The following is a 56,947-nucleotide window of genomic DNA, read 5'->3' as shown; positions in this document are numbered from 1 at the left end:
GTGCTGAAATTAACGTCTTAGCGGCTCTCTCGCCTGATTTCTCTTACGCGACATCACGCGCTGACGCAGCGTATCGTACAGCCAGTTATAGCCGATGGTATAAGGCAAGAAAAACAGGAAGAAACCCAGTTCCAGAACGAAGGCGTCTATCAGGCTGATTTGCAGCCACCAGGCCGCGATCGGCAGGCCTATAAGAATAAAGCCCCCCTCAAAACCCAGCGCGTGCCCTACGCGGAGCGGAAAAGTACGCTTCACGCTGCCCATAGGCCAGAAATAGTCGAAAACGCTGTTATACACCACGTTCCAGACCATCGCGGTGGTAGAGAGTAAAATCGACAATACGCCCATCTCGAGGACAGGTTTATTCATTATCCATGCCGCGACAGGGGCACAGATAAGCAGCGCCATCACCTCGAAGCCGACGGCGTGAATGAGCCGCTCAGTGAGACTTTTTTGCGCCTTCATTGATGCGTTTAACGATGACATAGTGTTTACCTTTAATAATCCTGATGGTGTCCGTGACCCTTCCTTGTCCTAAGGAGTAGGATTATCATCGCTAATAAAGATAGAATAAAGTTAGCTAGTATCGATAAAACCGATACATCACCGTTACCTCAGATTGGGAATGCATCAATGCGCTATTCACCCGAAGCGTTACTGGCTTTTGTCGAGACCGCCGCCAGCGGATCCTTTTCTGCCGCCGCGCGTAAACTGCATAAAAGTCAGTCAACGGTCAGCACCGCCGTGGCAAATCTTGAGGTTGATTTGGGCATTACGCTATTCAACCGCGAGGGCCGTCAACCGCAGCTGACGCCACAGGGTCAGAAGGTGCTGGCCCACGTACATGCCATTTTGTCGGCCAGCGAAAAACTCGATGAACTGGCGGTGCGGTTGTCGGCGCAAATCGAGCCGCGCCTGACCTTTGTGCTTTCGGATACCTATCAACCGACCCATTACGAGACGCTGCTGAGCCACTTCGAACAGCGCTATCCCGACATCGAGTTTGAATGCCTGATTGCCGAAGACCGCGACGTGATTGACCTGTTGCAGCTCGGGCGCGCGCATATCGGCATGCTTGAAGTACAGGAGAGTTATCCGCCGGATATTGGCTATGCGCGTCTGCCCGACCAGACCGAGATGGCGCTGTTTGTCGCCAAAAAACACCCGCTGGCCTCAATTGATGCGCTGCGCCATGAAGATTTGCCCGCCTATCGGCAGCTTTGCCTGCAAACCTACGGCAGGCAGACGCAGCAGAAAGCCCTTGGACAGACCTGGTCTGCGCCGAGCTATCTGATGCTGCTGGAGATGGCGGAACAGGGATTTGGCTGGTCGATACTGCCACGCTGGCTGGTGGCGCAGTTCGGCCACAACAAACTGGTAGAGCTCAGTCTCTCGGGATGGCCAAAGATGATTTCTATCGATGCGGTCTGGTCGCGCAACAATCAGCCGGGACCGGCAGGCCGCTGGTTTATCGACAGCCTGCTCGACCCGTTGCGTATCGAGGGGCAGTAACCGCCCCTCATGAGCGATGGGCGACGGCTATTCGCGTGAAGAATTATGCGCTTCGAGCGCACGGGTAACGGCGCTCAGTAGCGGCGGAACGTCCATTTTCGGCAGCACTACCTCAACCCAACACAGCTGAGGGCGGGCGTCTATCTTCGCCATCACCTGTCGCAGTTCACTCACGTCGGTTACACGTTCCACCAGCGTCGGTTCTGTCGCGCCAAACGCCTGCGGCAGTAGAGTCCACTGCCATTGGGCAATATCGTTGTAGCGTTGTTCAGCGCCATGAATTGCCCGCTCAACCGTGTAGCCATCGTTGTTAATAATGAAGATGACGGAATTGAGCCGATAACGGATAGCCGCACCTAGCGCCTGCACGGTAAGTTGCGCTGAGCCATCACCGATTATCAATACGACGCGCCTGTCGGGATTGGCTATCTGCGCGCCCAACGCCGCAGGCAGCGTAAAGCCTATCGAGCCCCACAGCGGCTGGGCAATAAAGTCACAGCCTTCAGGCAAGTTCAGCTGCGCCGCACCGAAACAGGCGGTTCCCTGCTCGACCACCAGAATATCACCGGGTTGCAGGAAGGTCTGAATCTCTTGCCAGAAGGCCTGCTGACACAAGCCCGTTTCGGTTGGCGCAGGCAGGGTTTTGTCAGGAATAGCCGCGGGCTTCCAGAATCCGGCCAGTTCGGCGGTCAGGCGATGCAGAATATCGACGCTTACCGACAGCGGGACGTGGCTAAATACCTGCTCCCCTACCTGGGCGCTGAACGGCTGGAGATCGATACGTTTATGCTGCGCAATATTTTGCGTAAAGCCGCTGGTCACCGTGTCAGAGAAGCACACGCCGAGAGTAATGACGGCATCGGCATCCTCAATGACGCTGCGCAGCGGCTCGCCGCTGGCCTTCCCTGCGTAGGTGCCACAAAAGGTCGCACGGCGCTCGTTCAATAATCCTTTCCCGAGCAGCAGCGTGGCGTGCGGCAGCGGAACGTCGTCCACCCATTGCTGTACCGCGTCACGCACCTCAAAACGATCGGCCAGAAAGTCGGCTAACAGACTCACGCTGTCGGCCGAGCGCAACAACGCAGTCGCCGCGCGGGTGAAAGCCTCGACAGAATTTTTGTCCACGGCAGGCAGGCGAGATTCAAGAGGCCGAGTGGGGGCGGAAACCTGATGAGAAGCTACGTCGGTTGGCAGTTGAATGTACACCGGACGCCGCGCATACAGCGCCTCGCCTAACACTCTGTCTATCTCCCGCGTGGCATTTTCGGGGGTAAGCAGTGCCTGCGCCACGGTTATCTGGGCGGACATACGGGGAAAATGGCTGAAATCGCCGTCGCCGAGCGAGTGGTGCAGCAGTTCATGGCGCTTCTGCGCGTTGAGGGCGGGTGCACCCACAATATGAATAACGGGAACATATTCCGCATAGCTGCCGGCAATACCATTCAACGCGCTGAGTTCGCCGACGCCAAAGGTGGTGAGCAGTGCGGCGGCAGGTTTGCTGCGCCCGTAACCGTCGGCCCCGTAGGCGGCATTAAGCTCGTTGGAGCAGCCGACCCATTTCAGCCTGGGATGAGCGATAACGCTGTCAAGGAACTGCAAATTATAGTCACCCGGCACACCAAATAATTCATCAATGCCCAACTCAGAAAGTCGCTCAACGAGATAGTCACCTACGCTGAAAATATGACTCATGATGATCTCCTATTAAATATTGAACTGCTAGTTAATAGTTCTAGCACAGTGTCCCCGAGTACAAATGAGTCAAAGAATTATTATTCAAATGGTGAATGGAAAGCGGCAAAGACAGTCGGCGTAAAAATGCCGTTTTTTAGTGCAATGCCTTCAATCTCCTAAGAGTTTTCCTTTGTTCTAAAAAAAGAGTAGCCGATGTGATCGCGACATCTGAATATAGAAGTGAAAACGCATACACTAAAACGCTATTTTACTAACGGTAACTTTTAAACAAGGATCCCTATGCCTTATCAAGCCAACCCCGCCCGATATGAAACGATGCTTTATCGTCGCTGTGGTCACAGCGGCCTAAAACTTCCCGCTGTCTCGCTAGGCCTGTGGCACAACTTTGGTGATACATCGCGCTTCGAAACTGGCCGCGAACTGGTTCGTCACGCCTTTGACCAAGGGATAACGCATTTCGATTTAGCAAATAACTATGGGCCTCCGCCGGGATCGGCCGAAGAGAATTTCGGGCGTATTCTGCGTGAAGATTTATTGCCATGGCGCGATGAGCTGATCATATCCTCCAAGGCAGGCTACACCATGTGGGACGGCCCTTACGGCGACTGGGGGTCGAAAAAATATCTGGTTGCCAGCCTCAATCAGAGCCTTAAACGCCTGGGCGTCGAGTACGTTGACATTTTTTATCATCACCGTCCCGATCCGCATACGCCGCTGGAAGAGACGATGTCCGCGCTGGATTTGATCGTGCGTCAGGGCAAGGCGTTGTACGTTGGGCTGTCGAACTACCCGGCGGATCTGGCGCAAAAGGCTTTTGATATTCTTAATAAACTGGGCACCCCCTGCCTCATTCATCAGCCAAAATATTCCATGTTTGAGCGCTGGGTAGAAGGCGGACTGCTGGATACCCTGCAACAAAACGGCGTAGGCTCGATTGCCTTCTCACCGCTGGCAGGCGGCGTGCTGACTGACCGTTATCTGGCGGGAATTCCCGAAGATTCGCGCGCCGCCAGCGGCAGCAAATTCTTGAATCCGGAGCAGATAACGCCTGAAAAACTGGAGAAGGTGCGCAAGCTGAATGAGATAGCTCAGGCTCGCGGACAGAAGCTTTCGCAGATGGCGCTCGCCTGGGTGCTGCGCGGCGACAGGGTGACCTCAGTGTTGATCGGGGCCAGTAAAACCAGCCAGATTGATGACGCAGTGAACAGTTTGAGCAATCTTGAATTGAGCGTACAGGAAATAGCGGCGATTGAAGACGTTCTAGTGTAACCGCTTACCTCAAACGGGAAAACTTTGTTAACAATGCTCTCAGGGACTTACTGTAAGTATATCGTTAAACTGGGTAAAAGAATCAAAACAGGATTGCAGACAATAGAAAGCCTGCCGTCCAGGCCTTATAACTGTCATTATTGAAAACGTTATCTAACGAATTAATGCAAACCCAATTATTTTATGTCGCGGCTTTATCGTTACAGCATGAAACAAGTGGGAATAAGGTTGAATGGAGAAACATGATGAAAAAATTACCCGTTGTAAAGATTGCTCTGGGTGCCCTGCTGTTCGGCCTGTTGCCAGCCACTATGCCTGCACACGCTGACGGTATCAGCATCAATGTTCCTGGCTTGTCTATCAGCATCGGCCAGCGTGATAACCGCGGTTATTACTGGGACGGTTATGATTGGCGTTCTCCGTACTGGTGGCAACACCGTAACGAATACTATGGTCACCGCAACGATCGCGGTTACTACTGGGACGGCGCTCGCTGGCGTGATGGCGGCTGGTGGAACCAGCACGGTCGCGGCCACGGCGGCCCGGGCCCTCGTCCTGAATTCCACGGCGGTCCTGACCACGGTCGCGGCGGTCCAGATCACGGCCATGACGGCGGCGGTCGCGGCGACCACGGTGGTGGCGATCACGGCCATGGTGGTGATCACGGCGGCGGCCAGCCTCGTCCTCCTATGGGCGGCCCAGGCGGCGACCACCATTAATCTCCCTGAACAAGGGGCACTGAAAAGTGCCCCTTTTTTTATCCGATCATTTTGGCTAAAAATGCTACTTTTTACCCAAAGGTTAAACCTTATTAATGCTTTAATAATTTTGTAAAAAATCAGAATTAGAGTCCCTCACTTTTATAAGCCCATAAAAATGAGGTAGAACATGAAGTTAAAGCTTGCCGTCGCTATTTCCCTACTCTGCACACCTGCCCTGAACGCCTATGCTTCCGATGTCACCATTACGACGCCGATACTCAGCTCGATGGATAACTTTCGTGATATTGCGGGCACCACCACGGCCTACAGCACCACTTACGGCGGCACCATGCGCAGCGGCGTCTTTTATCGTTCGAACGTCTTCACGCCGTCGGATGCCGATCTGGCTACTCTCGAAACGCTGGGCATCACCCATATTTACGACCTGCGCACCAGCAGCGAAATCGCCGCCACGCCGGATACTGTTCCGTCCAATATAACCTACACCAACATCAATATCCTTGGCGATAGCAGCTCGGCCGCGACGGCAAGCTCTTCCTCGACCTCTGCCGCCAGCCTGTTGACTAGCCTCGGCTCGGCCAGCGGAGCCGAACAATATATGGATGAAACTTATAAAGAGTTTGTTGATGACAAAAACGTCAGCAGCGAGTTTGGCGTGCTGCTCAATGACCTCGCCAGCACCAAAGGCGCGGCGCTGTTCCACTGCACGGCAGGCAAAGACCGCACCGGCTGGGCGACTGCCATATTGCAAAGCATTGCCGGCGTAAGCACCCGCGACATTTATCAAGATTATCTGGCGACCAACACCTATACCGCCGCCCGTATCAATGCGGAACTGGCCGCGATGCCCGCCGCCGAAGCCGCCATCTACGCGCCGCTTCTCACCGTAGAAGCCAGCTATCTCACCACGGCATTTGATGAAGTGATTGCAGAATACGGCTCAATGCAAAACTATTTGACCGAGGGCCTGGGTCTTTCGCAGGCCACGATTTATGTGCTGCGCGCCAAGATGGTGCTCTACTCAACGCTGCCGGGACAGGCGGGAATGCGTGGCAACGACGCCGAAGGTGCGGAGCTGCTTAACGAACTGCAAAACAGCAGTCTTTCTGGTGCTTACACTAACTATAACTACTATTTGCAGTCGGCAATCGATGCCGGAACGCTGGGCGGCGTGCAGTCGACCGTCGGCGGTCAGGTCTATGCCGATACTTCAGGCTACCTTCTTCGTCAAAACTCGCTGCTCGACGATGCGCTTGCGCCTTATACCGACAGTTCGCGCATGAAAGACGGCGAAAGCAACCTGTGGGCAACCGCGCTTTCCGGCTATCTCGGCACAGGAGGATCCGCACAGGCCTCCAGCAGCAACGAACACAGTACAGGCGTGATGATGGGGCTGGGTCAACGCTTCAACAGTCGCGTCAGCGGCTACGGTACCTTTGGCTATGACCGGGGATCGGTCGGCGCGGCGGGCGGTGAGGTGAAAACCAATCTAACCTTTGTGGGCGCGGGCGGACGACTGGCGTTCAACAACCTTGATGCCGGAGCCTTCTTAGCCGCGGACGTCAACGCCGGATGGGTCAATGACAACGGTAAACGCCAGCTGGGCGGCGGTCTGGGCACCGCATGGGGCGACACCGAAGGTCAGTTGGTCGGCGGCACGCTGCGTCTGGGCTATGCTAGTGACCTTGGGTGGGTCCGCGTGGAACCTTCCGTAGGAGGACGTGTGTCGTATCTCAAACTCGACGCCTTCCAGGAGCGCGGCAGCGAACTTGCGCTGGACATGAACCGCACAAGCGAAACCAGCACCCGCGGCGTCGCTAACCTCAAGTTCGCCTTCCGTCCTTCAGAGGCAGGCAACTGGGCTATCACCCCTGCGGTTAACCTCGGCTATGAGCACGACTTCAGTAATCCGACGGTCAGCAGCAGCGGTGAACTTTACGGCTACAGCGTGACACAGGATTCGTCTTATCACAGCCACAACTTCTACACTGCCGGATTGAACGTTATCGCCAGCCACGGCCCGGTCAGTCTTGGCGCACAGGTTGCCGCGCTGGGATCGGGCGACACCAAAGGGGTCAGCGGCAGTCTGAATCTCAGCTACATATTTTGATTATGGTTAAACAGCATGCAAAAAGGGGCACTTTTCAGTGCCCCTTTTTTAGTGTTTACCTGAATAATCGCCGCGCTACTTCAGCATGCCGATCAGCAAATAGAAGTTCAGACTCACTACCACCAGCACAATCACCCGCCCAGACCACTGCATCAGCCTTGAGTTGGTCATGTCTCCCATCAGCTCGCGATTGCCGGTAAAAGCCAGCAGCGGTAACAGCGCCAGCGCGATACCAAAACTCAGCAATACCTGACTCAAGACCAGAATCCTGGTCGCATCCATGCCAAGCAGAATCACGATAAACGATGGCGCCATGGTGACCGCGCGGCGCACCCACAGCGGAATGTAAAACTTCACGAAGCCCTGCATCACCACCTGCCCTGCCAGCGTACCGACGACCGTGGAGGACAACCCTGCAGCGACCAGACTCAGGCCAAACGTCGTTGCCGCCGCATGACCCAGCAGCGGCGTCAGCGTCAGGTAGGCTTCCTCCAGTTCGCTAATGCCCTTGTGACCACTAAAGTGGAAAGCCGCCGCTGCCGTCGCCATCATCGCCAGATTAACGAAACCGGCAATAGTCATGGCGATCGCCACGTCCAACTTAGTCGAAGAATAACGCTGCTCTTTCGAGTCTTTGGACGAACGCTGAGTCAGCGATGAGTGCAGATAAATTACGTGCGGCATAATGGTCGCGCCCAGTACCCCGGCAGCGAGGTAAACGGAATTACTGTCCGGCAGGCTCGGTGTCAGCATGCCCTTGCCGAGCGCCAGCATTTTAGGCTGCGAGAAGAACAGCTCGACGATATACGCCAGCGCCACAAACAGCAGCAGGCCGCCAATCATCAGCTCAAGCGGTTTTTGCCCGCGTTTTTGCAGGCCAAGAATAATAAAGGTCGCTATACCGGTGAGCACCGCCCCTTGCAGCAGGGAGACGCCTAAAAGCAGTTTGAAGCCGATTGCCGCACCGATAAACTCGGCCAAATCGGTAGCCATGGCGATAATTTCAGCCTGGACCCAATAGGCCCAGACCGCAGGACGTGGGAAGCGATCGCGAATGTGTTCTGCCAGGTTTTTACCGGTGGCAATACCCAGTTTGGCGGACATAAGCTGAATGAGCATAGCCATCACGTTTGCCCAGACAACAACCCAAAGCAGCTGGTAGCCGTAGGAGGCACCCGCCTGAATGTTGGTGGCGAAATTACCGGGATCGATGTAGCCAATGGCGGCGATGAAAGCAGGCCCCATTAACGAAAGCTTTATCTTCCTGGAAGAACGGCTGGAGGATTCAGCTCGGCTATTCAACATATCAGTTAACCCTTACAGTTTTTACGCTTTCTAATACTGATATAATAATCAATTGAGAATGATTATCAAGTGCATTTAGAAAGGTGTTGTTTATTGCTCTGACAGGAAGCAAGAAGCGTAAGAACCGGCAGGTTTTATGTGCTAGATGCCAAAAGACTCAATGATGGCTCGCTTTCCGAATACAGAATTTTTAGAATACTCTGGACTCAACCCCACGGAAACGCTGGGTGTATTACTGCCTGTATTAAAGCTAGCACAAAAAATCCAATAATGCGTAGTTTACTTAACATCTTGACTTTTCGTGTTATGTCGCTGGAAATGTTGCTTTTTTTTGGCTTAATTCCTATATTTGCAATACATATCACATTTTTTGTGTACGCGTTACATAAAATGACCGTCGAAATATTGCCTGCCTCAAATTTGGAGCAAACATGTCCCGAATACTGCACTTTGTTTTAGCGTTAGCCGTTGTCGCAGTACTGGCCTTACTGGTGAGCCGTGATCGCAAAAACATTCGTTTTCGCTTCATTGTTCAGCTATTGGTCATTGAAGTCTTATTAGCCTATTTCTTCCTTAATTCAGAAATTGGATTAGGTTTCGTAAAAGGCTTTTCAGACTTGTTTGAAACATTATTAAAATTCGCAGCAGAAGGGACGGGTTTCGTATTTGGAGGCATGAACGAAAAAGGATTGGCGTTCTTCTTCCTCAATGTGCTGTGCCCAATCGTGTTCATTTCGGCGCTGATTGGTATTTTGCAGCACGTGCGTATCCTGCCGGTGTTCATCCGCATCATCGGTACTATTTTGTCTAAAATCAACGGCATGGGAAAACTGGAATCCTTTAACGCCGTCAGCTCGCTTATCCTGGGGCAATCAGAAAACTTTATCGCGTATAAAGATATTCTGGGCAAAATGTCTGAAAAACGCATGTACACCATGGCAGCGACCGCCATGTCGACGGTTTCAATGTCGATCGTTGGCGCTTACATGACCATGCTGGAACCCAAGTACGTTGTTGCCGCGCTGATCCTCAATATGTTCAGCACCTTCATTGTACTGTCGCTAATCAACCCTTATAAGGTTGATGGCGAGGAAGATCTGCAGCTGACCAATACCCACGCAGGGCAGAGCTTTTTTGAAATGCTGGGTGAATACATTCTGGCAGGTTTCAAAGTAGCGATTATCGTTGCGGCGATGCTGATTGGCTTTATCGCGCTGATCTCCTGCCTCAATGCTCTGTTCAGCGCGGTGTTCCACATCAGCTTCCAGGGCGTGTTGGGTTACGTTTTCTATCCATTCGCATGGATTATGGGCGTGCCAAGCAGCGAAGCACTGCAGGTGGGAAGCATCATGGCGACCAAACTGGTTTCTAACGAGTTTGTTGCTATGCTCGATCTGCAGAAAGTCGCACACGACCTGTCGCCACGCGGTGTGGGTATCCTGTCGGTCTTCCTGGTGTCTTTTGCTAACTTCTCGTCAATCGGTATCGTGGCGGGGGCTATCAAAGGCCTGAACGAGCAACAGGGTAACGTGGTTTCACGCTTCGGCCTGAAGCTGCTGTACGGTTCAACGCTGGTGAGCGTACTGTCTGCATCTATCGCGGGTCTGGTACTGGCGTAACGTCGCAACAAAAGCGGTTTAAGAAGGCGCTTCGGCGCCTTTTTTTTGTGCCCGTCGTTCAGGCTACAAGGCGGGTTTTCTGGAAACAGAAAGCAAAAAACCCGCCGAAGCGGGTTCTTTTAATTTTGGTGGAGATAAGCGGGATCGAACCGCTGACCTCTTGCATGCCATGCAAGCGCTCTCCCAGCTGAGCTATACCCCCACGGGTGTTCTGATTTACTGTCTTATGCCTACATCTTGGGGAGATGTAAACGACCAACCTGCTCTGAGAAGAAGATTGGTGGAGATAAGCGGGATCGAACCGCTGACCTCTTGCATGCCATGCAAGCGCTCTCCCAGCTGAGCTATACCCCCACGGGTGTTCTGATTTACTGTCTTATGCCTACATCTTGGGGAGATGTAAACGACCAACCTGCTCTGAGAAGAAGATTGGTGGAGATAAGCGGGATCGAACCGCTGACCTCTTGCATGCCATGCAAGCGCTCTCCCAGCTGAGCTATACCCCCGTTCCAGACACATTAAATCTTGTGAACGGGGCGCATAATATGAAACCCCGCCAAGGCTGTCAACGGCTAAATGTGATTATGTAATCAAGCGCTGAAAAAGCCGCCAAATACCGGCCACGAAAGCGATTTTTAACCCTGAGCGGACACATTATGTTCGTTTCATGACCTTCTTATCTTCCCGTTGAAAAATAGGAAAAAGGCTGGGCCGCCGAGCGCGCGCGAAAAAATTTCCACAGGATTATTAATGCTTTCATTAACCAACCGTTAACAAGGTTAAAAACGCATCTTGTCCTCGGAGAATTCTCATAATAGACTTCTATTGCATTATCAGGTTTCTCTATCCTTAAGAATTTTTCTCTATAACCATTCTATTCGAGCAAACTCATGTCCTTGTATGCACCAAAAGAAATCGCTTCACTCGCCGTTGCGGCCGGAGTGAGCAAAAGCCGTGCGTCCGTCGCCAATTTATTAATCCTGGGTTTTCTTGCGGGTGCCTTTATTGCTATCGGCTTCCTGCTTGACCTGCATGTAGTAGGGACACTGCCTGCATCCTGGGGTTCTTTTGGCGGTCTGCTCGGCGCAGCGGTATTCCCGGTTGGGCTTATCCTGACCGTGCTGGCCGGCGGTGAACTGCTGACCGGTAATATGATGACCTTGCCAATGGCCTGGTTCGCCCGTCAAATCAGCCTGTTTGCCGTCGTGCGCAACTGGTTCTGGGTCACTATTGCCAACCTCATCGGCAGCATCGCGGTGGCCTACTTCTTTGGTCACGTGCTGGGCATGACGGAAGGCGTATTCCTGGCGAAAACCGTGGCGACTGCCCAGGCGAAGGTTAACGCAGACTTTATGCACTCCTTTATTTCCGGTATCGGCTGTAACTGGCTGGTATGTCTGGCGGTATGGCTGGCATTTGCCAGTAAAGAGATGGGCGGGAAAGTCATCGGAATGTGGTTCCCGGTAATGGCGTTCGTCGCTATCGGCTTCCAGCACGTCGTCGCCAACATGTTTATCATTCCGGCTGCCATCTTTGCGGGTGCGCTGAGCTGGTCGCAGTACTTCCCTAACTTCGTTGCCGTGTTCCTCGGTAACGCGGTCGGTGGCGCTGGCTTCGTAGGCCTGATGTACTATCTGGCGTATCGCCCAACGGCGGCGTCTGCCGAGTCGACCTCACAGTCTCGTTAATCCGTTTTAGCAGGCTATAGATAAAAGAAAGGCCAGTCGGAGCATCCGGCTGGCCTTTTTGTTATTCAACCCTCAGGTCTATTAACGCTTATTGCTGTGCTTCACGCTCGGCGATATAGGCCAGCGCTTGATCGATACGAGACAAAGTGCGGCTTTGACCAATAGCGTGCACGGTCACGTCCATGCCCGGAGACATGCCGGCACCGGTCACGGCAACGCGCAGTGGCATGCCCACTTTACCCATGCCAACGCCCAGCTCGTCGGCAGTGCCCTGAATGGCGTTGTGCACGTTCTCAGGCGTCCAGTCGGTGATGGCAGCCAGGTTGGCACGCACGGCTTCAAGCGGCTGACGCGCAACCGGACGCAGGTGTTTCTTCGCCGCTGCGTCGTCGAACTCACTGAAGTCCTGGTAGAAATAGTGGCAAGACTCGGCCATCTCTTTCAACGTTTTACAACGCTCACCCAGCAGTTTCACCAGCGCAGACAGCTCCGGGCCATTGCGGGTGTCGATGTTCTGCTGCTCGATGTGCCATTGCAGTTGCGTAGCCACATATTCTGGCGGCAGTGCGTTGATGTAATGGTGGTTCAGCCACAGCAGCTTTTCGGTATTAAAGGCGCTGGCAGACTTGCTGACGCTGTCCAGACTAAACAGCGCTTTCATTTCGTCAATGCTGAAGATTTCCTGATCGCCGTGAGACCAGCCCAGACGCACCAGATAGTTCAGCAGCGCTTCTGGCAGGTAGCCGTCGTCGCGATACTGCATCACGCCCACTGCGCCATGACGTTTTGACAACTTTTTACCGTCGTCGCCCAGAATCATGGAAACGTGCGCATAAACGGGTACCGGCGCACCCAGCGCTTTTAGAATGTTTATCTGACGTGGGGTATTATTGATATGGTCTTCACCACGAATAACGTGAGTGATTTCCATATCCCAGTCATCGACGACAACGCAGAAGTTATAGGTTGGGGCACCGTCGGTACGGCGGATGATCAGATCGTCAAGCTCAAGGTTGCTAAATTCGATCGGACCACGGATCTGGTCGTCGAAAATAACCGATCCTTCCTGCGGGTTGCGGAAACGCACAACGCAAGGCTCGTCTGCGGCGTGATGTTCATGACTGTCGCGGCAGCGCCCGTCGTAGCGAGGCTTCTCGTTGTTGGCCATTTGCTCTTCACGCAGCGCTTCCAGACGTTCTTTGGAGCAGTAGCATTTATAGGCCGTGCCATTTTCCAGCATTTCATCAATAACCGCATTGTAGCGATCGAAACGCTTGGTCTGGAAATATGGACCCTCATCCCAGTCCAGGTTCAGCCAGTTCATGCCATCCATAATCGCGTCAATGGCCGCCTGGGTTGAACGCTCCAGATCGGTATCCTCTATACGTAACACAAACTCGCCGCCCAGGTTACGAGCATAAAGCCAGGAGTAAAGTGCTGTACGAGCGCCGCCAACGTGCAGATAGCCAGTTGGGCTGGGAGCAAAACGGGTTTTGATTTTCATCAGGGAAGCAGCCTTAACTATGTTTCAAATAGATGTCGCGACTAAACGAGACTCTCATTTATACGACAACCAAAGTTGTTGATTAGAAAACTATGGTTGTAAAAGTGGCTGTCATTCTATCACTCTGCCTCGAATCCTCAACGTTGAACCCGGCAATTGAATGGGTAATTGAACGGATAGAGAAAGAAAAACGGTCATACCGCCCCTCTCTGCTTTATGTTTCAAGAAAAAATAGCGTTTCAGGAGGACGATTTCCTCAAAAAAGTGGATTCCACAAGGGGAGTTTCTTTAAAACAGAGCCTGGGGGTCTGGTAAAAAGCGGTTAACTCCCCAAAAACGTTAATGGCCTTTCGCAGGAAAAACGCTATTTTTAGCTCGTTGATGCATAAGAACTAGTCTGCACTGCATACTTTTTTGGCGTCTTGTCTAGTTTTGCGCCGAACAGTCATTTTTGTTTTTAAAAACCGTTGACTCAATTCGAACTATCCCTATAATGCGACTCCATCACGACGGGGGCGATTAGCTCAGTTGGTAGAGCATCTCCTTTACACGGAGGGGGTCGGCGGTTCGAGCCCGTCATCGCCCACCACTCTTTAAGAGTGACCGCGTTGTGATAAGCCATCTTATGATGGGCGATTAGCTCAGTTGGTAGAGCATCTCCTTTACACGGAGGGGGTCGGCGGTTCGAGCCCGTCATCGCCCACCACTCTTTAAGAGTGACCGCGTTGTGATAAGCCATCTTATGATGGGCGATTAGCTCAGTTGGTAGAGCATCTCCTTTACACGGAGGGGGTCGGCGGTTCGAGCCCGTCATCGCCCACCACTCTTTAAGAGTGACCGCGTTGTGATAAGCCATCTTATGATGGGCGATTAGCTCAGTTGGTAGAGCATCTCCTTTACACGGAGGGGGTCGGCGGTTCGAGCCCGTCATCGCCCACCACTCTTTAAGAGTGACCGCGTTGTGATAAGCCATCTTATGATGGGCGATTAGCTCAGTTGGTAGAGCATCTCCTTTACACGGAGGGGGTCGGCGGTTCGAGCCCGTCATCGCCCACCACTTTTGGCAAACTGAACAAGCAGTAAAGACAGTTACTAAACAGTGGGTCGTTAGCTCAGTTGGTAGAGCAGTTGACTTTTAATCAATTGGTCGCAGGTTCGAATCCCGCACGACCCACCACTTAGTAAGAAAAAAGCGCCTAACGGGCGTTTTTTGCGTTTTAGCGCCACTGAATAATTATACGTGTCGCCGCTCGTGTTTTAAGTGCTTTCCAGTGACACGAAGCGTGGCGTAGGCCGCGCCGCTCTGCGGTCCCTTCTCTTTGCTCGAAAGCCAAACGCGTCTTTCTCCCTCCGCTCAGCGCCGTCCTGGATCCGCCAATGTGAATCCGCCATAGAAAAGACATAAAATTTACCGTTGCTGATGCAGCAAAGAACAAACAAAAAAATCCCGCCGTTAGACCGAGCGTGGATTTGACCGCAAGGTTGCCGGTTTTTGTTTAGAAGCTGGTTGGCGGATTCGGCGCGGCGCGGGACCACGCCACGTGCGCAAGCATCTGGAACAAACTCATCGGCTGGCAAGACACATGCACCGATAACAAGGCGTGGGGTTCCAAGGGGCCTTGGCCTGGGAAGGCCCCTTGGCTGGTCTGGGCCAGCGCCCAGCGCGCAAGGCGCGTGCCCTTGACCTAAAAAACCCCCATTAGCGATTAAAGATCCACCACTATACCGCTTTACTAAACCGGTTTACTTTGTTATCAACCTAGTATCAGCCATTCATCCGGGGAAAGTAACATGAGCAAACGCGTGCTGTTGTTAGGTGAAAGCTGGGTCAGTTCGGCGACCCATTACAAAGGATTCGATCAGTTTGGCAGCGTGACATTTCATTTAGGTGCCGAACCACTGGTCAAAGCGCTCGAAAATACCGAATTTGAGCTCACCTATATGCCCGCCCATGAAGTCGTCGAGAAACTGCCGTTCGATCTCGAGGGACTAAAAGCCTTTGATGCGATTATTCTGTCAGATATTGGCGCTAATTCCCTGCTCCTGCCCCCAGCCGTGTGGATGCACAGCAGACCGATGCCCAATCGCCTCAAACTACTACGTCAGTGGACCGCAGAAGGCGGTGGCCTAATGATGATCGGCGGTTACTTCTCGTTTCAGGGGATCGACGGCAAGGCGCGCTGGCGCAATACGCCGGTCGAAGAAGCGTTGCCGGTCACCTGCCTGCCCTACGACGATCGTCTGGAGATCCCGGAAGGATTCTCGGCGAAGATCACTGCGCCAAAGGATCATCCTGTCCTGCAAGGCATCGACGGTAAATGGCCGCTGCTGCTCGGCGCTAATGAGGTTGTGCTCAAAGAAGGTGCTGAAGTGCTGGCTACCCTACCCGATGACGAAGGTGGGCACCCACTGCTCGTGAGCGGCACTTACGGCGAGGGCCGCTCACTGGTCTGGACCTCTGACATCGGCCCGCACTGGGTACCAGGTGAATTTATTCAGTGGCCGGGTTATGACCAGCTGTGGAAAAACTGTCTGGGCTGGCTTACCCGCCTCAAGTAACCCTCACAGTGAAGTAAGGGGGAAAGTCAGTTGATGAAAACGACTTTCCCCTGCAAAGCCGGATTATCGCTCTCATCTTTGAGATTCACTCCTGAAAGCTGACGGTGAAACGCCTGCTCCAATAACCACGCGAGTTTGAACGCAGCCTGCGGGTAGTCCAGCCCTTCGGGACGAACATTAGAGATGCAGTTTCTCTCCGACTCCCTCCGCCGCGTATGCGGTCCCCAGGTCATGTAAATACCCAGGCTGTCGGGCGACGACAGACCAGGACGTTCACCAATCAGAATCGCCACCGCCCTCGCCTTCATCACTTCCGCAATATCATCACCCAGCGCCACCCGTGACTGGTGCGCTAACACCACCGGCCCCAGGCTCAGCCCCAGCGGTGACAAATACGGTAACAGCGCTTTGATGAGGGGCACCGCCTGCCGATGTACCGCCTTAGACGACAGCCCATCGGCGACGACCAGCACCAGATCGGCGGGATTTTCCGGCAATGACTGCAAAAACTCGCGGCTGGCAGGCGAAAGCTTGCGGCCGAGATCGGGGCGACAAAGATAGGTGGTGCGATCCGACGCGGCGCTGTCGACACGTAATGTTTTAAGGCCCAACGCCTGCAATTCAGGCTCCAACTCCTCGCTGTTAAAAGGCTGATGCACAGCGTCACGCGCCTGCGCATGCGCCATGCCAAAACGCAGCACCTCATCGGTTGGCAGGCTCGCACCGGACCGCCCGAGCGCAATTCTTGCCGCCGTAAACTTGCGCAGCGCCTCCCAGGGATTCGGATGTACCAGCTGAAGCGCCTGTTTATCTTCTTTACTCATGGTCATCCTCCCAGCTGCGGCAGCTGGCTCAGCAATGGGTGCGATGCGCGGGTATCGCATAGCCTGCCGGCACCATCGATTATCTTCATTTTTTCCAGCCATACCGCGAATTCCGGGGCATGTTTAAGGCCTAGCAGTTCACGGATGTAGAGCGCATCGTGAAATGAGGTGCTCTGATAGTTGAGCATAATGTCGTCGGCGCCCGGCACGCCAATCAGAAAGGTTAATCCAGCGGTGCCAAGCAGAGTGAGCAGCGTGTCCATATCGTCCTGATCCGCTTCAGCATGGTTGGTATAGCACACGTCACAGCCAAGCGGTACGCCAAGCAGCTTGCCGCAGAAGTGGTCCTCCAGTCCGGCACGAATAATCTGCTTGCCGTCATAGAGATATTCTGGCCCGATAAAACCCACCACCGTGTTAACCAGCAGCGGTGAAAAGCGACGGGCAATGGCATAGGCGCGCGCCTCGCAGGTCTGCTGATCCACGCCAAAGTGCGCATTGGCCGACAGACAGCTGCCTTGCCCAGTCTCGAAGTACATCACGTTGTCGCCCAGCGTACCGCGTTTGAGGCTGAGCGCTGCCTGCTGGGCCTCTTCGAGTATGGCCAAATTGATGCCGAAGCCGCTGTTAGCCGCCTCGCTGCCCGCAATCGACTGGAATACCAAATCTACCGGTGCACCCCGCTCCACCAGCCTAATCGTGTTAGTGACGTGCGTGAGGATGCACGACTGAGTCGGGATCTCGAAACGACTAATGACGTCATCGAGCATGTAGTTGAGGTTCTCGAGCAGCGGCAGGCTGTCGCTGGCCGGATTAATGCCGATCACCGCATCGCCGGAGCCATAAAGCAGACCGTCGAGCATGCTGGCCGCGATGCCCTGTAAATTATCGGTCGGATGATTCGGTTGCAGGCGCACGCTCATGTGTCCCGGCAGGCCGATAGTATTGCGAAAACGGGTGATGACCCGACACTTTTTGGCGACCAGAATCAGGTCCTGATTGCGCATCAACTTGCTGACGGCGGCGGCCATTTCTGGCGTGATGCCTTTGGCAACCCGTGCCAGCACCACCGAGTCGGTCGTCTCACTCAGCAACCAGTCGCGAAAGTCGCCCACCGTCAGATGCGATATCTCGGCAAACGCGGCGGCGTCGTGGCTGTCGATGATTAGCCGCGTCACCTCATCGTCTTCGTAGGGAATCAGTACCTGCTGCAGAAATACTTTCAGCGGCAGCGCGGCCAGCGCCATTTTCGCCGCCATGCGCTCCTCGGCGCTTTCGGCGGCGACTTCGGCCAGATAGTCACCGGACCGCGCCGGTGAAGCCTTCGCCATCAGCTCACGCAAATCGCGGAACCGATAGCTTCGATGACTTAATGTCGTCTGGTACATAACACTCCCTGGAAAGACCGTTATTTACCGCTTTTCACCGGAGCCGGTTTCAGCCCTCTGAGCTGCGGGTCACTCTCTGCGTTACTGCGCGCCTGATGGGTGAGACGAAACCAGGCGTAGGCCAGCAACATCATGGCGGCAAAAATCAAAAACAGTAAGGTGTTGTAGTAGATCATAGCTGCCAGACAAACGATCGCCAGAACCAGCGCCAGCGCGGGTGCAAAGGGATAAAACGGCGCTCGGAACGGACGAATCAGCTTCGGCTCGCTGCGGCGCAGCTTGAACAGCGCGGCCATCGAAATGATGTACATCACGATAGCGCCAAACACCGACATGGTGACGATATTCGCCGTCAACGGTTGGCCGCCGATGACAATCAGCCGATCGGAGAAAATCGCCGCGATACCCACCACGCCACCGGCAATAATGCCCAGATGCGGCGTCTGAAAACGGGCATTGACCGAGGCCAGCCTTTTAGGCAAATACCCCGCACGGGCCAGCGCAAATATCTGTCGGGAATAGCCCATGATGATGCCATGGAAGGATGCGATCAGGCCGAATAATCCCAACCACACCAGCATATGCAGCCAGCCACTGTTATTACCCACGATGAGCTTCATCGCCTGCGGCAACGGATCGTTAATATTGGCGAGCTTGCTCCAGTCACCCACGCCACCGGCAAACAGCATCACGCCGAGCGCGAGAACGGTGAGCGTCAGAATGCCGCCAATAAAGGCCTTGGGAATGGTACGCTGCGGATCTTTGGCTTCTTCTGCCGCCATCGAGGCACCTTCAATCGCCAGAAAGAACCAGATGGCAAAAGGGATAGCCGCAAACATGCCTGAAAATGACACCGGGCTAAAACTGTCGCTTCCCGCCCATCCGCCGTGGGTAAAGTGAGAGATCTCAAAGCCTGGCGCGACCACGCCCATAAACACCAGCAGCTCGAAAATCGCCAGCAGCGTGACCAGCAGCTCAAAGGTCGCAGCGATGCTGACGCCGATAATGTTTAGCGCCATAAACACCAGATAAGCCCCTAACGCGACCCATTTAGGATCGATGGTCGGAAACTGCACGTTAAGATAAGCCCCGATCGCCATCGCGATAGCAGGCGGCGCGAAGACGAATTCAACCAGCGTAGCGAATCCGGCAATAAAGCCGCCCGTTGGACCAAACGCGCGATAGGCATAGGCAAAGGGTCCGCCAGCATGAGGAATAGAGGTGGTCAGCTCGGTAAAGCTGAAGATGAAAGCACAGTACATGGCGGCTATAACCAGTGCGGTAATCATAAAGCCCAGCGTTCCGGCCTGCGCCCAACCGTAGCTCCAGCCAAAGTATTCACCTGAAATGACCAGCCCGACGGCGATGCCCCAAAGATGGAAGCTGCCTAACGTGCGTTTTAAAACCGGTGCGACTTTTTTATTCTGCATGATAGGGTTCCCCAACGGTGTAGTGACCCTTGATGCTGCAAAGGTTATACCAACCTGAAAGGGCCTGATTTTTATAGGCATTAGTCGCCGACTTGTCGCCCTTTGCCTCATTTTGGCGCGGCATAAGAAAGGCTTCGTCCTAAAAGGTGCGTATAAATTTTTCGGCATAGCAAAGCCGCTAAACTTCATTAGCCTGAAGTCCGGCTCTGCTAAGATAAAATCAGGAAAAAATCAGGGAGAAACCGGATGTCAGAGCAGCAAATCATCGAATGGATAGCGCAAGACGATCAGCGCATGGCAGCGTTGCGTACAGCACGAACGCTAGCGCTAAACGACTGGTGCCTGGCGGCAGGGTTTGTGCGTAATCTGGTTTGGGATCGCCTGCATAAGCATCCGCAAAATACCCCGCTTAACGACATCGACGTTGTGTATTTCAACCCGCAAGAGCTTAGCGCCGAGGCGGATAAGTTTTACGAGCAACGCCTGGATGCACTTGCGCCCCACCTGCCGTGGTCGGTGAAAAATCAGGCCCGTATGCACGTGAAATATGGGCGTGAACCTTATCGCTCAAGCAGCGACGCCATCAGCTACTGGGTAGAAATCGAAACGGCGGTCGGCGTTCGCCTGAATGACAACGACAAGCTTGAGCTGGTTGCGCCGCTTGGCGTCGAAAGCCTGTTCGATTTCACCATCAGCGCTAACCCGAAACACGGCGCTCCCGCCGTTCTGCTGGAGCGCGCCAGGACGAAAAACTGGACCGGTATATGGCCGGGCTTAAGAATCAAGATTTAAGCCGTAAATCTTGCGTTTGTCGGTCAGCACCTGCGCCTGATGCTTGACGACCTCCCAGATTGCCCGTGCGGCGGGCGTCAGAGAGCGATTTTTACGTTTGACTAGCATCAGTGCGCGGTTCACCTCAGGCACCAGCGGCCTTACGGCCAGCCTGCTACCCGACGGCAGTGGCAGTGCCAGCGCCGGCAGCACGCTGATTCCAATCCCCGCCTCAACCATCGGAAACAGCGTCGCCGGATGACCTATTTCCTGTACCACCTGAGTTTTTACAGAGAAATCCGCCATCGCTTTATCGATCAGCTGACGGCTGCCTGAGGAGTAGTCCTGCAATACCAGACGCGCGTTGTTCAACGCTAACCAAGGTACCTCTTTCATCGCCGCAAAGGGGTTATCCTGATGACAAAGCAGCAGGAAAGGCTCATGGAGAATGACTTCCGTGTCGAGATCGGTGCTGTAACCGGGATCGATGACAATCCCGAAATCGACCTCCGCATTACGCACGCTGTTCAGCACCAACTGTTGGGTCTGATCCCTAAGTAAGATCTGAATATCTGGGAATTTCTCTTCACCGCTGGCGATACACTGCGGCATCAAATGTGCAGAGATGGTCTGGCTCGAGGCGATGCGCACCCGTCCATTCTGCTCGGTGCCAAAACTTCGGGTATCCAGCAGCATGGCGTGCAGTTCATCGAGCAACGGTTCAACGCGGTTTGCCAGACGGCGACCGGCGTCTGTCAGCGCAACCTCGCGCGTGGTGCGGTCGAGCAGTCGCACGCCCATCTCGCTTTCCAGCTCTTTAATGCTGTGGCTTATTGCCGACTGGCTGAGTCCGATGACCTCGCCGGTGCGACTAAAGCTGCCATAGCGCGCCACGGCGATAAAAATTTTGAGCTGCTTAAGGGAATAGTTCATGAATCGGATTCATTAATGGATTAAATAAATCAATTTTATAATTCTACGCGAAAAGCACAGAATAGCCGCATTACTTAACAAAATATTGAGACAGATATGAAAGCCCTTCGTTTTTTACCTGATACCTTTACCATGATGCTGGTTGCCACCGTTTTGCTGGCGACCGTACTCCCCGCCAAGGGCATTTATGTCACTGCGTTCAATGACCTGACTATCTTTGCCATCGGCCTGCTGTTCTTTATGCACGGTGCCAAGCTGTCGCGCGCCGCTATCCTCGAGGGCAGCAACAACTGGCGTCTGCACCTTTGGGTCATGTTTAGCACCTTTATCCTGTTTCCGATCCTCGGTCTGCTGTTCCAATGGTGGCACCCGGTTGACGTCAGCCCGCAGATTTATTCTGGTTTCCTGTACCTTTGCGTGCTGCCTGCGACCGTGCAGTCTGCGATTGCCTTCACGTCGATGGCAGGCGGTAATGTTGCGGCGGCGGTGTGTAGCGCCTCGGCTTCCAGCCTGCTCGGTATCTTCGTTTCCCCGCTGCTGGTTAGCGTGCTGATGCACGTGCAGGGTGACACCGGTAACGGGCTGGAGCAGATGTGGCACATCATACTGCAGCTCCTGGTACCCTTCGTGGCAGGCCACCTGCTGCGTCCGGTGATTGGCAAGTTTGTCGATAAGCACAAGAAGATGATCGGTAAGACCGACCGTACCTCGATTCTGCTGGTGGTTTATACCGCGTTCAGCGAGGCGGTAACGCAGGGTATCTGGCATAAAGTGGGTCTTGGGACCTTCGCATTTATCGTGGTGGTGTGCATCATTCTGGTGGCGCTGGTGATTATCTTTAACACCTACATGGCGCGCCTTCTGGGTTTCAATAAGGCAGATGAAATCACCATCGTGTTCTGTGGTTCCAAAAAGAGTCTGGCGAACGGCATTCCGCTGGCCAACATTCTGTTCCCAGTGAGCGCGATTGGGATGATGGTGCTACCGCTGATGATTTTCCACCAGGTACAGCTGATGATCTGCGCCGTGCTGGCAAAACGTTATCACAACAAGCAGCTGAAGCTTGAAGGCGAAAAATCGCAGCAGGCTGAGGGGAGTGCCAAAGTGCAGGCGAAATTGAATTAACTTGTCATGTGATAAATAAAAAGGCCGGTCACATTATTGACCGGCCTGTTCAGAAAATGATTCAGCGGAAAGATTTATTCGCTTTGCGGATTGTGTCCCCCGCGTCTGAGCGGGGTCAGTAAATCCTGCAAACCTTCGATTTTAATCGCCAGCGTCATCTCCATCAGCATGCCGAGCTTGCCTTCTGGGAACTCCCCCTTGCGCGCGAACCACAGTAAATACTCCTCGGGCAGATCAATCAACACTCTGCCCTGATACTTACCGAACGGCATTACGGTATTGGCGATTTCGATCAGATTCTCTTTTTCCATACGCGTTACGCCCCTTCACTTTCCGACAGCAGGCGGATCATTTCAGCTTCATCGATAACCGGAATGCCAAGTTCCTGCGCCTTCACCAGCTTGGATCCCGCGGCTTCTCCAGCAATCACCATATCGGTTTTCTTCGACACGCTGCCGGTCACTTTCGCCCCTAATGCCGTCAGGCGGTCTTTGGCCTCATCACGCGACAAAATCGACAGTGAACCCGTCAGCACCAGCACCTTGCCGGCGAACGGGCTGTTTATCTCTTCGGCGACAATCACCTTCGGCGCTGGCCAGTGCACGAGGGTTATCAGGTCATCAATCACCTCGCGGTTATGCTCTTCGCCGAGGAAGTTGACCACGTGTTTTGCCACCACATCACCGACGTCCTGCACCTGCTTTAGCGACTCGACGTCGGCGGCACGAAGGGCATCAATAGAACCATAGTGCGACGCCAGATTAGCCGCCGTGGCTTCACCTACCTCGCGAATGCCCAGCGCATACAGGAAACGGGCAAAGGTGGTTTCCTTCGCCTTCTCCAGTGCGGCAACCAGATTCTGCGCCGACTTTGGCCCCATGCGATCCAGACCGGTCATGATACCTGCACTGAGGCGGAACAGGTCGGCAGGCGTTTTAACGTACTCTTTCTCAACCAGCTGATCGATAATTTTGTCACCCATGCCGTCAACGTCAAGCGCGCGGCGTGAGACAAAGTGTTTTAGCGCTTCTTTACGCTGTGCTCCGCAGAACAAGCCGCCGGTACAGCGCGCAACGGCCTCGCCCTCAACTCGCTCCACGTCGGAATGACAGACCGGGCAATGGGTCGGGAACACCACCTCGCGTGCGTCCTCAGGCCGTTGGTCGGCGATAACGCCCACCACCTGTGGAATAACGTCACCGGCACGGCGTACCACCACGGTATCACCGATACGCAGGCCCAGACGTTCGATTTCATCGGCGTTATGCAGCGTGGCATTGCTGACCATCACGCCTGCAACCAGCACCGGCTCAAGACGTGCCACCGGCGTGATGGCCCCGGTTCGCCCGACCTGAAATTCGACGTCTTTGACCTGAGTTATTTGCTCCTGCGCCGGGAACTTAAAGGCCGTTGCCCAACGCGGTGCACGGGCCACAAAGCCCAGCGTTTCCTGCGTTTCAAGGGAGTCAATTTTCACCACCACGCCATCGATGTCGAAACCGAGCTGCGCGCGGTCCTGCTCCACCTGACGGTAAAACGCCAGCACTTCGTCACTGCCTGTGCACAGTTTAACGCGGTGGGTGACCGGCAGTCCCCAGGCCTTGAATTGCTGTAATCGCTCATAATGACTAGCGGGTAACGTCCCGCCCTCAAGCAGCCCTACGCCGTAGCAGAAGAAGGTCAGTGGGCGCTTGGCGGTAATACGCGAATCAAGCTGGCGCAGCGATCCTGCGGCGGCGTTACGTGGGTTGGCAAACACTTTACCGCCGGTGCGTCGCGCCTCTTCATTCAGCGCCTCAAAACCCGATTGCGGCATAAAGACTTCGCCGCGGACTTCCAGGCGAGCAGGAATATTGTCACCGCTGAGACGCAGCGGTATCGCTCGTATGGTGCGCACGTTCATGGTGATATTTTCACCGGTAGTCCCGTCGCCACGAGTCGCAGCCTGCACCAGCTCGCCGTTTTCATACAGCAGACTGACAGCCAGCCCGTCAAGCTTGAGCTCGCAGCAGAAGGTCAGCGGCGTGGTCACTTTCAGACGATCCTGAACGCGTTTGTAGAAAGCCAGGAAGCTCTCTTCATCGAAAACGTTGTCCAAAGACAGCATCGGAACCTGGTGACGCACCTGATCAAACGCCGACAGTGGCGCCGCGCCCACGCGTTGAGTCGGGGAGTCAGGGGTGATGAGTTCAGGATGTGCTTCTTCGAGCTTGCGCAGTGCTTGCATCAGCCGGTCGTATTCGGCGTCAGGCACTTCGGGCGCATCCAGTACGTGATACTGGTATTCATGGTGACGCAGCTGGCTGCGCAGAGTTGTGATTTGTTCTTGAATTGTGGCCATAGCTCACCATCTTGAAGATAAAAAACCCTCGACATGCCAACATGCGAGGGTTAGTAAAAGTGTGGCAAATGTAGCTCAATCCTGCGGCGTGTGTGAAGGCTAGGCGGTCGCTTCAAGCACTTCGCGAATACGCGCTTTATAGGTCTCGAGCTTCTGCGGCGTAATCATTCGACGCTCGTCGTCCCACACTACGGCACCGACGTCGTCAGCGATACGCTGAGCAGACTGGAGCAGCAGCTTGAAGTTCTGATGAGCATCGCCGTAGCACGGCACCATCATGAATAGCGTAATACCCGGCGTTGAGAAATCAGACATATTCTCAGGGTCGAATGAGCCTGGTTTCACCATGTTAGCCAAGCTAAACAGCACAGGACCGCTGCCAGATGGGCTGACGTGACGGTGGAAGATGTTCATCGCACCGAACTGGAAACCGGCCTGTAGTACGCTTTGCAGCAGGACTTCACCCCCGATAACGCCCCCCTGATGCGCAGCAACGTGCAGCACCAGAACGGTTTCTTTCAGCTTCTCTCTCACCGGCTCGTCTTCTTCTGGCTCGGCGGGAGCGAAAGGCTGAGCGTGCGATTGAGCACGCGCGGCTGGCGCAGCGTCAGCATGAATTTCAGCCGGAGGAACAGGCGCTGTATGCTCGTGGGCAGGCTGAGCTACTGGCTCGACCGGCGCTTCACGATGCGGCGCATGAACAGGCTCTGCGGCCGAATATCCACTCAACAGCGGATCGTCCTGCTGAGAAGCAGGCTGATACGGGGCCTGCGTCGGCACAGGTCGCTGTTGCGGCGCGTGCTGTACAGGCTGCTGATGCGAAGGCTGACTTTGCACCGGCGGCTGTTGTGAAGGTTGCTGTTGAGGCTGCTGCTGTGAAGGCTGAGGCTGCACAGGTGCCTGCGGCGCACGCTTGGGTTCTGCATGCATCGGGACAAATTGTTCAGCTTCATCATAGCTTCCCAGAGAGGGTTCGTCATGTGGATGGGTTGCACGTACGCGCACTTCTCCCACCCCATCAACGAAGTCTTCGCTCGGGGATTGCTCTCGTTCTTTTTTCACTCGTTTAGCTGGACGATCGCGAAAAAGCGAAGAGCGTTCTTTACGGCTGGTCCACAAACCGTGCAATAACAACGCTATTATGGCGATCGCACCAACAACGATTAATATCAGACGCAAGTCCTGCATCATTGCTATCTCTGTTGTTCTTTATCCATCATCCTTCGAAATACCAGACGTCGGCTTCTTTCCCTTGCCCTATTCACTTAGCTAATAAGTTCACAGGAATTCGTTCGGTTGCCCACTGCCTGCTTCTCGAATGCTTTTGGGTAATAATTCATTGCCAACGCGGCAAACATTCACCTATCTAACTCTATTTGCCTGAGTTGATAAGTGCAAGTCTGGACACTGTTTTATGCTAATAAACATGATTGCTGCATCCTTTTTGACTACTTTTCGTCCAACAAGTGCCTAGTCAGTGCAAAATCATATCGATATGATAGCCCAGCCTATTCAATTGAGAGAGAAAATTTCTTTTATGTCGTCATCTGAAGTCAACGGAGTGCACTATTTTACGCAAGGCTGGAAACTCGTCTCCCTGCCCGGAATTCGCCGTTTCGTGGTTATCCCGCTGCTGGTTAACTTTTTGCTCATGGGCGGCGCATTCTGGTGGCTGTTTAGCAAACTAGGCCAGTGGATCCCCGCGCTGATGATCCACGTTCCGACCTGGCTGCGCTGGCTCGATTACCTGATCTGGCCGGTGGCGGTGGTGTCCGTTCTGCTGGTGTTCAGCTTTTTCTTCAGCACGCTTGCCAACCTGATTGCCGCGCCGTTTAGCGGACTGCTGGCCGAACAGCTCGAGGCGCGCCTGACCGGCAAACCCGCACCTGATACCGGCATCTGGGACATTGCTAAAGATTTGCCGCGTATTATGAAACGCGAAGTCCAAAAACTGGCTTATTATTTTCCGCGTGCGCTGCTGCTGTTACTGATCCACTTTATTCCTGGCGTTGGGCAAACGCTGGCACCGGTGCTGTGGTTCTTCTTTAGCGCCTGGATGTTGTCGATTCAATACTGCGACTACCCGTTCGACAACCACAAGGTCAGCTTTGCCGATATGCGCCGCTCACTGGGGCGGAACAAGGTCGACAACATGCAGTTTGGATCGCTAGTGAGCCTGTTTACGATGGTGCCGGTGCTTAATCTGCTGATTCTGCCGGTTGCCGTCTGTGGTGCAACGGCGATGTGGGTCGATCGCTATCGAAACGTACATGTTTCAGAAATCGGCAGACGGTAGGGATTCTGTACTAAAATTTTAGAATACTTGATGTTAAGCACTTCGGTAGCTAACTATATTGCCGAATCACATATCATATACTAATTCTTTACTTCACTGAGGAGGGCGTTCAAGTATGCTTTTTACGTTTTCCTCCTAATTTCATCAAATTATCCTCAAGAGACTTCGACATAAGGTTAAGGACTGGCATATGAGCAAGATCTATGAAGACAATTCATTAACAATTGGCCATACGCCGCTGGTTCGCCTGAATCGTATTGGCAATGGTCGCATTCTGGCCAAAGTCGAATCACGTAATCCGAGCTTCAGTGTTAAATGCCGTATTGGCGCGAATATGATTTGGGAAGCCGAAAAAAGCGGCATTCTGACCAAAGACATCGAGCTGGTTGAGCCAACCAGCGGTAACACCGGCATCGCACTTGCCTATGTGGCCGCAGCACGTGGCTATAAGCTGACGCTGACCATGCCGGAAACCATGAGCGTTGAACGCCGTAAACTGCTGAAAGCCCTGGGCGCAAATCTGGTACTGACAGAAGGCGCAAAAGGCATGAAAGGCGCCATCGCCAAGGCTGAAGAAATTCAGGCCAGCGATCCGCAGCGCTATCTTATTCTGCAGCAGTTCAGCAACCCGGCTAACCCGGCCATTCATGAAAAAACGACCGGCCCAGAAATCTGGGAAGATACTGACGGCGACGTTGACGTCCTGATTGCCGGCGTAGGCACCGGCGGAACCATCACCGGCACCGGTCGTTATCTGAAAAGCAAAAAAAGCAGCGTGAAACTGGTTGCGGTTGAGCCAACCGACTCACCGGTTATCACTCAGACGCTGGCAGGCCAGGAAGTGAAGCCAGGCCCGCACAAGATTCAGGGCATCGGCGCAGGCTTTATTCCTGGCAACCTGGATTTGGAACTGCTGGACCGCGTCGAACTTATCACCAACGACGAATCTATCGAGTATGCGCGCCGTCTGATGGACGAAGAAGGCATTCTGGCCGGTATTTCTTCCGGTGCAGCGGTCGCTGCCGCAGTGAAACTTTCTGAAGAACCAGAGTACGCAGACAAGACCATCGTGGTCATCCTGCCGTCGTCCGGCGAACGTTATCTGAGCACCGCCCTGTTTGCAGATTTGTTTACGGAAAAAGAATTGCAACAATAATGCCACCTTCCGAAAAGTGAACAAAAAAGCACCTTGATAGGTGCTTTTTTGTGGTCTGCATCAAAGTTTAGTGCAGTCTGTGATTGATTTTCCCCGCCAGGTTTAGTATTTAACCCTTCAATTATTTCGGTGCGTAAAATTAATCGCTCATACAATTGCTTCTGGCTGAATCGATTTACTGATTTGTTACAGCAGGGTAAATGGCGGCATAATGGAAACGAGACGGAAAAGATTTAGCATGGATTCAGCGGATTTATCCCGGCGTGCAAATTTTTGCTTTTTCTGTTGCATCGGAGTTCGCCTCTGAACGTGATTCAGGCGTTAATCTCACAGGCTAAAGCAAGGTCTATACGCTAAACTTTAGCTCCACAACATTACTTTAAATTAAGTTGGGGAATCATCAATGTTCCAGCAAGAAGTTACTATTACTGCTCCAAATGGTCTGCACACTCGCCCTGCTGCACAATTTGTGAAAGAAGCTAAAGGTTTTACTTCAGACATTACCGTGACCTCTAACGGGAAAAGTGCCAGCGCTAAAAGCCTGTTCAAACTGCAAACTTTGGGTCTGACTCAGGGGACTGTCGTGACTCTTTCCGCTGAAGGCGAAGACGAGCAGAAAGCCGTCGAGCACTTGGTAAAACTGATGGCTGAGCTCGAGTAAGAAGCTTCGTCACAGGGACAGTTAACAGGACGTTTTTACTTTCCAGCCAAATTTATGCCCACGTAATAACGTCCTGAACGGTCTCGATAAGAGTTAACACCAGTCAACAGTAAGGTAGGGTTATGATTTCAGGCATTTTAGTATCTCCCGGTATTGCTTTCGGCAAAGCATTGTTGCTGAAGGAAGATGAAATTGTCATCGACCGGAAAAAAATCTCTCCTGACAACGTGAATCAGGAAGTTGAACGTTTCCTTGCAGGCCGTGCTAAAGCCTCTGCCCAGCTCGAAACGATCAAGACCAAAGCCGGTGAAACCTTCGGTGAAGAGAAAGAAGCCATCTTCGAAGGCCACATCATGTTGTTGGAAGACGAAGAGCTAGAACAAGAAATCATAGCCCTCATCAAAGATGACAAATCCACCGCCGATGCTGCCGCCTACTCAGTTATTGAAGGCCAGGCAAAAGCGCTGGAAGAGCTCGACGACGAATACCTCAAAGAGCGTGCGGCCGACGTACGTGACATCGGCAAACGCCTGCTGAGAAACATTTTGGGCATGCCTATCGTCGACCTGGGTTCTATTCAGGACGAAGTTATCCTGGTAGCAACCGACCTGACGCCTTCCGAGACCGCACAGCTAAACCTGAACAAGGTGCTGGGCTTCATCACCGACCTCGGCGGACGCACCTCGCATACCTCCATCATGGCGCGCTCACTTGAGCTGCCGGCGATTGTCGGGACCAGCGATGTGACCAAGCAGGTCAAAAACGACGACTTCCTGATCCTGGATGCGGTGAATAACAAGATTTACGTTAACCCGACGCCGGAAATCATCGATCAACTGAAGGCCGATCAGAACCAGTACATCAGCGAGAAAGACGAGCTGGCGAAACTGAAAGATCTGCCGGCGATTACGCTGGACGGCCATCAGGTTGAAGTCTGTGCCAACATCGGTACCGTGCGCGACGTCGCCGGTGCAGAGCGTAACGGCGCAGAAGGTGTAGGCCTGTATCGCACCGAGTTCCTGTTTATGGACCGCGACAGCCTGCCGACCGAAGAAGAACAGTTCCAGGCTTACAAAGCCGTTGCCGAAGCAATGGGCTCACAGGCGGTTATTGTCCGTACCATGGATATCGGCGGCGACAAAGAGCTGCCTTACATGAATCTGCCGAAGGAAGAGAACCCGTTCCTGGGCTGGCGCGCAATCCGCATCTGTTTAGATCGTAAGGAAATCCTCCACGATCAGCTGCGTGCAATCCTGCGTGCTTCTGCTTTCGGTAAACTGCGCATCATGTTCCCGATGGTTATCTCCGTTGAGGAAGTGCGCGAGCTGAACGGCGAGCTGAAGATGCTCAAAGGCCAGCTGCGTGAAGAAGGTAAAGCCTTTGATGAGTCAATTGAAGTTGGCGTGATGGTGGAAACACCGGCAGCGGCAGTGATTGCTCACCACCTGGCGAAAGAAGTTGATTTCTTCAGTATTGGTACAAACGACCTTACCCAGTATACTCTGGCAGTAGATCGCGGTAATGAACTGATTTCTCATCTTTATAATCCAATGTCCCCATCGGTTCTTGCGCTAATCAAGCAAGTTATTGATGCATCTCATGCCGCGGGTAAATGGACTGGCATGTGTGGAGAGCTAGCAGGTGACGAACGTGCTACACTTCTCTTATTGGGCATGGGTTTAGATGAGTTCAGCATGAGCGCAATCTCAATCCCACGCATCAAGAAAATTATTCGTAATACAAACTTCGAAGATGTGAAGGCGCTGGCAGAAGAGGCTCTGGCCCAACCTACGGCGCAAGAGTTGATGAATTTGGTTAACAAATTCATCGAAGAGAAAACACTCTGCTAATTGCGCGTTGCTGGAAAGCTGCCCAAATTAATGCTTAGGAGAAGATCATGGGTTTGTTCGATAAATTAAAATCATTGGTTTCTGATGATAAGAAAGATGCAGGCACAATCGAGATTGTTGCGCCTCTGTCTGGTGAAATTGTCAATATTGAAGATGTACCCGATGTGGTTTTCGCCGAGAAAATCGTAGGCGATGGTATCGCGATTAAACCCGCGGGCAACAAAATCGTCGCACCGGTTGACGGCACCATTGGTAAAATCTTCGAAACCAACCATGCTTTCTCAATCGAATCCGACAGCGGCATTGAGCTGTTTGTTCACTTCGGTATCGACACCGTCGAACTGAAAGGTGAAGGCTTCAAACGCATTGCCGAAGAAGGACAGCGCGTTAAGAAAGGCGATTTGATTATCGAGTTTGATCTGGCCCTGCTGGAAGAGAAAGCCAAGTCAACCCTGACTCCGGTTGTTATCTCTAACATGGATGAGATTAAAGAGCTGATTAAGCTTTCTGGTAGCGTCATCGTCGGTGAGACCCCGATCATTCGCATCAAAAAGTAAGACCACTCTTGATGAAAAACGGCGCTATTAGCGCCGTTTTTTTTGCCTGAATTCCAAAGTTCAAAACTTATACCAGGCTTTTCCAGTGGGGAACCTTGAGAACGATAACAAGGCCTCTAGGAGAGCCGTTACGCGCTTCAATCTTCCCATGATGCGCTACCATCACCTTTTTGGTAATCGCCAGCCCAAGGCCGTAGCCTTTGCCAGAAAGCGGTGACATCACGCGTACAAACGGATCGAAGATGCTCGACAGCTTGTCTTCCTCTACGCCCGGCCCCTGATCGGCCACCTCGACGCACAGGTCATCCTCTTTCGACGTCAGCGACACGTTAATCGCCTGCCCGCGCGCCGAGAAGCGCAGCGCGTTGCGCACCACGTTGTCGATAGCACGACGCATGAGCTCGGCGTTGCCCTTGACGGTGTAATCCAGATCGCCCTGATGATTACAGTTCAAAATGATATCGACGCCCGGAAGCTGTGCCTCGTAGCGAGCATCGTTGACCACCGCCTCGACCAGTCCATAGAGGTCAAAATACTCCTCATCGGGCAGGTTGCTATGCTCGGTGCGCGACAGTGCCAGCAGCTCACCGATCATCTTGTCCAGTCGTCCTGCCTCATGCTCGATACGTTTGAGCGAGGTTTCGACATTCAGCGGGTTCTGGCGCGCAAGGCCAATCGCCAGCTGCAGTCGTGCCAGCGGTGAACGTAGCTCGTGCGAAACGTCGTGCAGCAGTTCTTCGCGGGCCTTAACCAGTACCTGCAAACGCTCGGCCATCGAGTCGAAGTCGCGCGCAACCTCAGAGAGTTCGTCATGGCGCTTGCCCATGGTGGCAAACAGGCGGACCGATAAATCCCCTTGCGACACTCGCCCAAAGGCCTGACGCATCTGCAGCATCGGACGGGTCAGGTTCCAGGCCAACATGGTGCTAAAAAGCAGCCCGCCTATCCCGCCTATCCATAGAAACGGGGGTGGCATATTAAACCAGTGTTGCTCTCTCTTCGGCCGATACTCATCCATAAGCCCTTTGACGTTGTAGCGCAGTCGGTAGCCTTGCCCATCGGGTGCCTGAACAAATTCAACAATTTCCTGAGGAGTTGTCTTGCCCGGCTCAAGGTCGTTCAACGATTCTCCTTTGATCGGAATCATCGAAGATTCTATCGTGAATAAACGTCTGTCGTCGGGAGGCCAGTCGGCAATCATCGCATTCAGGGCAGGCAATCCGCCGGTGTGCAGTGTCGATTCCGCCGAGGTGATTTGCAGTTTGACAAAGCGCCGTGCGATACTACTTTCCGGCGGCTCATGGTGGTAATAGAAGGAAAATACCGCCCAGAGAACCTGGGCCATGATGACAAATGTCAGCCAATAACCCAGTAAAATCTTCCAAAAGAGCCTGCCGCGCAGGCGTTTATCGGATTCGATAGCCAATGCTTCGCACCGTTTCAATCGTCATGACATCGCCGCCGTTTAGCGACGCGAGTTTCTGACGGATGTTGCTGATATGTACGTCGATGCTGCGGTCGTAAGCTTCGCGCGGACGGCCCAGCCCCTTCTCGGACAGCTCGTCCTTCGACACCACTCGCTCCGGTGAGCGAAGCAGCAGCTCCAGCAGGTTAAATTCTGATGCAGTCAGGTCAAACGCCACGCCCTGCCATTCGCTGCTGCGGGTCGCCGGGTTTAACGTCAGGTCACCGTAGTGAATGCTCGATGAATCAGAGTGTATGTCCTGCTGCTCTTCCACGCGGCGCAGTACGGCACGCAGACGCGCCACCAGCTCACGCGGGTAGCAAGGTTTTGGCATGTAGTCATCGGCACCCATCTCCAGACCGATGACGCGGTCGATGTTGTCGCCCTTCGCCGTCAGCATGATGATCGGCAATCGGCTGTTTTTACGCACCTGACGCAGCACATCGATACCGCTCATATCCGGCAGCATGATGTCGAGGATCATGGCGCTGTATTCGCCTGACATCGCACCTTCAATGCCCAATTTACCGTTCAGCACCAGATTGGCATCAAAGCCTTCGGCAATCAGGTATTCACAAAGCATGGTGCCCAATTCGAGATCGTCATCGACTAATAGAATTTTCATTATTTTTTTCCGCCTGGCATATTTCCGCTCATTTTTACCCCTATCCCGTGATGCCGCAGTAGCATTTACTCTATTTTTACCTTTTACCCATTTTAGTCACAGAAAACGGGCGCTATCTCCCCACAAACGCGCTAATAAGCGGCATCAAGCCAGCATGAATATGGGGCTCAGGTAAAACAGATAGTTGTAGTATAGGAAACGAAATTCCGTCTGCTTAATTCGATGATTTTAATTAAAGACGCCGGTAGAGAGATAACGATCGCCACGGTCGCAAATAATGGCCACCACGATGGAACCCGGATTTGCCTTCGCGACCAGTAAAGCTCCCGCCACGGCACCGCCGGAGCTTACGCCACAGAAGATACCTTCTTCACGCGCCAGTCGGCGCATGGTTATCTCCGCTTCGACCTGTGCCATGTCGATAATCTCGTCAACCAGCTCGGGCTGGAAGATGCCCGGCAGATATTCGGCAGGCCAGCGGCGAATGCCGGGAATGCTGCTGCCTTCGTCCGGCTGTAAGCCAATAATACGCACGTCGGGGCGCTGGGACTTAAGATAGCGACTCACGCCGCTAATGGTGCCGGTGGTGCCCATGCTGGAAACAAAATGCGTAATCCGTCCCGCCGTCTGCTGCCAGATTTCAGGGCCAGTCGTCGCGAAGTGCGCCAACGAGTTATCAGGGTTGTTAAACTGGTCCAGGACTTTCCCCTCGCCGCGCGAGGCCATCTCCTGAGCCAGGTCACGTGCACCTTCCATCCCCTGCGCGCGGCTCACCAGCAGCAGTTCTGCGCCGTAGGCACGCATCGCCGCCTGACGTTCCATACTCATATTTTCGGGCATCAGCAGTTTCAGCCTGTAGCCCTTTAGCGCAGCAATCATCGCCAGCGCAATGCCGGTATTGCCGCTGGTCGCCTCGATAAGCGTATCGCCCGGGCGAATTTCGCCACGTTTTTCTGCCTGATCGATCATAAAGAAAGCGGCGCGATCTTTTACCGATCCGGCCGGGTTATTGCCTTCCAGCTTGACCCAAATTTCGCTATCAAGATCCTTTGACAGGCGCTGTAACCGCACTAAAGGCGTGTTGCCAATATATTGTTCGAGCGTGCTCACTGTAGCTGCCTTATTTCAGATGGGTATAATAACTGCACTAAAATGAATAAATGAGTATAAAACGATAAAAAGGGCGGAATAACCGCCCTTTTTTTAACCATACTAATTAAAGTTGAAGAATTTTAAAACTATTACGCAGTTTTAGCGAGCTCTACAGATTGCAGCTGCTGGTCGCCCGCGTACAGACGCCCGTTTAGGCCACCCACGAAGTAGCGATCGCCGCGCTGCGGTGGACGGTGGTCTTCCGTCTCCGACAACACCACGGAAATCGGGTCATCGAGCCAGCCCTGCGGCTGTACGGTCAACTGCCAGAAGTGGCCGCGCGGGCTGACTTCCAACACCTGCACCGGCAGCGGACATCGCGTCGTGCTTTGAGTGGTGATTTCCATCTCCCACGGACGCAGAAACAGATCAACCGGTCCCTGATGAAGCGGCGCGATAGCCAGCGGCCAGTGATGCTGACCGACATAAAGCTGAGAGCCGCGAATTTCGCCGCCAATGCGGTTCACTTCGCCCATAAACTCCAGCACAAAACGCGTAGCCGGTTCGCGCCAGATTTCGATTGGCGTACCGACCTGCTCAATGTTCCCCTGACTCATTACCACCACGCGATCGGCGACTTCCATCGCCTCTTCCTGGTCGTGGGTCACGAACACGCTGGTGAACTTGATCTCTTCATGCAGCTGACGCAGCCAGCGGCGCAGCTCTTTACGAACCTGCGCATCCAGCGCACCGAACGGTTCATCGAGCAGCAGGATTTGCGGTTCAACGGCGAGCGCACGCGCCAGCGCCACACGCTGCTTCTGACCACCGGAAAGCTGGGCCGGATAACGGTTCCCCAAATGGCTCAGTTGAACCATTTCCAGCAGTTTGGCGACCTTCTGTTTGATGGTCGCGGCGTCAGGACGCTCGCGGCGCGGCAGCACGGTCAGGCCGAAGGCGATGTTGTCAAACACCGTCATATGACGAAACAGCGCGTAATGCTGGAACACGAAGCCCACCTGGCGGTCGCGCGCGTGCAGGCGCGTCACGTCCTTACCGTGGAAGCTCAGTTGCCCGGAACTTTGGTTCTCGAGCCCGGCGATGATGCGCAGCAGCGTAGTCTTGCCAGAGCCGGAAGGCCCAAGCAGCGCAACCATCTGGCCGGAGGGAATATCGAGGGAGATATCATTGAGCACCTTGGTGCGACCAAAAAACTTGTTGATACCGTTAATTTCAATGCTCATTGTTTCCCTCCCGCTCAAGACGGTCATTGTTGCGCGCCAGGCGCCATTGCAAACCGCTCTTCAGAAATAGTGTGACGATTGCCATCAGGGTCAGCAGCGCGGCGGCGGTAAACGAGCCTGCGATGTTGTAGTCCTGATTCAATAATTCGACCTGTAATGGCAGCGTGTAGGTTTCTCCACGGATAGCGCCGGAAACCACGGACACTGCGCCAAATTCACCGATGGCGCGTGCGTTGGTCAACACCACACCGTACAGCAGCGCCCAACGAATGTTCGGCAGCGTGACGCGGCGGAACATCTGCCAGCCGGATGCGCCAAGCAGAACCGCAGCCTCGTCTTCCTGACTCCCCTGACTCAGCATCACCGGCACCAACTCGCGAATCACGAACGGGCAGGTCACGAAAATAGTTACCATTGCCATGCCCGGCCAGGCGAACATGAACTGTAGGTTGTGCGCCTCGAGCCAGCCACCCAGCGGGCCATTGCTGCCATAAAACAGCAGATACAGCAGCCCTGCCACCACCGGCGACACGGCAAAAGGAATATCGATAAGCGTCAGCAGCAGCTGGCGTCCCGGAAAGTTGAATCGCGCTACCAGCCACGCCAGCAGGGTACCGAAAACCAGATTCACCGGCACGGTAATCAGCGCCATCAATACCGTCAGCCAGATGGCGTGCAGCATGTCCGGGTCGGCGAGATTTTTGCCTACCGCCGCAATGCCGTCCGACAGCGCCAAGACAAAAATGGTTATCATCGGCACCACCAACAAGAACACGCAAATCAGCGTGCCCAGACCGATAAGCGACCATTTCAGCCAGTCGATGCGGCGTGGTGCGGAGTCTTCAACCTGCGTTAACTGCGACATTATTGGCCTCCAAGACGACGGCCGTAACGGCTTTGCAAAGTGTTAATCGCGAACAGCAGAATCAGCGACGCCGCCAGGATGACCGAGGCGATAGCGCTGGCGGCCGCATAGTCGAACTGCTGCAAACGCACGAAAATCATTAGCGAGGTGACTTCCGTCTTCCAGGCAATATTCCCGGCGATAAAAATCACCGCGCCAAACTCGCCGAGGCTGCGGGTAAACGACAGCGCCGTGCCCGCCATCAGTGAAGGCATGACTTCAGGTAACACCACGCGACGGAAGCTCTGCCAGCGCGAAGCACCCAGCGTTTCAGCCGCCTCTTCGTATTCAGGGCCCAGCTCCTCGAGCACCGGTTGCACGGTGCGCACCACGAACGGGATGCTGGTAAACGCCATTGCCACGGCGATACCCAACCAGGTGTAGGCCACCTTGATATCAAAATGCGCTAGCCACTGGCCGTAGAAGCCGTTCACCGAGAACAGGCCGGCCAGCGTCAAGCCCGCTACCGCCGTCGGCAGCGCGAAAGGTAAGTCCATCAAACCATCAAGAATGGTCTTGCCCGGGAACTCGTAGCGGGTCAGGATCCAGGCCATCAGCATGCCAAAAAAGCCGTTAAAGATACTGGCCACCGCAGCAGACAGCAGCGTCACTTTGTACGCCGCGACCACCTGTGGATCGGTCACTACCGCCCAATACTGTGCCAGCGTCATGTGCGACAGCTGAATAATCAGTGCGCTCAGCGGTAAAAGCAGCACCAGGCAAACGAACAGCAGACTGCTGCCGAGACTCAGCGTAAATCCGGGTAATACGCGTTTGGTAGACAACAACATTACTGGTGTCCCTGCGCGATCAGTTTGTCCAGCTCACCGCCGGTATCGAAATGGGTTTTCATCACTTGTGGCCATCCTCCAAATTGGTCTTCAACTTTAAACAGCTTGGTCGGCGGGAACTGCCCCTTCGCCTGTTCCATGACTTTCTTGTCGTACACACGGTAGCTGAAGCGGGTGATAATTTTCTGCGCCTCTGGGCTCCACAGATAGTTCAGGTAGGCTTTCGCCGCCTTCTCGGTCCCCTTTTTCTCGACGTTTTTGTCGACCCAGGCGACCGGGAACTCGGCCAAAATATCGACCGGCGGGACGATCACTTCGTATTTGTCTGCCCCGTACTGTTTGCGGATGTTGTCCACTTCTGACTCAAAGCTGATCAGCACATCGCCCAAACCGCGATCGACAAAGGTGGTCGTTGCGCCGCGACCGCCGATATCAAAAACTTCGACGTTCTTAATCAGGCGAGCCATCTTCTCGCGCGTCTGTGCCTGATTGTTGCCGTCTTCAAGGTTAAATGCCCCCCAGGCGCCCAGATAGGTATAGCGTCCGTTGCCAGAGGTTTTAGGATTCGGGAACACCAGCTTGACGTCGCTGCGGGTCAGGTCGTCCCAGGTATGAATATTCTTGGGATTGCCCTTACGCACCAGGAACGCCATGGTCGAATAGAACGGCGAACTGTGGTTCGGCAGACGGCTTTGCCAATCCGCCGGGATCAGGTTGCCGCGATCGTGCAAAATCTGCACATCCGTGACCTGATTATAGGTAACCACGTCGGCCTTGAGGCCCTGCAAAATAGCCAGCGCCTGCTTCGAAGATCCGGCGTGCGATTGTTTGACTTCCAACTTGTCGCCGTTATTTTGTGCGGCCCACTGCTGTTCAAACGGAGGATTGAGGGCAGCAAAGAGTTCTCGAGAAACGTCGTAAGAACTGTTCAACAGTTCTGTCGCACCGGCCGACGCTGCGCCACCGACCAGTAGCAGCACGGCAATCGCGCCTCGCAGGGTTTTACTCTTCACCAACGTATTTTTCATTCTCAGCCCTGGTCCGATTTACTGTCGACGTGGCGCACGGGTGCAACCTTGGACTTGTAGTGTATTTATAACTACGGCGGTAGGAGTAACGGTTTTATATACTATTTGGTGATTTACAAGCATGAAAAGCTATAAGCCACACAAATCAAGGGAAGATAGTCGATGCACTCGCGTGCATCGACATTGCGTCTGGCGGGGGTTTACAGCGTTTGCAGCCGCGTCAGGGACGGGGCGAAATAGTAGCTGCCGGTAAGCGGGCGCGTAAAACGCAGCATGGCGTCACGTTTACCGTCGAGATCGCCGAACATGCTCAGCAGCTGTTTCTCGATGTTATAAAGGCGCGCGCAGTAGGTGATAAAGTACAGGCCATGTTCACCGCTGGCGGTGCCGTAAGGCAGGCTTTGACGCAAAATCTTCAGGCCTTTGCCGTCCTCTTTGAGGTCAACGCGACCGAGGTGCGAGGTCTCTTTGCGCTGTTCAGCGGGCAGCTCTTCATCGGTCAACTTGGTGCGGCCAATGATCTCTTCCTGCTGAGCCACGGTAAAACGCTGCCACTGGGTCAGATTATGCTTCCAGCGCTGGACCATGACATAGCTCCCGCCCGCGTCGTCATTTCCCTCGGCAATGGCGGCCACTTCGGCGCGCTTCTCCCCTTTTGGGTTCTCGGTGCCGTCTACAAAGCCGCTGAGGTCGCGGTCTTCAATGCCGCGAAACCCGTGGGTCTCTTCTTCTATCAGCAGACTTTTGCCAAACGCCGCGACGGCCGCCTGTGCCAGCGCGAAGTTAACGTCATGGCGCAGAGACTGAATGTGGATCAACACGTCGCGCTGAGTCGCAGGGGCAAGGCCTTTCCCCAGCGGCACGAAAGGTTTGAGTTCATCGGCTCCGATACCGCCGGACAAGTCGCGCCAGACATCGTGGCCAAAGGCCACTACCGCACCGACTTTATCGTCAGGGAATCGTGATTGGATCTCAGCCAGTGACTGGCAGAAGGTGCGACATCCGAGGCGAACGTCGTCAAGTTCACCTTGAACCTTCGCTTCGATATAGATAGCAAAACGGCAATGCTCAAGCAGAATGCCGCTCTGAACCTGGGTCATAATGTTCCTTTCCTTGCGTCATCGGCGACCGTACCAGGCTTTTAAAGGGTAAAAACCTGCCGTCGCAATGGCGCGCATTATACCCGCAATAATGATAAATAATGAATAAAGCCTTGTTAAACACAAGGCTTTTGGGAGGAACGAGATTAGTTGTTAGCCGCGTGCCAGACGATTTTACTGACTTTCCAGTTCTTGAGACTGTCGTCGGAAGGCATCAGCTCGTCCGGACCGTCCCACGCGCCGCTGAAGATATAGCTGACGTGCTGGCTGTTCGGCGCTTTACACTCGACGTTCTGTGCGTCGTCGCCCTGTCCTTTCTGACAGGCGTCAAAGGCCTTGGTGTAGAGGTCGCTAAACGGCGTACCTATCTTCACGCCCCACTGACTTTTCACATCTGGGTCGGAGACAACAATACGGTCCACGTTGCCCTTCGGTTCTCCAGAGACAGTAAGCTTGACCGTTTTACCGTCCATCGCCTGATAGAACGAGCGCATCTTGCCGTTGCTCATCGACATGCCGCTCATCAGGCGATAATCGCCGTTCAGGCCGTCGTTGACCGCAGTCTCGTTCAACGGTGTACTTGCAGTGACTTTGCCAACGCCTTCATCGGTAACCTCAAGGCTGCTGCCAAACCAGTTGATCGGATTAAGGCTTGACCACGACATCTGCGGCATATGCATATTCGCCATCGTCGAACACCCGGTAAGCATCAAGGGCAGCGCCAGCAACAGTGGGCGGATAGTCATGTCATACACTCCTTGGTCGTTTTTTTGATTTGCCGTAATCATGCGAATAATAATGCCAGAATTATCTTGCTGGCCTGTTGGAGTGCATCCGCCGCAAAAAGTGCCGCAGATTGTTACTTTTCGCCCTAAAAGCACCTCACACCAATCGGCGTTCTTCACCAAAACAGGCGCGAAGGCGGCGGCTGAGCAGCCAATAGGCCAATGCGCCGGCATCAAGCAGCGCCAGCGCAAAGTCGAGCAGGTTTGGCTCATCCATCGACTGCCACATGCCAACGCCTTGCAGCGCGAAGGTCGCGAACATGCCCGCCAGCAGCAGCCAATAGCTCATTTGCCAGATTTTTGGCCACAGGTGACGTCGGCTACTGAGCAGAAAGATCAGGACCGGAGGAATGCCGAGGAAAATCCCGTACCAGAATGAGTGGCGATCGGGATAAAAAAGCGCGAGGAGCCCTTCTCCCTGCTGCCTTGATGCACCGGCCATAATAAACAGTAACCAGGTTCGCGCCTGCAAAATCAATATCGTCCAGAACCACAGCGGCAGACGTAGCATGCCGTGGCTGTTGTAATCGTCAGAATTCATAGCCAGGAAAAATCTTCCTTTAATTCAATAAGGACGCAAAAAGGTTGCGTCGGAAACCCAAGCCGAGCGCGCGTTAAGCCAGTTGGCCAGTTTGCACTTTTGTTTATATCTCTGCGCGGTCAGCCTGAAAACCGTCTTTAGCATAAATTAAGTTGTCTTAAGATAGTGTTAAGAACAGTCTGCTTTAATTTTCACCAGGGCAACGGTTCATCCCAGCCGATGACGGTGCCTGTTGTTCACTGAAATCAAAATTAAGGATGACTATTATGATGAAGAAGATAACTCTGGCAAGCCTGTTCGCACTGACGACCCTCCCGGCACTGGCACAAAGCGACGGTGGTTTTATCGATCCGGCCGCGCAACAGGCGCAGAACAAAGGCGGCTTCTCCGGCGAAAATGCCACTCTTACAGCGGCAAGAGAGGTGAAAAACCTCAAAGATGGCCAGTTTATCACGCTCGAAGGACACATCGATAAACGCACGGGTAAAGATAAATATATTTTCAGCGATGCGACCGGCACGGTGACGACCGAAATAGACGACAAGCGCTGGGAAGGCCAAACCGTGTCCCCGAAAGATAAGGTCCGCCTCGAAGGAAAGATCGATAAAGATTGGAATTCCGAAAAAATCGAGGTCAAAAGGATAAATATCATTAATTAATCATTAACTCAGAGTTTCCCTTGCAGATTTGAAGGTATAGAAAAGGGAAACTCTGTAGCACGTTCTTCCCGTTGCCCCTCTCCCCCCGCCGTGCCCTTGTATTCACTGTAAAGGCTGCTAGGTTAATAATTATTATCATTCACACCCAGGCCATGTGGCATAGCGACAATGGAAAATATTCCGAACCCTCAGAGCCTTGTTGTTGGCAACATCTACACGCGTGAAGATCTTAAGTATCTCTTTACTCTGGCGGACGCTCGCATAAAAATGGGCGTCTTCCGACCACGCGAGAACCAGTCGATGTGGTTATTTGTGACGGAGGATAAAACCAACGGACGACGGCACTACAAAAACACCCTTGGCGATACGCCTATCACCCTGATTTTAAGCACTATCCTCCCACCTCCCGAAAATCGCGACTCTCTGATACCGACCAACGCCGAAATCCAGTCTTACAGCGCCAATGATGAAGAATGCCTGGAGGATGATCCGCTGCAATCGGTCGAAAACGGCGACGCGCAAGATGAATTTAGCGCCCAACACGTTGAAGACGAGAGGAAAAAGGTATTGCGTTCGATCATTCGCCGTCAGGGTCAGTCGCGATTTCGCAAAGCGCTGCTGGGGGCCTATCAGGGACAGTGTGCTGTGACGGGATGTAAGGTGACCGAACTGCTTGAAGCGGCGCACATTCATCCCTACAGGGGCGAGCACACCAACAAGGTCAATAATGGTCTGCTGCTGCGCGCAGATATTCACACCCTGTTTGACCTTGGGCTAATTGGTATTACGCCGGATACGCTGCGGGTGGTAGTGTCTGAGAAATTGCGGGGAACGGAATATGAAACCTTGCATAACAGGCCGCTAAACAGGCCAGAGAATCAGGAGGATATCCCCAGTCTGGAGGCGCTTCAGTGGCACAATGAAAATTCGTATCCTTAAGGGTAATGCGTTTACCCTCCGCGTTCCGGGGCTGATGACGGCCACTGAAAGCACAGCCCCGGCAGGATGAATCGCGATCAGTATTCCTGGTCAACAATCAGTCGTTTACCCAGGCTGATACTCTCCACCACTTCGTAATCCAGTTTTTCATACATGCTAATCACAGCATCGTTCTCTGCACGAACCATCAGCTGAATTTTAGGGCAGCCGCGGGCAATCAGTTTTTTCTCCAGACGGTTCATCAGCGCATTGGCAATGCCGCGTCCGCGATACTCGGGGTGAACGCCAAGATAATAGGCCGATCCGCGATGGCCGTCGTAGCCACCCATCACGGTTCCCGCCACAACGCCGCTCACTTCGGCGACCAGAAACAGTTCTGGGTCATGGTTTAGCTTGCGTTCAATATCCAGCTCGGGATCGTTCCAGGGACGCAATAGGTCACAGCGCTCCCAAAGGGTCAGCACTTCTTCAAAATCTTCTTGTTTAAATACGCGAATTTCCATCACTGTTCGCCGCTGTAAATGAGTTCTTAATTGATTATCGCGTGATCTGCTTGATACGCAATATCAAAATGGCCGCTTTTAGCCTATCAAGATAATTTTTTTCGCCGAATTACACGCTTTTTCGCCTTAATGTTGATGATTAAGACAGGCAAAAGCTAAAAATCAGGAAAATATCAGACTGATAAAATGTTAAAAACGCACACTTTGTTAATAAACAGCAATAGTTCTCATCTCGATTATGCTGAATGGATACTATATAACATCCGCATTCTGCTATTAAAAAGGGCTGCGGACAGATGCTAAATCCACTCAACAAGTTTCTTCATTTCCAACCGCTTCCTCGTTCAGCCACGCGACGTCAGGTGCTCCTTAGCGGTCTTGGGCTGGCATTTGGCGCATTTGGTAGCCGGTTTGCACAGGCCCAGCAGGCCGAACACATCACGAAAACGGCCCCTAAGCCAAAACCGCCTGGCGCTAAAAAGCTGGTGATGATCGATCCCGGCCACGGTGGAATCGACTCCGGTGCCATCGGTCATGAAGGCTCGGAAGAGAAACATGTGGTGCTGGAAATCGCCAACTACGTGCGTCAGCACCTGCAAAGTCACCCCAATATCGAGGTGAAACTGACCCGTGATTCTGACCATTTCATTCCGCTTTATCAGCGGGTTGAGATTGCGCACGAGCATCAGGCCGATTTATTTGTTTCAATTCATGCCGATGGTTACACCAGCCCGGAAGCCAGCGGGGCGTCAGTGTTTGCCCTTTCCAATCGCGGTGCGACCAGCGCGATGGCCCGTTACATGTCCAAGAAAGAGAACGACGCCGACTTGGTCGCCGGTGCCAAGTACAAGGAAGCCGACAACAACTATCTTCAACAGGTCTTGTTTGATCTGGTGCAAACCGACACTATCAAAAACAGCCTGACGCTGGGCCATCACGTGCTCGACAGAATTCGTCCTATCCACCATCTGCACAGCCAGCAGACGGAACAGGCGGCGTTCGCGGTGCTGAAATCCCCGTCGATTCCGTCGATATTGGTTGAAACCTCGTTTATTACTAATCATCAGGAAGAGCAGTTGCTGAATACCACCGCCTTCCGCCAGGAAATTGCGCTGGCGATTTCTCAAGGCATCGTGAATTTCTTCGCCTATTTCGACGCTCACGAACGAATTCCGCGCTGATGGTGCAAACCTGCGGACAAATAAGGGTATAATAATGCCCTATTTGTCCGAAAGCCTACGAGTTTGCCCGTGAATCAATTACCCGATATTAACCAAGTAAAAGCCTTTCTGCTGTCGCTGCAAGACCAAATCTGTCAAAAGCTGAGTGCCGTTGATGGCCGCGCACAGTTCAAACAGGACCAATGGGTCAGAGAAGAAGGCGGCGGCGGCCAAAGCCGGGTATTGACCGGCGGTGCGATATTTGAACAGGCGGGCGTTAATTTCTCTCACGTTTCCGGTGCGACCTTACCGGCCTCTGCCACCGCACACCGTCCAGAGCTCGCCGGGCGCAGTTTTCAGGCGATGGGCGTCTCGCTGGTTATCCACCCGTTAAGCCCCTATATTCCCACCAGCCACGCCAACGTGCGCTTCTTTATTGCCGAAAAACCCGGTGAAGCCCCGGTATGGTGGTTCGGCGGTGGCTTCGACCTCACCCCTTATTACGGCTTCGAAGAAGATGCGCGTCACTGGCACCAGACGGCAGCAGATCTGTGCCAACCCTTCGGCGACGACGTCTATCCGAAATATAAAAAATGGTGCGACGACTACTTCTTCATCAAGCACCGCAACGAGGCGCGCGGGATAGGCGGTCTGTTCTTCGATGACCTCAATAGCCCTGACTTTGCACACTGCTTTGCCTTCATGCAGGCCGTCGCCAACGGCTTCACAGACGCCTATCTGCCGATTGTCGAACGCCGTAAGACACTGACCTGGGGCGAGCGCGAGCGCGAATTCCAGCTTTATCGCCGGGGTCGCTACGTTGAGTTCAATCTGGTGTGGGACCGTGGTACCCTTTTCGGGCTGCAAACCGGGGGGCGGACTGAATCAATCTTGATGTCGATGCCGCCGCTGGTGCGCTGGGAATACGGCTTCGAGCCGGACGAAAACAGCCCGGAAGCAGCGCTTTATCGCGATTTTCTGCCGGTTCGCGACTGGCTGGCGGAGTCTGAATAATGCAAATCTGGGTCGATGCCGACGCTTGTCCGAACGTCATCAAGGAAGTGCTGTTCCGCGCCGCGGAGCGTACCGGGGTGATGGTCACGCTGGTCGCCAACCAGATAATCCGCACGCCGCCTTCGCGTTTCCTGCGCACGCTGCGCGTTGAGGCAGGGTTTGACGTCGCCGATAACGAGATTGTTAAGCGCGTCGAGACCGGGGATCTAGTGATAACCGCCGATATCCCTTTGGCGGCGGAAGTCATTGAGAAAGGCGGTATGGCGCTCAACCCGCGCGGCGAGCGTTACACCCCCGAAACCATTCGTGAGCGCCTGAATATGCGTGATTTTATGGATACCCTGCGCGCCAGCGGCGTGCAGACCGGTGGCCCTCCTGTGCTCAACCAGCGCGACCGCCAGCAGTTCGCCAACGAACTCGACAAGTGGCTGGTGCTGGCAAAGAAATAGCGCTGATTTTGGCTCCCCTCTCGACGGGGGAGCTAGCAGATTAAAGCGGTTCTGTCTGCGCTTCGACCACCGCTAACGCAACCATGTTAACAATGCGCCGCACCGACGCTATCGGCGTCAGAATATGCACCGGTTTCGCCACGCCCATCAACACCGGTCCGACGGTTACCCCCTCTGAACTCGTCACCCGCAGCAGGTTATAGCTTATCCGCGCCGCCTCCATATTAGGCATAATCAGGATATTCGCCGCCCCCTTGAGTGGGCTGTCGGGCATCAAGTCGTGGCGGATGCTCTCGACCAGCGCGGCGTCGCCGTGCATTTCACCGTCAATCTCCAGACCCGGTGCGAGCCTGTTGACCAGCTCCAGGGTGCGACGCATCTTGCAGGCCGTCTCACCGTTTGAGGTGCCGAAGCTGGAATGCGACAGCAGAGCGACTTTCGGCTCGATACCAAAGCGGCGCACCGTTTCAGCCGCCAGCAACGTTATCTCGGCTAACTGCTCAGCGGTCGGATCTTCGTTAACATAGGTGTCGGTGATAAAAGTATTGCCGCTGGGCAGCAGCAGCGCGTTCATCGCCCCCGCCACCCGCACGCCCTCACGGAAGCCAAACACTTTCTCCACCACCTCGTAATGTTCATGATAAGTGCCGATGGTGCCGCAGATCATCGCATCGGTTTCACCACGCAGCAGCATGATGGCGGCAATCAGCGTCGGATTGCCAATAACCGCACGCCGCGCCTGCTCCTGCGAGACCCCTTTACGCTTCATCAACTGGTAGTATTCGCTCCAGTACTCGTTAAAACGCGGGTCGGACTCGTTATTCACCACGGCAAAATCACGCCCCGCCTCAATTTGCAGCCCCAGCTTTTTAATGCGCATTTCGATGACGTTCGGCCTGCCGACCAGAATCGGTTTCGCCAATCCGAGCGAGATAATCTCCTGCGTGGCGTGCAACACGCGCGCTTCTTCACCCTCGGCAAACACCACCCTTTTCGGCTCTTTTTTCGCCTGCGAGAAAATTGGCTTCATGAACAGGTTGGTTTTATAGACGAATTCGCTCAGCTTCTCTTTGTAGGCGTCAAAATCTTTTATCGGACGCGTGGCAACGCCAGAGTCCATCGCTGCTTTGGCCACCGCAGGCGCGATATTGACGATGAGTCGAGGGTCAAAGGGTTTTGGGATAATGTAGTCAGGCCCGAACGACAACTCTTCTTCGCCGTAGGCCGAGGCCACCACGTCGTTCTGTTCGGCCAACGCCAGATCTGCAATCGCATGCACGCAGGCGAGCTTCATCTCCTCGTTAATCGTCGTCGCCCCTACGTCGAGCGCACCGCGAAAAATAAACGGGAAGCAGAGCACGTTGTTAACCTGATTGGGATAGTCGGAACGGCCGGTACAGATAATGGCGTCAGGCCGCACCGCTTTTGCCAGCGGCGGCAAAATTTCGGGTTCAGGATTAGCCAATGCCAGAATTAACGGGCTGGCGGCCATAGTTTTGACCATCTCATGCGTCAATACGCCGGGACCGGAGCAGCCGAGAAAGATATCGGCATCGGGAATAGCGTCGCTCAGGCTGCGTTGCCCGTTGTCCTCGATGGCGTAGGCTGCCTTGGTTTCGGCCATATTTTCTTCGCGGCCCTTGTAAATAACGCCACGCGAATCACAGGCGGTGATATTTTCGAGTTTGAGGCCCAGTGCGACCAGCAAATTCAGACAGGCAATCGCCGAAGCACCGGCGCCGGAAACCACCAGTCTGACGTCGGCAATGTCTTTGTTGACGATGCGCAGACCGTTGAGCACCGCAGCGGTACAGATAATCGCCGTGCCGTGCTGATCGTCGTGAAATACCGGAATATTCATCCGCTCACGCAGTTTTCTCTCGATGTAGAAGCACTCCGGTGCCTTGATGTCCTCAAGGTTGATGCCGCCGAAGGTCGGTTCCAGCGAGGCAATCGCGTCGATCAGTTTATCCGGATCGTTTTGGTCAATCTCGATATCAAACACGTCGATACCGGCGAATTTCTTAAACAGCACGCCCTTGCCTTCCATCACCGGCTTACCGGCCAGCGCGCCAATATTGCCCAGTCCCAGCACCGCCGTGCCGTTGGAAATCACGCCAACCAAGTTGCCTTTAGCCGTGTATTTGTAGGCCGCCAGCGGATCTTTTTCTATCTCCAGGCACGGCGCGGCCACGCCCGGTGAATAGGCAAGTGCGAGGTCGCGCTGGGTCGCCAAAGGCTTGGTAGGGGAAACCTGAATCTTGCCGGGAACGGGAAACTCATGAAAATCGAGCGCACTCTGCTTCAACTGATCGTCCATCATCGGTTCCTTTTTATTATGCAGGGACTGAGAAATTCCAGTTAACCAGTATAAGGAGCAAAAAAAGGTAAACCTTGAAGCGGCTCGAAAAGCGGAAAAACAGCTTGCCCGAGAGAGACTGGGCAAGCGAGAAACTACTGAGACATATTGAGAATGGTGCGGATATTCAGCGCTGAGGTAGCGATAATGTCGATAGCGCCAGTGCGCAACGCGCCAAGAATCGCCAGCGCCTTGGTATTCTCGGAGGCGATGGCAATCACGCAGGGAATCTGGCGCAGTTCGTCGATGCTGAGGCCAATAACGCGTTCGTTCATCACCGTATCCACGTGCTGGCCCTGGGCGTTGAAAAAGTCATAACCGGCTACGTCGCCGATCACGCCTTGATTGAGGTTGGCATCGATGATTTCATGCGGCGTAAACCAGCCCAGCTTGACCATGTAGCTGTTTTCGTTCATATCGCCAATGCCGACCAGCGCGATGTCCGCCTTGCGGGCACGGTCCAGCGTTTCGTTGATGGTGCCATTACGCATCAGCGCTTCACGCTGGGACTTCTCCTCAACGTAGGCAGGCGCGTAAAGCGTTTCGCTAATGCCACCGAACTTCTTCGCCAGCCGACGGCTGATGTGGTCGGCGTTAATCGAATCACCGGGACGATGGGTACCGCCAATTCCACAGATAAACTTGCACTGACGCTCCGGCATGCTGCCCGGATGATCGGCAATCGCCGCCACGTTGCGCCCCTGCCCGACGGTAATTACCGTTTGATCTTTCAGCGTCGAGGCCAGATAGTTCGAGACCAGCGCCGCGACCTGACGACGCTGTTCGTCTTCGTCCTGATGGTCGAGGGCAATCAGCGCACGTTTAATCGGAAAACGTTCCATCATCTGCTGTTCAAGACGGGTGCTGAAAACGGGATGATAGCGAACGTTGATCTCGACGATGCCCTCTTCTTTCGCCCGCTTAAGCAGGCGTCCGACCTTGATGCGCGAGATCCCAAATTTTTTAGCGATCTCTTCCTGAGTTATTTCGTCCTGATAGTAAGCGACGGCAATCTCAGTCAGCAGTTCGTTATCTTGAATGACAGTTTGCTTTTCCATCCGGGGCTCAATTCTCCTGGCAAATTCTGCCTTTTTATACGCTAATCAACGATTATTGCCTAGATAAAGACATAACGACAGCATGGCATAACGAGGCGGGAAAAAGGAGGCACAAAGCGGGGGGTTTGAGGAGAGCGCAGGCCATGATGACCTGCGCTCTGGGCAGTAAACGTCTCAATCAGCGCTTGATGGCATCGATTTTCAGCATCCGCGCAATGACGATATCCAGCTCTTTCTCGTCGAAAATCTGCTTCCAGTCTTCCTTGATGATTTTTTCACGGCCGTACTCCATCGCTATCATACAGGCGTCGGAGAACGGGTTGGTGCTGCGGAAGGCCACGGCGAGGGCAATCTGGATGTGGCCATAAAGCATCGCCTTCGCTGCTTCTTCCGGTACGCCGCACGACTTCACGGTTTCGTCGAGTGCCTCTTTCATGAATGAACCGACCATACAGGCCACAGTTTCCACCAGCGTTGGCTCCAGGTAAGCCAGCTGTTTAACGGTCACCCAGTGCACCTGCTCCACCGGTCCGTACATGACGCTCACCACTTTCGCCAGCTCGGCGCGATCGGCATCGCTGCCCTGCTCGTAGGAGGCCGCCACGTGCTGAACCGCCGCCACGCCGCCGAAGGCATCGGCATGCTCTTCCTTGGTGTAACGGTCAAGAAACACCGACGGGTGACACGGGTGCGCGACGGCGTATTTGATGTCGGCGCGCTGGGCTATCAGATTGGCATAAGCGGCCGCCGGGTCGAGGGTCAGTAACACCGCTCCAGCCTTCATTTTCGGGACAATGGCGGTGGAAACCGCACCCAGTGCGATATCCGGCACGGCGAGGATAACCACATCGCTATGGCGGACGACGCTGTCGGCGTCGGAGATTTCACGACCCTGAGCCTGTACCTGCATCTGCGCATGCGGTGAATTCTCACAGTAAAACACCTGATAGCGGCTGTTCTGGAAGTTGGCAGAGATACGCATGCCCATTTTGCCGCCAGCGCCTATTACGGTAATTGTTTTCAGAGTCGTCGTCATGATGCCTTCCTCACTTAAAAATTGAATTTATATAAAGTTGTAAAACCCGCTTTCAAGATTGGCGGGACAGCAAAAATTCGAGATTGTGACGCGTCCACGCGTCTTCTAAAGCACAGGTTGATGCGGCATCTTCCTGCCACGGCAGCCAGTGCTCGATAATCTGGTTTATCCCCCGTGCCTGCGGCTTCACTTCCGCTATCATCGCGTCGTAGTCGAGCAACCCTTCCCCCAGCGGACAGCCCGCGAAGGTAAAGCCGACCCAGCCATCGCGGCGCGAAAACGCAAAATCTTTTACGTGCAGATTCAGCACGTAAGGCGCGGTACTGGCGATCACCTCTTTGGGCGTCTCCAGCGCGGCAACGCAGTTGGCGGGATCCAGACAAATCCCCAGCCACGGCGAGTTAAAATGTTTCACTACCGCCAAATTACTGGCGGTCGGCACCTGCTCGTAGGTCTCAATGCACAGCGCGACTTCGCTGCGTTCAAACGCCGGCAAAATGTGCGCCAGCTGCTGCTGCGCCTCAGCAAGCGTCGGGCGCGAGTCGGGACCGTTAAACATCGAGCGCAGGATTTTGGCATTCAGCGCCTGCGCCAGTTGCAGATAGCGTTCGAGGTGTTCGGCCTTCAGCCCGCGTGTGCCGAGCTCGAGCACCACACCGAGCGACTCGGCGCGCTGTCTCAGCTGCTCGAGGCCATCGACCGACAGCGTCTCGATTTTTGGGTAATCGCAAATCTGAAATACCTTTCCGCCCAACTCGGCGGTATTTTCCAGCATCGCGTCGAGGCCCATCGGTTCGGGAACGCGGTCTGACAGTCGCCAGAAATAGGCGTAGGTGCTGAGTCCAATGGCCATCGTTAGCTCCTGTCAGCCTGGTTGTTCAAGAAAATCAATGCTTCATCAAGGATGGCTTTATAGGCCGCCGGCTGGTGCGAGAAACGGCCGAGAAACAGGCCGCCCGTTCTGCTGCCAAGCTGAGAGAGCAAGCCGGGACCGGCGCTGCCGCCGTAAATCACCCGACGCTCGCCGCTGGCCCCGCCCACCAGACGCTGCGCCAACCCCTGACAAACTTCCCCTATAAAATCTGCTGAGGCAGGCTCTTTCGCGCCGATGGCCCACTGCGGCTCATAGGCGAGGATTGCGTCACCGCTCAGCCCTTGTTTTTCTGCCGGGCCAAGCGCCTGATGCGCCTGTTCGACGGCCTGTTCAATGGCCTGCGCGGCGGAGCAGCGTTCGGCCTCACCGATGCAAATGACCGGGATCAGCTGATTGCGCAGCGCAGCCGTGGTTTTATCGGCAATTTGCTTATCGGTTTCAGCAAAATAGCGGCGGCGTTCGGCGTGGCCGATTTCGACATAACCGCAGCCCATTTCATGCAGCATCGCGCCGCTGACTTCACCGGTGTAGGCACCGGCGTCTTCCCAAAACATATTCTGTGCACCGACCTTCATTACCGTGCCGCGAAACGCCTCAAGCGTGGGGGCAATCGCCGGTAAAGACGGGAATACAAACAGCTCAACCTGACCTTGCTGCGTTGCCGGATGATGGCCGACGATTTCCGCTATCTGCCGCGACCATTCGAGGGTTTGCTGATAGCCGAAGTACATTTTTAGGCTAACGCCCAGCGTCAGTTGTGGTTTCATTAAAACTGCTCCTCGTGAGGTTTAACGTTGTCCCTGGCGTTGCCGGTGAACAGCGGCAGCAGCGCATTAACGATCAGTGAAAGCGAAACCGCGCCGGCATCAGGCGTGCCCAGGCTCTTCTCGGCCAACGGCCTTGCGCGCCCCACTTTCGGGCGCAGATTAGCTGTCGCCCTGGCCTGCACCTCAGCCTCCTGCGCCGCCTGCTGCCAGGCGAGACCAAACTCGTCTCCGCGCGCCACGCAGGCACTCAGGGTATCGCTGAAAGGAACAAGGACGTCGACCAGCGTTTTATCGCCAACCTTCGCCTTGCCAAAATGCATGATGCCATCTTTGGCCTTGCTAACGCCCTCGGCGACAGTGTGCGCATCCGGGTATTTTTCATCGCCAATTACCGTACCCAGCGCGTTGAGCGCCAGCCCCCAGAGTGCCCCTGAAGTACCTCCGGCCCGGTCGGCCCAGGCGTCGGCGGCCTGTTGCAACAGAGTGCCGGCACCGGCACCGCGCAGCTGCATCTCGGCGGCTTTCTCGGCGGCGGCAAGCGCCCCACGCTCCATGCCAATTCCGTGGTCACCGTCACCGGCAACGGCGTCGATACGCCCCAGCTCATCGGCATGGGTCACAATGGTTTGCGCCAGCGTATTCAAAACACCGAGCAGGCACTGTGCGGCCTTTTTGGACTCCACGCTGGCAGGCGGCACGGTGGTCGCCAACGCGACGTCGAGTTGCTGTGCTTCCAGCGGTTCAGCGGCCCTAACCGACCCTTTTCTGAACGCTGGGGCATCGGCAGGCGCGCGCCACAGTGGTTCCAGCTCATCGTCCAGCCAGAACAGCGTCAGAGAGGCACCCGCCATATTAAAACTAGTCACAAATTCGCCAACTTCCGCATCTACCGCGACAATTCCGGCTTCGTCCAGTAATTGCGCAATACGGCGATAAACCACAAACAGCTCTTCATACTTCACCGAGCCCAGACCGTTCAGGATGACGCCGACGCGCTGTCCCTTGGCATTGGCGATGTCGTCTGGCAGTTCGTCCAGCAGGCGTTTCACCAGCACTTCGGCCAGCTCGTCGGCGGTAGGAATATCAGACTCACCGATGCCCGGTTCGCCGTGAATCCCCATCCCCAAGGCCATTTTCCCGTGCGGGACGCTGAACAGCGGACGATCGGCTCCCGGCAACGTACAGCCGCTAAACGCCACGCCGAACGAGCGAATGCGCTGATTGGCAAGGCGAGCGATGCGAGTAACCTCTTGCAGAGAATGGCCCTGCTCGGCGGCAACCGACGCAGCCTTGAACACCACCAGATCGCCCGCTACGCCTCGGCGTTTTTCACGTTCTTCTTTGCTGGCGCTGGAGATATCGTCAGTCACCAGCACGATTTCACAGGGAATCCCTTCCGAGATTAACCGGTCACGCGCCAGCCCAAAATGCAGCACGTCGCCCGCATAGTTACCAAAAGTCAGCAGCACGCCGCCGCCGTTGTTGGCCGCGCGGGCAACCGAGCATATTTGCTGGGCAGACGGCGAGGCAAACAGGTTCCCCATCGCCGCACCGTGTGCCAGCCCTTGTCCGACCAATCCTGCAAACGCCGGATAGTGGCCCGACCCGCCGCCAATCACCACGGCAACGCTGCCGGGTTCACTGCGTGTGCTTCTGACAACCCCGCCTGGTACCTGCCGAACCTTTGCAGCGTGGGCCGCAACGAATCCTTCGATCAGCTCATTGGCAAACGCCGAGGGTTTATTGAATAAATAAGTCATCTCACTTCTCCTATGCCGCCTTTGGCGAATTCGGGTCTTTCAGTGGGGTTGGCAGCGGCTTAGCCGGACGCTGAGTGGCGCGCAGCAGCACCATCAACAGAGCAGAGAGCAGCATGAATCCGCCGACGACCATCATCGGAACCGTATAGCTCGAGGTTGCGTCATGCAGCGCACCGGTGACATACCCGGCAGAGAAACCGGCCACGTTACCGAGGGTGTTAATCAGTGCAACGGCCGCGGCGGCTGAAGCGCCGGAAAGGAACTGCGTTGGCAGGGTCCAGAAATTCGGCAACGCGGCGAAGATTGAGCAGGCGGTGATGGTTATCACGGCAATGGTGGCGGCCGGTGAGTCCATGTACAGCGCCAGCGGCACGCTTATCCCGCCGACCAATGCCGGGATGGCGATATGCCAGGTTTTGCAGCCGCGTTTTGAGGCGTCACGCGACCAGAAGAACATCACCACCGCGGCAATCAGATAAGGAATACCGGTGATCAGACCTTTTTGCAGGATGCTGAAAGTCACGCCGAACTGCTGCTGGAAACCGCCGATAATCGTCGGCAGGAAAAATGCCAGCGCATAGAGGCCGTAGACAAATCCGAAGTAAATCATGCACAGCATCCACACGCGACCGCTGGTGAAGGCAGCTTTCAGCCCCTGATGGCCATGAATATTTTTCTTACCAGACTCTTCTTTCTGGAGTTCGGTTTCGAGCCATAGCCGTTCTTCGGAGGTCAGCCATTTCGCGTCTTTAGGTTTATCCACCAGATAAAACCACGCCACGATACCCGCCAAAATGGCCGGAATCGAGACGCCGAGGAACATCACCCGCCAGCCTGCCAGACCAAACAGTCCATGCTGGTTGATGAGCCATGCTGCCAGCGGTGCGCCGAATACCACGGTTAACGGTTGTGCGAGGTAAAACAGAGCAAGAATTTTGCTGCGATAGCGTGCAGGAACCCAGGCGCTGAGGAAAAAGATAGCACCAGGGAAGAAACCCGCTTCGGCCACGCCGAGCAGCAGGCGCAGTCCGTAAAGTCCCTGAACGCTGCTCACCCAGGTAAACAGCAGAGAGACGATACCCCAAGACACCATAATGCGTGCCAGCCAGCGACGAGCGCCGTAGCGGTGCAGCGCCAGATTGCTCGGGACTTCAAGCAGGATATAACCGATAAAGAAAACGCCAGAGGCCAGACCAAACTGAGCCACCTGGATCCCCAGATCGCTAATCATGCCGTTCGGGCCTGCAAAGGAAATGGCGGTGCGGTCAAGGAAGTTAATAAAGAACATCAGCGCCACGAACGGCACTAAACGCAAGCAAATCTTGCGGATAGCCGACTTCTCGGCGGCCCCTGGTATTGTTGGTGAAATCGTTATCATTTTTCTGACTCCTTCTGCCCTTAGGCAGGCAAAGCTTTATCTGAGAAGCGCCTGGCTCGCATTGTTCATTAATTCATTATGTGAACATATGAACACTACCCCCTTCATGTGAACTTGCCTATCTCGCCGTGTTAAAAGTGTGACGCGACTCAAAAAGGCGTTCAAAACCCCTTAACTCAGAGTTTACTCAGGTTTTTGTTCAATACATTTACTTCGCAGACGATGATTTAGATCATTCATCACAAAACAAATGAACACCTATTGAACATATGATTGAATTTGCGATATTGTGCCTTTACTCGCTGCGCGCTGCTGAAAAGCACCGGCTGTCACAGCGCGGGATTGGACGTCGCGTTAGATGCCCTGAAGCCCTTCACCAGTCATAACCTATTAATTAGGCAGGAGAAATTATGTTACCTATCGCGATTGGAGCCGATGATGCGGCTATTGAATTGAAAAACATCGTGAAAGCTTTTGTTCAGCAGCAAGGAATAGAAGTCGTCGATTACAGTCAGGATGCCAATAACCCGCTTTATCCGGATATTGCCTTCACCGTGGCAACGGCTATTAAAGAAGGAAAATTTGAGCGCGGCATTTTGCTCTGCGGTACCGGCATCGGGATGAGCATCGTGGCCAACAAGGTTCCCGGCATTCGCGCCGCTCAGTGCCACGACACCTATTCGGCCGAGCGCGCCCGCAAGAGCAACGATGCGCAGGTGATAACCCTTGGCGCGCGCGTGATCGGGCCGGAATTAGCAAAATCGATCGTTGCCGCCTGGCTGGCCTCGAACTTCGAGGGCGGCGGCTCTACCAGCAAAGTTGAGAAAATTGGCTATTATGAAGGATTGAAGAACGCGTAATATTTCTGCATTCAGCGGGCCCCAACCGTTTGTCCTTTCTGGGGTCCGCCGACAGGTAATTATAACCTGTTGAATTCTAAAGCCATAGTTCTGGCCCATCACAACAATCAGAAAAAGCGCATTCAATGTGTTAATAAAATGATGCAGTCTATGTACTCTAATTAAAACGTAACGACATTTTGCTGTATCGATTCTTCTTAAGGAGCTAGAGATGAACCAGTTAGACGCACTTAAACAGCTAACGACCGTAGTAGCGGACAGCGGCGACATCGAATCCATTCGCCATTTTGAACCTCAAGACGCTACCACCAACCCTTCGCTGATTCTCAAAGCTGCCGACATCCCTCAATACCAACCTCTTATCAAAGAAGCCCTTGAATACGCCCGCAAGCAAGGCGGAAGCAAGGAAACGCAAATTATCAATGCGTCGGACAAACTGGCCGTGAACATCGGTCTCGAGATCCTTAAAAGCGTTCCGGGCCGTATCTCTACCGAAGTCGATGCCCGTCTGTCGTTCGACCGCGGCATGTGCGTAGCGAAAGCACGTAAGCTTATCGGCATGTATGCCGATCATGGCATTGATAAATCGCGTATTCTGATCAAGCTTGCCTCGACCTGGGAAGGCATCAAAGCGGCGGAAGAGCTGGAAAAAGAAGGCATCAACTGTAACCTGACGCTGCTATTTTCGTTTGCTCAGGCCCGCGCCTGTGCTGAAGCCGGCGTTTATCTGATTTCTCCTTTCGTGGGCCGTATCTACGACTGGTACAAAGCCAAAGAGCCAAATGCCGCCTACGACGTGGCGAAAGATCCGGGCGTGAAGTCCGTGACCGACATCTACAAGTACTATAAAGAACACCGCTATCAGACCGTGATCATGGGTGCCAGCTTCCGTAAAGTTGAGCAGATCCTGGCTCTGGCCGGTTGCGATCGTCTGACTATTTCCCCGAACCTGCTGGAAGAACTGAAAAATGCCACCGGTCCGGTTGAACGTAAATTAACCCCGTCTACCGAAGCATTCCATCAGCCAGCGCCATTGGCCGAAGAAGAGTTTCGCTGGCAGCATAACCAAGACCCAATGGCGGTTGAGAAGCTGTCTGAAGGCATTCGTTTGTTCGCTGTCGACCAGCAGAAGCTGGAAGATATGCTGTCCGCTCAACTGTAATTAACTGGAGTAGAACATGTCCTCTCGTAAAGAGCTTGCGAACGCTATCCGCGCACTCAGCATGGACGCCGTGCAGAAA

Annotated in this window: 51 protein-coding genes and 9 tRNA genes; 28 read left to right on the top strand and 32 right to left on the bottom strand. The window is 54.2% G+C overall.

The features are described from left to right. Window positions 1-9: 9 nt before the first annotated feature. Window positions 10-486, bottom strand: a complete 477-nt coding sequence (locus BS640_RS16355; RefSeq protein ID WP_017490711.1) for a multidrug/biocide efflux PACE transporter — start codon at window positions 484-486, stop codon at window positions 10-12. A gap of 147 nt (window positions 487-633) precedes the next feature. Between BS640_RS16355 and BS640_RS16350 the strand changes: the two genes are divergently transcribed. After that, entirely contained in the window at window positions 634-1,512 is an 879-nt protein-coding gene (locus tag BS640_RS16350; RefSeq protein WP_017490710.1) for a LysR family transcriptional regulator, read from the top strand. Between the two features lie 27 nt (window positions 1,513-1,539). On the opposite strand, the gene BS640_RS16345 is transcribed toward BS640_RS16350, so the two are convergent. Beyond that, the gene (locus BS640_RS16345; RefSeq protein ID WP_084912935.1) at window positions 1,540-3,204 is read right to left on the bottom strand and encodes an alpha-keto acid decarboxylase family protein; all 1,665 of its coding nucleotides are present in this window, start codon (window positions 3,202-3,204) and stop codon (window positions 1,540-1,542) included. A 282-nt stretch (window positions 3,205-3,486) separates the two neighbouring features. On the opposite strand from BS640_RS16345, the gene mgrA reads away from it, so the two are divergent. From mgrA to BS640_RS16330, 3 genes are all read left to right on the top strand, one after another. Further along, window positions 3,487-4,476, top strand: coding sequence for an L-glyceraldehyde 3-phosphate reductase (gene mgrA / locus BS640_RS16340; RefSeq protein ID WP_084912934.1), 990 nt, complete (start codon window positions 3,487-3,489; stop codon window positions 4,474-4,476). A gap of 245 nt (window positions 4,477-4,721) precedes the next feature. Continuing rightward, window positions 4,722-5,195 (top strand): DUF2502 domain-containing protein, encoded by a 474-nt coding sequence (locus BS640_RS16335; protein ID WP_017490707.1) that lies wholly within the window; start codon window positions 4,722-4,724, stop codon window positions 5,193-5,195. 169 nt (window positions 5,196-5,364) lie between these two features. Then, a complete protein-coding gene (locus BS640_RS16330; protein ID WP_084912933.1) occupies window positions 5,365-7,308 on the top strand; it encodes a tyrosine-protein phosphatase in 1,944 nt (647 codons plus the stop codon). 75 nt (window positions 7,309-7,383) lie between these two features. Here the strand turns inward: BS640_RS16330 and BS640_RS16325 are convergent, their stop codons facing one another. Next, window positions 7,384-8,613 carry an Nramp family divalent metal transporter gene (locus BS640_RS16325; RefSeq protein WP_084912932.1) on the bottom strand — a complete coding sequence of 410 codons (1,230 nt, stop codon included), beginning with the start codon at window positions 8,611-8,613 and terminating at the stop codon, window positions 7,384-7,386. Between the two features lie 431 nt (window positions 8,614-9,044). Between BS640_RS16325 and BS640_RS16320 the strand changes: the two genes are divergently transcribed. Then, window positions 9,045-10,232, top strand: coding sequence for a NupC/NupG family nucleoside CNT transporter (locus BS640_RS16320; RefSeq protein ID WP_017490704.1), 1,188 nt, complete (start codon window positions 9,045-9,047; stop codon window positions 10,230-10,232). Between the two features lie 126 nt (window positions 10,233-10,358). Here BS640_RS16320 and BS640_RS16315 read toward each other — a convergent pair. The 3 genes from BS640_RS16315 to BS640_RS16305 all read right to left on the bottom strand — a co-directional run bounded on the left by BS640_RS16315 (window position 10,359) and on the right by BS640_RS16305 (window position 10,738). Continuing rightward, window positions 10,359-10,434 (bottom strand) — tRNA-Ala (locus tag BS640_RS16315). Between the two features lie 76 nt (window positions 10,435-10,510). Then, window positions 10,511-10,586: transfer RNA gene (locus BS640_RS16310), tRNA-Ala, on the bottom strand. 76 nt (window positions 10,587-10,662) lie between these two features. Beyond that, window positions 10,663-10,738: transfer RNA gene (locus BS640_RS16305), tRNA-Ala, on the bottom strand. Window positions 10,739-11,122: 384 nt separating this feature from the next. Between BS640_RS16305 and BS640_RS16300 the strand changes: the two genes are divergently transcribed. Further along, a complete protein-coding gene (locus BS640_RS16300) occupies window positions 11,123-11,920 on the top strand; it encodes a formate/nitrite transporter family protein (protein WP_017490703.1) in 798 nt (265 codons plus the stop codon). 88 nt (window positions 11,921-12,008) lie between these two features. On the opposite strand, the gene gltX is transcribed toward BS640_RS16300, so the two are convergent. Then, on the bottom strand, window positions 12,009-13,424 hold the full coding sequence (gltX, locus tag BS640_RS16295; protein WP_017490702.1) for a glutamate--tRNA ligase: 1,416 nt from the start codon (window positions 13,422-13,424) through the stop codon (window positions 12,009-12,011). A gap of 513 nt (window positions 13,425-13,937) precedes the next feature. Between gltX and BS640_RS16290 the strand changes: the two genes are divergently transcribed. The 7 genes from BS640_RS16290 to BS640_RS16260 all read left to right on the top strand — a co-directional run bounded on the left by BS640_RS16290 (window position 13,938) and on the right by BS640_RS16260 (window position 15,983). Then, a tRNA-Val gene (locus BS640_RS16290) sits at window positions 13,938-14,013 on the top strand. Window positions 14,014-14,054: 41 nt separating this feature from the next. Continuing rightward, a tRNA-Val gene (locus BS640_RS16285) sits at window positions 14,055-14,130 on the top strand. A 41-nt stretch (window positions 14,131-14,171) separates the two neighbouring features. Then, window positions 14,172-14,247: transfer RNA gene (locus BS640_RS16280), tRNA-Val, on the top strand. A 41-nt stretch (window positions 14,248-14,288) separates the two neighbouring features. Further along, a tRNA-Val gene (locus BS640_RS16275) sits at window positions 14,289-14,364 on the top strand. Between the two features lie 41 nt (window positions 14,365-14,405). After that, a tRNA-Val gene (locus BS640_RS16270) sits at window positions 14,406-14,481 on the top strand. A 44-nt stretch (window positions 14,482-14,525) separates the two neighbouring features. Next, window positions 14,526-14,601, top strand: a tRNA-Lys gene (locus tag BS640_RS16265). Window positions 14,602-15,215: 614 nt separating this feature from the next. Continuing rightward, a complete protein-coding gene (locus tag BS640_RS16260) occupies window positions 15,216-15,983 on the top strand; it encodes a glutamine amidotransferase (RefSeq protein ID WP_084912931.1) in 768 nt (255 codons plus the stop codon). Window positions 15,984-16,009: 26 nt separating this feature from the next. Here the strand turns inward: BS640_RS16260 and eutC are convergent, their stop codons facing one another. The 3 genes from eutC to eat are packed head-to-tail and all read right to left on the bottom strand — an operon-like array spanning window position 16,010 to window position 19,625. After that, entirely contained in the window at window positions 16,010-16,807 is a 798-nt protein-coding gene (gene eutC, locus BS640_RS16255; protein ID WP_017490700.1) for an ethanolamine ammonia-lyase subunit EutC, read from the bottom strand. Between the two features lie 2 nt (window positions 16,808-16,809). Then, window positions 16,810-18,195 (bottom strand): ethanolamine ammonia-lyase subunit EutB, encoded by a 1,386-nt coding sequence (locus BS640_RS16250; RefSeq protein ID WP_084912930.1) that lies wholly within the window; start codon window positions 18,193-18,195, stop codon window positions 16,810-16,812. A gap of 20 nt (window positions 18,196-18,215) precedes the next feature. After that, entirely contained in the window at window positions 18,216-19,625 is a 1,410-nt protein-coding gene (eat, locus tag BS640_RS16245; protein WP_084912929.1) for an ethanolamine permease, read from the bottom strand. Window positions 19,626-19,871: 246 nt separating this feature from the next. Here eat and BS640_RS16240 point away from each other — a divergent pair, with 246 nt between their 5' ends. Further along, window positions 19,872-20,417 (top strand): nucleotidyltransferase family protein, encoded by a 546-nt coding sequence (locus BS640_RS16240; RefSeq protein ID WP_084912928.1) that lies wholly within the window; start codon window positions 19,872-19,874, stop codon window positions 20,415-20,417. Here the strand turns inward: BS640_RS16240 and BS640_RS16235 are convergent. Further along, a complete protein-coding gene (locus BS640_RS16235) occupies window positions 20,400-21,329 on the bottom strand; it encodes a LysR family transcriptional regulator (RefSeq protein WP_017490696.1) in 930 nt (309 codons plus the stop codon). The two genes, BS640_RS16240 and BS640_RS16235, sit on opposite strands and share 18 nt — an antisense overlap. Window positions 21,330-21,425: 96 nt before the next feature. Here BS640_RS16235 and BS640_RS16230 point away from each other — a divergent pair, with 96 nt between their 5' ends. Next, window positions 21,426-22,454: a bile acid:sodium symporter family protein gene (locus BS640_RS16230; protein WP_017490695.1), complete on the top strand. Its 1,029-nt coding sequence runs from the start codon at window positions 21,426-21,428 to the stop codon at window positions 22,452-22,454. A gap of 74 nt (window positions 22,455-22,528) precedes the next feature. Here BS640_RS16230 and BS640_RS16225 read toward each other — a convergent pair whose 3' ends face one another. From BS640_RS16225 to zipA, 3 genes are all read right to left on the bottom strand, one after another. Then, entirely contained in the window at window positions 22,529-22,765 is a 237-nt protein-coding gene (locus tag BS640_RS16225) for a DUF3820 family protein (protein WP_017490694.1), read from the bottom strand. 5 nt (window positions 22,766-22,770) lie between these two features. Next, window positions 22,771-24,795 carry an NAD-dependent DNA ligase LigA gene (gene ligA / locus BS640_RS16220; RefSeq protein ID WP_017490693.1) on the bottom strand — a complete coding sequence of 675 codons (2,025 nt, stop codon included), beginning with the start codon at window positions 24,793-24,795 and terminating at the stop codon, window positions 22,771-22,773. Between the two features lie 99 nt (window positions 24,796-24,894). Beyond that, window positions 24,895-25,986 (bottom strand): cell division protein ZipA, encoded by a 1,092-nt coding sequence (gene zipA, locus BS640_RS16215; protein ID WP_017490692.1) that lies wholly within the window; start codon window positions 25,984-25,986, stop codon window positions 24,895-24,897. Window positions 25,987-26,332: 346 nt separating this feature from the next. Between zipA and cysZ the strand changes: the two genes are divergently transcribed. From cysZ to crr, 5 genes are all read left to right on the top strand, one after another. Next, entirely contained in the window at window positions 26,333-27,091 is a 759-nt protein-coding gene (cysZ, locus tag BS640_RS16210) for a sulfate transporter CysZ (RefSeq protein ID WP_038327750.1), read from the top strand. A gap of 190 nt (window positions 27,092-27,281) precedes the next feature. Next, window positions 27,282-28,247: a cysteine synthase A gene (gene cysK, locus BS640_RS16205; RefSeq protein WP_017490690.1), complete on the top strand. Its 966-nt coding sequence runs from the start codon at window positions 27,282-27,284 to the stop codon at window positions 28,245-28,247. A 403-nt stretch (window positions 28,248-28,650) separates the two neighbouring features. After that, a complete protein-coding gene (gene ptsH, locus BS640_RS16195; protein WP_003038086.1) occupies window positions 28,651-28,908 on the top strand; it encodes a phosphocarrier protein Hpr in 258 nt (85 codons plus the stop codon). A gap of 122 nt (window positions 28,909-29,030) precedes the next feature. Then, the gene (gene ptsI / locus BS640_RS16190; RefSeq protein ID WP_084912927.1) at window positions 29,031-30,758 is read left to right on the top strand and encodes a phosphoenolpyruvate-protein phosphotransferase PtsI; all 1,728 of its coding nucleotides are present in this window, start codon (window positions 29,031-29,033) and stop codon (window positions 30,756-30,758) included. A 47-nt stretch (window positions 30,759-30,805) separates the two neighbouring features. Then, window positions 30,806-31,315 (top strand): PTS glucose transporter subunit IIA, encoded by a 510-nt coding sequence (gene crr / locus BS640_RS16185; protein ID WP_017490687.1) that lies wholly within the window; start codon window positions 30,806-30,808, stop codon window positions 31,313-31,315. A gap of 67 nt (window positions 31,316-31,382) precedes the next feature. On the opposite strand, the gene BS640_RS16180 is transcribed toward crr, so the two are convergent. The 10 genes from BS640_RS16180 to BS640_RS16135 all read right to left on the bottom strand — a co-directional run bounded on the left by BS640_RS16180 (window position 31,383) and on the right by BS640_RS16135 (window position 40,890). Further along, complete coding sequence (locus BS640_RS16180; protein WP_017490686.1) at window positions 31,383-32,741, bottom strand: ATP-binding protein; 1,359 nt, start codon at window positions 32,739-32,741, stop codon at window positions 31,383-31,385. Continuing rightward, on the bottom strand, window positions 32,722-33,405 hold the full coding sequence (locus BS640_RS16175; protein ID WP_084912926.1) for a response regulator transcription factor: 684 nt from the start codon (window positions 33,403-33,405) through the stop codon (window positions 32,722-32,724). Before BS640_RS16175 ends, BS640_RS16180 begins: the two co-directional genes overlap by 20 nt. Window positions 33,406-33,633: 228 nt before the next feature. Further along, window positions 33,634-34,515 carry a cysteine synthase CysM gene (cysM, locus tag BS640_RS16170; RefSeq protein WP_084912925.1) on the bottom strand — a complete coding sequence of 294 codons (882 nt, stop codon included), beginning with the start codon at window positions 34,513-34,515 and terminating at the stop codon, window positions 33,634-33,636. A gap of 131 nt (window positions 34,516-34,646) precedes the next feature. After that, a complete protein-coding gene (gene cysA / locus BS640_RS16165) occupies window positions 34,647-35,741 on the bottom strand; it encodes a sulfate/thiosulfate ABC transporter ATP-binding protein CysA (protein WP_017490683.1) in 1,095 nt (364 codons plus the stop codon). Next, window positions 35,731-36,606 carry a sulfate/thiosulfate ABC transporter permease CysW gene (gene cysW, locus BS640_RS16160; RefSeq protein WP_017490682.1) on the bottom strand — a complete coding sequence of 292 codons (876 nt, stop codon included), beginning with the start codon at window positions 36,604-36,606 and terminating at the stop codon, window positions 35,731-35,733. The genes cysA and cysW overlap by 11 nt, the downstream gene beginning before the upstream one ends. After that, complete coding sequence (gene cysT / locus BS640_RS16155; protein WP_017490681.1) at window positions 36,606-37,436, bottom strand: sulfate/thiosulfate ABC transporter permease CysT; 831 nt, start codon at window positions 37,434-37,436, stop codon at window positions 36,606-36,608. Before cysT ends, cysW begins: the two co-directional genes overlap by 1 nt. Continuing rightward, on the bottom strand, window positions 37,436-38,464 hold the full coding sequence (locus BS640_RS16150; RefSeq protein WP_017490680.1) for a sulfate ABC transporter substrate-binding protein: 1,029 nt from the start codon (window positions 38,462-38,464) through the stop codon (window positions 37,436-37,438). The genes cysT and BS640_RS16150 overlap by 1 nt, the downstream gene beginning before the upstream one ends. 200 nt (window positions 38,465-38,664) lie before the next feature. Then, window positions 38,665-39,564 (bottom strand): Dyp-type peroxidase, encoded by a 900-nt coding sequence (locus BS640_RS16145; protein ID WP_084912924.1) that lies wholly within the window; start codon window positions 39,562-39,564, stop codon window positions 38,665-38,667. Window positions 39,565-39,710: 146 nt separating this feature from the next. Next, window positions 39,711-40,310 carry an RpoE-regulated lipoprotein gene (locus tag BS640_RS16140; protein WP_017490678.1) on the bottom strand — a complete coding sequence of 200 codons (600 nt, stop codon included), beginning with the start codon at window positions 40,308-40,310 and terminating at the stop codon, window positions 39,711-39,713. 136 nt (window positions 40,311-40,446) lie between these two features. Beyond that, a complete protein-coding gene (locus tag BS640_RS16135; RefSeq protein ID WP_017490677.1) occupies window positions 40,447-40,890 on the bottom strand; it encodes a DUF2919 domain-containing protein in 444 nt (147 codons plus the stop codon). A 269-nt stretch (window positions 40,891-41,159) separates the two neighbouring features. Between BS640_RS16135 and BS640_RS16130 the strand changes: the two genes are divergently transcribed. Together BS640_RS16130 and BS640_RS16125 are read left to right on the top strand one after the other, a co-directional pair. Beyond that, on the top strand, window positions 41,160-41,549 hold the full coding sequence (locus BS640_RS16130; protein WP_193791221.1) for a YgiW/YdeI family stress tolerance OB fold protein: 390 nt from the start codon (window positions 41,160-41,162) through the stop codon (window positions 41,547-41,549). Between the two features lie 168 nt (window positions 41,550-41,717). Further along, complete coding sequence (locus tag BS640_RS16125) at window positions 41,718-42,488, top strand: HNH endonuclease (RefSeq protein ID WP_084912922.1); 771 nt, start codon at window positions 41,718-41,720, stop codon at window positions 42,486-42,488. Window positions 42,489-42,565: 77 nt separating this feature from the next. Here the strand turns inward: BS640_RS16125 and BS640_RS16120 are convergent, their stop codons facing one another. Beyond that, a complete protein-coding gene (locus tag BS640_RS16120; RefSeq protein WP_017490674.1) occupies window positions 42,566-42,991 on the bottom strand; it encodes a GNAT family acetyltransferase in 426 nt (141 codons plus the stop codon). A 296-nt stretch (window positions 42,992-43,287) separates the two neighbouring features. Between BS640_RS16120 and amiA the strand changes: the two genes are divergently transcribed. The 3 genes from amiA to BS640_RS16105 all read left to right on the top strand — a co-directional run bounded on the left by amiA (window position 43,288) and on the right by BS640_RS16105 (window position 45,614). Beyond that, window positions 43,288-44,172, top strand: coding sequence for an N-acetylmuramoyl-L-alanine amidase AmiA (amiA, locus tag BS640_RS16115; protein ID WP_017490673.1), 885 nt, complete (start codon window positions 43,288-43,290; stop codon window positions 44,170-44,172). Between the two features lie 69 nt (window positions 44,173-44,241). Next, entirely contained in the window at window positions 44,242-45,165 is a 924-nt protein-coding gene (gene hemF / locus BS640_RS16110; protein ID WP_017490672.1) for an oxygen-dependent coproporphyrinogen oxidase, read from the top strand. Beyond that, complete coding sequence (locus BS640_RS16105) at window positions 45,165-45,614, top strand: YaiI/YqxD family protein (RefSeq protein WP_017490671.1); 450 nt, start codon at window positions 45,165-45,167, stop codon at window positions 45,612-45,614. Before hemF ends, BS640_RS16105 begins: the two co-directional genes overlap by 1 nt. Before the next feature lie 40 nt (window positions 45,615-45,654). On the opposite strand, the gene maeB is transcribed toward BS640_RS16105, so the two are convergent. From maeB to BS640_RS16070, 7 genes are all read right to left on the bottom strand, one after another. After that, entirely contained in the window at window positions 45,655-47,934 is a 2,280-nt protein-coding gene (gene maeB / locus BS640_RS16100) for an NADP-dependent oxaloacetate-decarboxylating malate dehydrogenase (protein ID WP_084912921.1), read from the bottom strand. 134 nt (window positions 47,935-48,068) lie between these two features. Then, complete coding sequence (locus BS640_RS16095) at window positions 48,069-49,031, bottom strand: sugar-binding transcriptional regulator (RefSeq protein WP_017490669.1); 963 nt, start codon at window positions 49,029-49,031, stop codon at window positions 48,069-48,071. Between the two features lie 178 nt (window positions 49,032-49,209). Then, window positions 49,210-50,067: a phosphogluconate dehydrogenase C-terminal domain-containing protein gene (locus tag BS640_RS16090; protein ID WP_017490668.1), complete on the bottom strand. Its 858-nt coding sequence runs from the start codon at window positions 50,065-50,067 to the stop codon at window positions 49,210-49,212. A 52-nt stretch (window positions 50,068-50,119) separates the two neighbouring features. Beyond that, window positions 50,120-50,920, bottom strand: a complete 801-nt coding sequence (locus BS640_RS16085) for a sugar phosphate isomerase/epimerase family protein (RefSeq protein WP_017490667.1) — start codon at window positions 50,918-50,920, stop codon at window positions 50,120-50,122. Between the two features lie 2 nt (window positions 50,921-50,922). Next, window positions 50,923-51,708: a triose-phosphate isomerase family protein gene (locus BS640_RS16080; RefSeq protein ID WP_084912920.1), complete on the bottom strand. Its 786-nt coding sequence runs from the start codon at window positions 51,706-51,708 to the stop codon at window positions 50,923-50,925. Beyond that, window positions 51,708-53,468 (bottom strand): dihydroxyacetone kinase family protein, encoded by a 1,761-nt coding sequence (locus BS640_RS16075; RefSeq protein WP_017490665.1) that lies wholly within the window; start codon window positions 53,466-53,468, stop codon window positions 51,708-51,710. Before BS640_RS16075 ends, BS640_RS16080 begins: the two co-directional genes overlap by 1 nt. Before the next feature lie 10 nt (window positions 53,469-53,478). Next, a complete protein-coding gene (locus tag BS640_RS16070) occupies window positions 53,479-54,846 on the bottom strand; it encodes an MFS transporter (RefSeq protein WP_017490664.1) in 1,368 nt (455 codons plus the stop codon). A 410-nt stretch (window positions 54,847-55,256) separates the two neighbouring features. Between BS640_RS16070 and rpiB the strand changes: the two genes are divergently transcribed. From rpiB to BS640_RS22385, 3 genes are all read left to right on the top strand, one after another. Continuing rightward, window positions 55,257-55,706: a ribose 5-phosphate isomerase B gene (gene rpiB, locus BS640_RS16065; protein WP_017490663.1), complete on the top strand. Its 450-nt coding sequence runs from the start codon at window positions 55,257-55,259 to the stop codon at window positions 55,704-55,706. A gap of 211 nt (window positions 55,707-55,917) precedes the next feature. Next, window positions 55,918-56,868, top strand: a complete 951-nt coding sequence (tal, locus tag BS640_RS16060; protein ID WP_017490662.1) for a transaldolase — start codon at window positions 55,918-55,920, stop codon at window positions 56,866-56,868. Window positions 56,869-56,884: 16 nt separating this feature from the next. Beyond that, window positions 56,885-56,947: hypothetical protein (locus BS640_RS22385; RefSeq protein ID WP_374193410.1), on the top strand; the 63-nt coding region annotated here is incomplete at its 3' end.

Source organism: Rouxiella badensis (genome assembly GCF_002093665.1).
Taxonomy (GTDB): Bacteria; Pseudomonadota; Gammaproteobacteria; order Enterobacterales; family Enterobacteriaceae; genus Rouxiella; species Rouxiella badensis.
The sequence above is the reverse complement of the archived record's forward strand: the minus strand, read 5'-3'. Positions and strand labels throughout refer to the sequence as shown.

Coding starts and splice junctions, on each gene's coding strand:
- BS640_RS16355 (WP_017490711.1), bottom strand. CDS start 486: ATGTCATCGTTAAACGCATCAATGAAGGCGCAAAAAAGTCTCACTGAG.
- BS640_RS16350 (WP_017490710.1), top strand. CDS start 634: ATGCGCTATTCACCCGAAGCGTTACTGGCTTTTGTCGAGACCGCCGCC.
- BS640_RS16345 (WP_084912935.1), bottom strand. CDS start 3,204: ATGAGTCATATTTTCAGCGTAGGTGACTATCTCGTTGAGCGACTTTCT.
- mgrA (WP_084912934.1), top strand. CDS start 3,487: ATGCCTTATCAAGCCAACCCCGCCCGATATGAAACGATGCTTTATCGT.
- BS640_RS16335 (WP_017490707.1), top strand. CDS start 4,722: ATGAAAAAATTACCCGTTGTAAAGATTGCTCTGGGTGCCCTGCTGTTC.
- BS640_RS16330 (WP_084912933.1), top strand. CDS start 5,365: ATGAAGTTAAAGCTTGCCGTCGCTATTTCCCTACTCTGCACACCTGCC.
- BS640_RS16325 (WP_084912932.1), bottom strand. CDS start 8,613: ATGTTGAATAGCCGAGCTGAATCCTCCAGCCGTTCTTCCAGGAAGATA.
- BS640_RS16320 (WP_017490704.1), top strand. CDS start 9,045: ATGTCCCGAATACTGCACTTTGTTTTAGCGTTAGCCGTTGTCGCAGTA.
- BS640_RS16300 (WP_017490703.1), top strand. CDS start 11,123: ATGTCCTTGTATGCACCAAAAGAAATCGCTTCACTCGCCGTTGCGGCC.
- gltX (WP_017490702.1), bottom strand. CDS start 13,424: ATGAAAATCAAAACCCGTTTTGCTCCCAGCCCAACTGGCTATCTGCAC.
- BS640_RS16260 (WP_084912931.1), top strand. CDS start 15,216: ATGAGCAAACGCGTGCTGTTGTTAGGTGAAAGCTGGGTCAGTTCGGCG.
- eutC (WP_017490700.1), bottom strand. CDS start 16,807: ATGAGTAAAGAAGATAAACAGGCGCTTCAGCTGGTACATCCGAATCCC.
- BS640_RS16250 (WP_084912930.1), bottom strand. CDS start 18,195: ATGTACCAGACGACATTAAGTCATCGAAGCTATCGGTTCCGCGATTTG.
- eat (WP_084912929.1), bottom strand. CDS start 19,625: ATGCAGAATAAAAAAGTCGCACCGGTTTTAAAACGCACGTTAGGCAGC.
- BS640_RS16240 (WP_084912928.1), top strand. CDS start 19,872: ATGTCAGAGCAGCAAATCATCGAATGGATAGCGCAAGACGATCAGCGC.
- BS640_RS16235 (WP_017490696.1), bottom strand. CDS start 21,329: ATGAACTATTCCCTTAAGCAGCTCAAAATTTTTATCGCCGTGGCGCGC.
- BS640_RS16230 (WP_017490695.1), top strand. CDS start 21,426: ATGAAAGCCCTTCGTTTTTTACCTGATACCTTTACCATGATGCTGGTT.
- BS640_RS16225 (WP_017490694.1), bottom strand. CDS start 22,765: ATGGAAAAAGAGAATCTGATCGAAATCGCCAATACCGTAATGCCGTTC.
- ligA (WP_017490693.1), bottom strand. CDS start 24,795: ATGGCCACAATTCAAGAACAAATCACAACTCTGCGCAGCCAGCTGCGT.
- zipA (WP_017490692.1), bottom strand. CDS start 25,986: ATGATGCAGGACTTGCGTCTGATATTAATCGTTGTTGGTGCGATCGCC.
- cysZ (WP_038327750.1), top strand. CDS start 26,333: ATGTCGTCATCTGAAGTCAACGGAGTGCACTATTTTACGCAAGGCTGG.
- cysK (WP_017490690.1), top strand. CDS start 27,282: ATGAGCAAGATCTATGAAGACAATTCATTAACAATTGGCCATACGCCG.
- ptsH (WP_003038086.1), top strand. CDS start 28,651: ATGTTCCAGCAAGAAGTTACTATTACTGCTCCAAATGGTCTGCACACT.
- ptsI (WP_084912927.1), top strand. CDS start 29,031: ATGATTTCAGGCATTTTAGTATCTCCCGGTATTGCTTTCGGCAAAGCA.
- crr (WP_017490687.1), top strand. CDS start 30,806: ATGGGTTTGTTCGATAAATTAAAATCATTGGTTTCTGATGATAAGAAA.
- BS640_RS16175 (WP_084912926.1), bottom strand. CDS start 33,405: ATGAAAATTCTATTAGTCGATGACGATCTCGAATTGGGCACCATGCTT.
- cysA (WP_017490683.1), bottom strand. CDS start 35,741: ATGAGCATTGAAATTAACGGTATCAACAAGTTTTTTGGTCGCACCAAG.
- cysW (WP_017490682.1), bottom strand. CDS start 36,606: ATGTCGCAGTTAACGCAGGTTGAAGACTCCGCACCACGCCGCATCGAC.
- cysT (WP_017490681.1), bottom strand. CDS start 37,436: ATGTTGTTGTCTACCAAACGCGTATTACCCGGATTTACGCTGAGTCTC.
- BS640_RS16150 (WP_017490680.1), bottom strand. CDS start 38,464: ATGAAAAATACGTTGGTGAAGAGTAAAACCCTGCGAGGCGCGATTGCC.
- BS640_RS16145 (WP_084912924.1), bottom strand. CDS start 39,564: ATGACCCAGGTTCAGAGCGGCATTCTGCTTGAGCATTGCCGTTTTGCT.
- BS640_RS16140 (WP_017490678.1), bottom strand. CDS start 40,310: ATGACTATCCGCCCACTGTTGCTGGCGCTGCCCTTGATGCTTACCGGG.
- BS640_RS16135 (WP_017490677.1), bottom strand. CDS start 40,890: ATGAATTCTGACGATTACAACAGCCACGGCATGCTACGTCTGCCGCTG.
- BS640_RS16130 (WP_193791221.1), top strand. CDS start 41,160: ATGAAGAAGATAACTCTGGCAAGCCTGTTCGCACTGACGACCCTCCCG.
- BS640_RS16125 (WP_084912922.1), top strand. CDS start 41,718: ATGGAAAATATTCCGAACCCTCAGAGCCTTGTTGTTGGCAACATCTAC.
- BS640_RS16120 (WP_017490674.1), bottom strand. CDS start 42,991: ATGGAAATTCGCGTATTTAAACAAGAAGATTTTGAAGAAGTGCTGACC.
- amiA (WP_017490673.1), top strand. CDS start 43,288: ATGCTAAATCCACTCAACAAGTTTCTTCATTTCCAACCGCTTCCTCGT.
- BS640_RS16105 (WP_017490671.1), top strand. CDS start 45,165: ATGCAAATCTGGGTCGATGCCGACGCTTGTCCGAACGTCATCAAGGAA.
- maeB (WP_084912921.1), bottom strand. CDS start 47,934: ATGGACGATCAGTTGAAGCAGAGTGCGCTCGATTTTCATGAGTTTCCC.
- BS640_RS16095 (WP_017490669.1), bottom strand. CDS start 49,031: ATGGAAAAGCAAACTGTCATTCAAGATAACGAACTGCTGACTGAGATT.
- BS640_RS16090 (WP_017490668.1), bottom strand. CDS start 50,067: ATGACGACGACTCTGAAAACAATTACCGTAATAGGCGCTGGCGGCAAA.
- BS640_RS16085 (WP_017490667.1), bottom strand. CDS start 50,920: ATGGCCATTGGACTCAGCACCTACGCCTATTTCTGGCGACTGTCAGAC.
- BS640_RS16080 (WP_084912920.1), bottom strand. CDS start 51,708: ATGAAACCACAACTGACGCTGGGCGTTAGCCTAAAAATGTACTTCGGC.
- BS640_RS16075 (WP_017490665.1), bottom strand. CDS start 53,468: ATGACTTATTTATTCAATAAACCCTCGGCGTTTGCCAATGAGCTGATC.
- BS640_RS16070 (WP_017490664.1), bottom strand. CDS start 54,846: ATGATAACGATTTCACCAACAATACCAGGGGCCGCCGAGAAGTCGGCT.
- rpiB (WP_017490663.1), top strand. CDS start 55,257: ATGTTACCTATCGCGATTGGAGCCGATGATGCGGCTATTGAATTGAAA.
- tal (WP_017490662.1), top strand. CDS start 55,918: ATGAACCAGTTAGACGCACTTAAACAGCTAACGACCGTAGTAGCGGAC.